Source organism: Streptomyces sp. NPDC051051 (assembly GCF_040682975.1).
In the GTDB taxonomy this organism is placed as follows: Bacteria; Actinomycetota; Actinomycetes; order Streptomycetales; family Streptomycetaceae; genus Streptomyces.
The window spans coordinates 1-55,819 of the sequence record NZ_JBFBCB010000031.1 but is presented as its reverse complement, the minus strand read 5'-3'; the positions used below and the strand labels follow the sequence as shown (position 1 = coordinate 55,819).

Here is a 55,819-nt window from a genome sequence, read left to right as displayed (position 1 = left end):
CCGCGACAGCCGCCCTCGCCGCCACCGGCGGCCTGATCACCGCCACGCCGGCCCTCGCGGCCGTCACCTGCGCCTCTCCCGTCTGGAAGGTGCAGTACTTCGGCAACTCCACCTTCAGCGGCACGCCGAAGCTGACCGCCTGCGATGCGGCCATCAGTGAGAACTACGGGTACGGCGACCCGGCCGGCGTCACCCTGCCCAAGGACAACTTCTCCGTCCGTTGGTCCCTGACCCGGGACTTCGGCTCCGGCGGCCCCTTCCGGCTCTCCGCCGCCACGCAGGACGGCATGCGCGTCTACGTCGACGGCGTGCGGAAGATCGACCTGTGGAGGAACGTCTCCACCACCGCCCGCAGGACCGTGGACGTGACCGTCCCGGCCGGCAGGCACACGATCCGCGTCGACCACGTCGCCTGGACCGGCCTCGCCCTCGCCGGGTTCACCTACGCCCCGCGCACCGAGGCAGCCGTCGACACGGTCAAGCCGCTCGCGCCGGCCGGCCTCACCGCCGCGTACGACCGGAACACCGCGCGGACCACCCTGCGCTGGACCGCGAACAAGGAGATGGACCTCGCCGGTTACCGCGTCTACCGCCGGCTGGGCACCACCCAGTGGGCGAAGGTCAGCGGCACATCCCTGCTCACCTCCCCGTCCTTCGTGGACGCGACGCCCGCCACGGGCCAGACCTTCCTGTACGAGGTCCGCGCCGTCGACAGGGCGGGCCGCGAGTCGGCCGGGAGCCCCGACGTCACCGCGGTCACCGTGGACCGCACGGGCCCGGCGGCGCCGACCGGCCTCTCGGTCGTGGGTGACGCGTGGTGGGCCACCCTGGCCTGGCAGGGGGTCGCCGACGCGGCGACGTACGAGGTGTACGTCGCCTCCGCGGCCACCGGCCCGTTCGAGCCGCTGGGCACGACGACCACGACGTCGTACCGCACCGACGCACCCGTGAACACCGTCCGGTACTACCGGGTACGCGCCCTCGACGCGCTCGGCAACCCGTCGGCGTACGCCACCGCCACCGGCGACGGCGTCGACCGGACGCCGCCGGGGTCCCCGGTCGCCCTCGGCTCCGTCGTCCGCGCCGACTACACCGACGTGTACTGGAAGCAGCCCGACGGCTTCTACGAGGACTTCGACAACGGCGGGACGTACCACGTCTACCGCTCGCCCGGCACGACCCTCGACCCGGCCGCTCTCACCCGCGTGACCTGCGCCGAGGAGAGCGACGAGACGAGCACCGGCGGCATCTGCCACGACCTGGACATGCCCGGGGGCACGTACGTGACGTACGCGGTCGCGGCGGTGGACCCGGCCGGGAACGAGTCGGCGCTGTCCGCCCCGCTCGTCGTCCGCACCGGCGACCGCGTCGCGCCCGGCCCGGTCACCGGCGTGCAGGCCACCCCGCGCGCCGACGGCGTGCTGGTGGGCTGGGCGGCCTCGAACGAGGACGACGTCGAGCGCTACGCGGTCTGGACCGGCGTCCGGCAGGCCGACGGCACGATCAAGTGGCTCGGCCCCACCTCCTGCCGGGAGGGCACGAGCGACCCGCTCGCCGTCCTGTGCGGCGACCTGCCGGACGGCGAGACGTACGTGTACGCGGTCGTCGCCAGGGACCTCTGGGGCAACGCGCTGTCCCCGAGCGACCCGAGGGTCACGGTCGTCCAGGCCACCGAACTGGACCTCCGGCCGTCCGTGACGGTCGTCCGGGACTGGGACCTCGGCAGCATGGGTTACGGCACCGTGATCGGCGGACCCGCCGAGGACGGGCCGTCCATCAACTGGCAGTGCGACCGGACGGCCGAGTGCGACGACGTGGTGGGCTACCGGGTCAGCCGGTGGAACGCGGCCGCGGAGGCGTACGAGCCGCTGCACGCCGGGCTGCTGCCGGCCGAGACCCGTGCCTACACGGACACCACGGCCGCGCGGGGGACCACGCACTTCTACACGCTGGAAGCGGTGCGCGCCGACGGCGGCGTCGCGGGCACGCACGTGTGGAACTGCGTCTTCCAGGACCGCGTCTAGCCAGGCGGTGCGCTCGGGTCGGGGACCCGGGCCGGAGAACCGGGGCCGGGGAGCCGGAGCGGGACGTGCCGCTCCGGCTCCCCGCCCGGCGGTGCCCGACGTGTCGCCGACGGTGCCCGGCCGGGGGAAGCCGGGGAACGGGCGGCTCAGTTCTCCTCGCGCAGTCCCCACGGAGCCCCGTACGCGCCGAGCAGGTCGAGGAAGGGCTCGGGCGGCAGGGCCTCGGGGCCGAGGACGCCGCTCGCCCTCCACCTGCCGTCGGCGATCAGTTCGAGGGCGATCACCGGGTTGACGGCGGTCTGCCAGACGACGGCCTGGGAGCCGTACTCGCGCATCGTCCATTCGTTGTCGACGACGTGGTACAGGTACACCTCGCGCGCGGCACCGTCCTTCGTTCCCCTGACCCAGGTGCCCGCGCAGGTCTTGCCCTTCATGCGGTCGCCCAGCGTGGCCGGGTCGGGCAGGCACGCGGCCACCACGTCCCGCGGGGAGACCTGGACCGGCCCGTCGGGGCCGGGGACGGTGACCTTCCCGGTCGAGTCGAGCCCCAGCTCGTGGAGGGTCCTGAGCTTGGCGATGAAGTCGTCGCCGAGGCCGTACTTGAAGGTCACGCGGCGCGCGTCCACCCAGCGGGGCATGAGGAGCACCTCCTCGTGCTCGACGTTCACGCACTCCACGGGGCCGATGCCCGCGGGGAAGTCGAAGACCTCCGGCTCGCTGAAGGGTGCCGTGGTGAACCAGCCGCGGCCCTTCTCGTAGACGACGGGCGGGTTGAGGCACTCCTCGATGGTGGTCCAGATGCTGAAGGAGGGCGCGAAGTCGTAGCCCTCGACGGTGAGGTTCGCGCCGTCGCGGACGCCGATCTCGTCGATCTCGTCGAAGAGCCGATCGGCCGCGTACCGGGCGAAGACGTCCGACAGGCCCGGCTCCACGCCCATGCCGACCAGGGCGAGACGGCCGGCGCGCTCCCAGGCCCCGGCCAGGGCGAACTGCTCGTCGCCGAGCTTCACCCCGCACTGTTCGTAGGGGGCGGTCGGGTGCGGTACGGACAGCGACATCGCCATGTCGACGTAGTGCGCACCCGCGGCGAGTGCGGCGTTGAACAATGGCATCACGAACCGCGGGTCGGTCGCGTTCAGCAGGACCTCGCAGCCTTCCGCGACGAGGAGCCGGCTGACGGCCGCCTCGTCGGAGGCGTCCAGGCGGTGCGCGCTGAACCGGTCCCCCTGGTCGTCGAGCGCGGCCACGGCCGCCTCGGCACGGGCGAGGTCGTAGTCGGCGACGACCATGTGGGTCAGGAAATCGCGGCGGGCGGCGATACGGGTGGCGGCGGTTCCGACGCCGCCCGCACCTACGAGAAGCACACGCATGTCACACACCGTTCTCGTCGAGAGTCGGGACAGTCCCGGCGAACGACCGGGGACGCCTCGATGCAACACGACCGCGACGGTTAAGGTCTACGGCGTTGGCATAAGGGGTTCCCAGGGAGCATGCGATGCCCAAGAAGGTGGTTCCGGAGGCGGAACGGCGCAGGCGACGACCGACCCGCCACGGCACCGTGCTGTCGGAGAAGCAGATCGTGCAGACGGCGCTGCGGATGCTGCGCGAGCACGGCAGCGCCGGACTGACCGCACGCCGGCTCGGCGCCGCGCTCGGGGCCGACCCGAGCACCCTCTACCGGTACTTCGCCGGCCTGGACGACCTGACCCGTGCCATCGGCGAGGAACTGATGGGGCGCGCCCTCGACAGCTGGACGGCCACCGGGAGATGGCGCCCGGACCTGCGCGCCCTGGGCCTGGCCATCCACACCTCCTACCTCGCCCACCCCCAGGCCGCCCTGCTGACCGCCAGCCGTGTCACCGGCCGGCCCCGGGAGATCGAGGTGGACGAGACGATCCTCGGTATCCTGCGCGGTGCCGGCTTCGGCGACGTGGACACCGTCGGCGTCTACCACGCGTTCATCGACCTGACCCTGGCCTTCGCCGCCCTGGACGCGGGCGCGCTGGCCGTCAAGGACGAGGCGAGAGGGGCGGACGAGGGCATGTGGACCTCCACCTACGCCCGGCTGCCCGCCGAGACCCACCCGCACATCGCCGCCACCGCACACCTGCTGGCGGACCGGATGAACCTCAGCGCCTATCCGGTCGTCCTGGACACGCTCCTGAACCGGGCGGAGGCTCAGCTGGCCGCCGCGCGACACCGGGCCGGCGGCACCGGGTGAAACCGGCCGCCGCGGAAAAACGGTCCGCATGCGGCGAGGCGCCGTGCCCGGCGTGGCGCGCCCGGCGGGAACCGTCAGACGCGCCCCGGCCGTCGCACCCTCTTTGGCCGCCGGTCCTGCGCAGAGCCGGCGTGCGCTCGACGACGATGACGGAGAAGCCGTGCCCGGTGAGCCGGTAGGCCAGAACCGGACCGGCCGCGCCGGAGACGAGAATCCGCAGGGCACCGCTCCTGCTCGTTCGGTCCACCCGTACGGCGTGGAGCGCGGTGAAGGCCAGCAGGGGGGGCGGCGGGGCCGCCGGTGGACACGGAGGTGGCCTGGGCCCGGCACCGGATCGCCGTCAGCCGTGGCCTGACCCGGGTCGACGAACTCGCGGCCGAGGTCGGGGGGAGCCGTAAGCGGCTGTGGGCCCGGTTCCGGTCGCAGCTCGACCTGCCGCCCGAGCGCGTCGTGAAGCTGGTCCGCTTCGACCATGCCGCCCACCGCCTGGTCGCAGGGGAAGGCGCGGCCCGCGTCTCGGCCGACGCCGGCTACGCCGATCAGTCCCACCTGCATCGAGACGTCATGGCGTTCACCGGGGCGACCCCCGTCACCGTGGCCGGCGAGCCGTTTCTCGCCGTTGACGACATCGCATGGCCCAGCCGCGGAACAACCGCCGTGCCTCACGTCTCCAGGAAGTTCCGGCCCGGTCGCCCGCCGGAGGCGGGACGCGCCGCCGCGCGTACACCTCTGTCTCGATCTTCATCCGCGGGTCGGCGAGACCGCACATGAGCATCGTGGCGGCCGGCCGAACTTCCTGCACCGCGAGGACACCCCCGCCGAGCAGGAGCTCACCACCTTGTGACGTACCGCCGGGCGATCGGGCCCTACTCGTCGAAGCGCATCGACGTAGTCCTCGCCTGACGGACGGCCGACGTTCCGAGGAGCGAGACCTTCCCACCGTTACGGCTCTTGTCGCACGGGAAACAGATCCGTTACCTTCGCCTGCCATCAAGTGAAGCGCTTCGACAATCACCCCGAGGCAGGGCCGCCACCATGAGCCACCAGTTGAACCGTGGAAGCCACGACGACGCGGAGGTGTCCCTCCAGCACCGGACCGCCCGGCCGGGGGACCCCATGATCCCCGGCTTCCACCCCGACCCCAGTGTCTGCCGCGTCGGCGACGACTACTACCTCGTCTGTTCCAGCTTCGAGTACTTCCCCGGCGTACCCGTCTTCCACAGCCGCGACCTGGTGCACTGGACGCAGCTCGGCAACGCCCTGGACCGGCCGGAACAACTGCACCTGCCGGCCGGCATGCCGTCCTCGGGAGGGATCTACGCTCCCACCCTGCGCCACCACGACGGCCGCTTCTGGCTGATGGTCACCAATGTGAGCGAGGGCGGCGGCAACCTGATCGTCACGGCCACCGATCCCGCCGGCCCCTGGTCGGATCCCGTAGCCGCGCCGGGCGTACCGGGCATCGATCCCGACCTGGCCTGGGAGGAGGACGGCACCTGCTGGTGCACGGTCGCCGGGGTCGCCCAGGTCCGTATCGACCCGTCCACCGGACGGACGTACGGGACACCGCACGGCGTGTGGTCCGGCACACCCGGCGCGAAGGCCCCGGAGGCACCGCACCTGTACCGGATCGGCGACCACTGGTACCTGCTCATCGCCGAGGGCGGCACCGAGCGCGGCCACGGCGTGTCGATCGCCCGGGGCCCCGCGCCCGGCGGCCCGTTCGAGCCGTGCCCGGCCAACCCGATCCTCACCCACCGGAGCACCGACCACCCCGTGCAGAACACCGGCCACGCCGACCTGGTCCAGGGCCCCGACGGCTCCTGGTGGATGGTCCTGCTCGGCGTACGACCGCGCGGCGGCACCCCCGGCTGGCACGTGCTCGGCCGCGAGACCTTCCTGGCACCCGTGACATGGGTGGACGGCTGGCCGGTCGTCGGCGAGGTCGGACCGGACCCGGCCACGCTCCCGTGGCCCCTCTCCCCCGGGGCCGCCGAGGAGCACCGCGACGACTTCGAGCTGAGCGGACTGCGGCCGTCCTGGATCTCCGTGCGGGACCGGTCCGCCGCGCACTGCACCACCGCGGAGCGCCCCGGATGGCTGACGCTCCGCGCGCGGGGCGGCTCCCTGGACGAGCCCGACGTGGTGTTCACCGGCCGGCGCCAGCAGCACCTGTCGTGCCGGGCGCGCACCCTCGTCGACCCCGCCGAGGGGCGCGGCGGGCTCGCCGTCCGGCTGGACGAGCGGCACCACTACGCGATCGAGGCGTCCGGCACCGAGGTCCGGGTGATCGCGCGCGTCGGCTCCCTGCGCACGGTCGTGGCCGCGCACCCCGTGCCCGCCGGGCCCGTGGTTCTCGGCCTCACGATCACGGACCCGCCGCCTCCGCACGGGCCGGTCACCGGACCCGACGTCGTCTCCCTCGGTGTCGAGGAGTCCGACGGCACCTTCACGGTGCTCGCGGCGCTCGACGGCCGCTACCTGTCGACCGAGGTCGCCGGCGGCTTCAGCGGCCGGGTCCTCGGCATGTACGCCGCGGCCGGCACCGTCCGCTTCGACTGGTTCGACTACGAGCCCCTCGATCGCTAGGAGGTTCGGCGGCGCCTCGTCGCCGCCCGACACGGCCCGGCACCCGGTCAGCGGTGCGGCGTCCTGACCGCCCGGCCCCCCGTCCCGGTCGTCGCCCCCCTCCCCGGCCGGTCCGACGCCGGGGAGGGGGAGGCCGGCCGGCGGGGCGAGTGCCGGGCGGCGCGCGGCGTCCCTCAGGTGCGGGTCCACTTCTGGCCGGCCCGGCCGTCGCAGGCCCACAGGACCAGCCGGGTCCCGTTGGCGGTGCCGGCCCGGTCGACGTCGAGGCACAACCCGGCGTGCGCGTTGCGGATCGTTCCGTCGGAACCGACGGTCCACTTCTGGTTGTTCTGGCCGTTGCAGGGCCAGGTGATGACGCGGGTGCCGTCGGTGGTGCCCTGGTCGTAGGCGTCCAGGCACTTGTCCCCGAAGACCCTGATCTCGCCGCCGGCCCAGGTGGTCCACAACTGGTTGGCGGCCGTGTGGCAGTCCCAGATCAGTACCGTGGCCCCGGCCGCGGTGGAGGCGTTGTCCACGTCCAGGCAGCGGCCGGACGCGTTGCCGCGCAGCCGCGAGGTGGTGGCGGGCGACGGGCTGCCGCCGCTCACCCGGAACACGGCCACGCCGTGCGCGGGGACGCTCGCCGAGATCTGCCCGGATGTGCTCGACGTGCCGCCGGTCCACAGGTCCGTGAGGGTGAACGGCCCCCCGGACAGGCCGACTTGCGCGGCGGTGGTGGTGACCGTGGCGGTGCCGCCGCCCCGGTTGAACAGGCCCACCGCGACCGAGCCGTCGGACAGGGGCTTGGCGAACACCTCGGTGGTGCCGTCGTCACGCACCCTGCGTCCGCCCGCGCCCAGCGGGTCCTGGTCCACCGCCAGCAGCCGGGGGTTGCGCAGGATCGCGCTCACGTCGGCGGACATGGTGCGGATGTCGTTGCCGGCCATGAGCGGGGCGGCCATGAGGGCCCACAGGGCGAAGTGGGAGCGGGACTCGGTCAGTGACAGGCCGGGACGGCCGACGACCAGCATGTCGGGGTCGTTCCAGTGCCGCGGGCCGGATTGCGCCGCGAGCGGGGCGGTGACGTCCAGGACGTTGCCGACGCCCATCGGGTAGCTGTTGGTGTTGCCGTTCTGCCAGATGTCGAGCAGGTCCTCGGTCGTGCGCCAGAGATCGGCGACCCCGCCCCAGTCGTAGGTGGCGCCGGTGATGGCGTGCAGGCTGTTGGGGTTGATGCTGTAGACGATCGGCCGCCCGGTGGCGCGCAGGGCGTCGCGCATGAGCGTGAACCGAGCGACCTGTTCGTCGCGGGTGCCGCTGGAGGAGCACCAGTCGTACTTGAGGTAGTCGACGCCCCACGAGGCGAACGTGGCGGCGTCCTGGGCCTCGTGCCCCCTGCTGCCCGTGGACCCCGGGTAGCCGCCCGTGGCCTGCGCGCAGGTGCGCTCGCCCGGCACCTGGTAGATGCCGAACTTCAGGCCCTTGCCGTGGATGTAGTCCCCGAGCGCCTTCATCCCGCTCGGGAACTTGGTGGGGTTGGCCCGCAGGTTGCCCGCCGCGTCGCGCTGCGGGTCGAACCAGCAGTCGTCGACCACCACGTACCGGTAACCGGCGTCCCGCATCCCCGAGGACACCATCGCGTCGGCGGCCTCGCGGACCTGCGCCTCGGTGATCCCGCACCCGAAGCTGTTCCAGCTGTTCCACCCCAGCGGCGGGGTGAGCGCCGGACTGCCGGGGGCGGCCGAAGCGGTCGACTGGACGGCGGCCGTGACGGACGCGGTGACCGTCAGCGCGGCGGCCGCGAAGAGGTGGAGCAGTGTCCTGCCTGATCGTCTGAACACCGGGGCTCCTTTCCCGGAAGGGGAAGCCGTGAACTGCCTGCGCGCAAGGGCGGACGCGAGCCCCGCGCGGCACACGGTCGCATCGGGAACCCCCTGACGCCGCCACGCTGGGCCTGCCGCTCCAGAACACCCGGGCAGCGAAAGATTCGTTCGACATGGCGAACGTCATTCGGGTCCGAGGACCTTGACGGATCATCAGGGATGGCACTGGGCATGTCAACACAGTACGGATCGCCGGTCCCGCGGCATCCGACGAGCCGTCAGCCCGCAATCACACGCCCGCACCTCGAAACGTTTCGATGTGAACGGCGAATCATGCGAGAAGGATTGACGGGATCGTCAAGCTCTCTACCATCCCAATTGCTCGGTTAGTCGATCGGCGTTCGAAATGACGAACCGAGACGAGCCTGTCCGGCCGCTCAGCTCGCGGCGGACAGGACCACCGCGCGTTCCCGGGCCGCACGAGGAGAACGAAACGTGGAAATGTCACGCTCCCAACAACCGCTGGGCCGCCGCCGGGTCCTGGCCGCCGCCACCGGCCTGGCCACCGGTGCCTTCCTGCCCCCGGCCTCGGCCTCCGAGACCGCCACCGCCTCCGCTCCCCCTCCCGCCCCCGGTACGGCTCCCGCGGCCGCCGCGCAGTACACGAACCCGGTGATCTGGCAGGACTTCGCCGACATCGACGTCCTGCGCGTCGGCGACACGTACTACGCCTCGGCCTCGACGATGCACTACTCCCCGGGCGCGCCCGTCCTGCGCTCCTACGACCTGGTGAACTGGGAGATCGCCGGTCACTCGGTGCCCGTCCTCGACTTCGGCGCCAAGTACGACCTGAACGGGGCCCGTGGTTACGTCCGCGGTATCTGGGCGTCGTCGCTGGCCTACCGGCCGAGCAACAGGACCTTCTACTGGCTGGGCCAGATCGACTTCGCCCGGACGTACGTCTACACCGCCACCGCCGTCGAGGGGCCGTGGAACAGGCTGACGACCATCAGCACCCCCTACTACGACGCGGGGCTGCTCGTCGACAGCGACGACACCCTGTACGTGGCCTACGGAAACACCACCATCAGCGTCGCCCAGCTCTCACCCGACGGCCGCAACCAGGTGCGCACCCAACAGGTGTTCACCACCCCGTCGAGTGTCGGAACCCTCGAGGGCGCCCGCTTCTACAAGATCAACGGGCAGTACTACATCTTCCTCACCCGCCCCGCGAACGGCCAGTACATCCTGAAGTCGTCGAGCGGCCCCTTCGGCCCGTACACGATGCGGCAGGTCCTGCTCGACCTGCGCGGGCCGATCGCCGGCGGTGGTGTTCCGCACCAGGGCGGGCTGGTGCAGACGCAGAGCGGCTCCTGGTACTACATGGCCTTCGTCGACGCCTATCCCGGCGGCCGGATGCCCGCCCTGGCGCCGGTCACCTGGACGCCGGACGGCTGGCCCGTCGTACAGCTCATGAACGGCGCCTGGGGCACCTCGTACCCCAGCCCGGCCGTGCCCGCTCCGCCGCGCCAGGTCACCCCCATGGTCGGCGTCGACACCTTCGACGGCACGGCCCTGAAGCCCAGGTGGGAGTGGAACCACAACCCGGACACCACCAAGTGGTCGGTCGGCAACGGCCTGACCCTGCGGACCGCGACCGTCACCGACGACCTGTACTCGGCCCGCAACACCCTCACCCACCGCATTCAAGGACCCACCTCCACCGCCACGGTCCAGCTCGACCACTCCACGATGCGGGACGGCGACCGTGCCGGACTCGCGTTGCTGCGTGACTCCTCCGCCTGGATCGGCGTCAAGCGCGACGGCGGCACGACGCGGGTGGTGATGGTCGACAGACTGACGATGGACGGCAACTGGAACACCACCGGCACCGGCACCGAGGTCGCGAGCGCGGCCGTCTCGGGAAGCCGCGTCTGGCTGCGTGCCGGCGCGGACATCCGCCCCGGCGCGGCACGCCCCGGAACCTTCTCCTACAGCACCGACGGCACCAACTTCACCCGCCTCGGTCCCGCCTTCTCCATGGGGAACGACTGGCGGTTCTTCATGGGCTACCGATTCGCCCTCTTCAACCACGCCACGCAGGCACTCGGCGGCGCGGTCCGCGTCACGCGGTTCGAGCTGTCCGTGCCCTGAGCCGATCCGATCACCTGCACCACCCACCCGCACCCCCGACCGTACGAGGAGAACGATGAACCCGCTGAAGCGGCCCGGCCGACGCCGGGCCTCCGTATTAGGCCTGCTGGCCGTGGCCGCCATGGTGACGCCCACCACCGTGACCGGCGCGTCCGGCGCCGAGCGGGCCACCACGCTGGGCGCCCAGGCGGCTCAGTCCGGGCGGTACTTCGGAACCGCCGTGGCCGCCGGAAAGCTCGGCGACGGCACCTACACCTCGATCCTGGACCGCGAGTTCAACTCGGTCACACCCGAGAACGAGATGAAGTGGGACACCACCGAGCGGTCTCGCGGCTCGTTCAACTTCGGCCCCGCCGACCAGATCGTCAACCGCGCGACGGCCCGCGGTCAGCGTGTGCGCGGCCACACCCTGGTCTGGCACTCCCAACTGCCCGGCTGGGTCAGCTCCCTCACCGACGCGAACACCCTGCGCAGCGTGATGAACAACCACATCACCACCGTGGCGAACCACTACAAGGGCAAGATCCACTCCTGGGACGTGGTCAACGAGGCCTTCGCCGACGGCGGCAGCGGCGCGCACCGCTCCTCGGTGTTCCAGAACCTGCTGGGCGACGGCTTCATCGAGCAGGCGTTCCGCACCGCGCGGACCGCCGACCCCGCGGCCAAGCTCTGCTACAACGACTACAACATCGAGAACTGGAGCGACGCCAAGACCCAGGGCGTCTACCGCATGGTGCGCGACTTCAAGTCCCGCGGCGTGCCCATCGACTGCGTCGGCTTCCAGGCCCACTTCGGCACCGGCGGCCCGCCGTCGAGCTTCCAGACCACGCTGTCGAACTTCGCCGCCCTCGGCGTCGACGTCCAGATCACCGAACTCGACATCGCGCAGGCGCCGCAGGCCGCGTACACGGGCACGGTGCGGGCCTGCATGAACGTGGCGCGCTGCACCGGCATCACGGTCTGGGGCATCCGGGACAGCGACTCCTGGCGCTCCGGCGAGAACCCGCTGCTGTTCGACCGCAGCGGCAACAAGAAGGCGGCCTACCAGTCGGTGCTCACCGCGCTGGGCGGCACGGCCGCGACACAGCGGGCCGACACCCGGTCCTCCCGGTCCGCCGCGGCGCTGCCCTCCCGCTTCTCCTGGAGCTCGAGCGGCCCGCTGATCTCCCCCAAGCCGGACTCGACCCACAACATCGCCGGGATCAAGGACCCGACGGTCGTCCGGTACAACGGCAAGTACCACGTGTTCGCCAGCACCGCGAGCGCCTCCGGGTACAACCTGGTGTACCTGAGCTTCTCCGACTGGTCCCAGGCGGGTTCGGCCACACACCACTACCTGGACCGCACCGCCGTCGGCGCCGGCTACCGGGCCGCTCCGCAGGTCTTCTACTACGCGCCGCAGCGCCTGTGGTACCTCGTCTACCAGACCGGCAACGCGTCGTACTCCACCAACCCCGACATCGACAACCCCAACGGGTGGAGCGCACCGCGCAACTTCTACTCGTCGATGCCCGACATCATCAGGCAGAACATCGGCAACGGCTACTGGGTCGACATGTGGGTGATCTGCGACAGCGCCAACTGCCACCTGTTCTCCTCCGACGACAACGGCCACCTGTACCGCTCCCAGACGAGCGTCGGCCAGTTCCCGGGCGGCTTCACCAACACCGTCATCGCGGCCCAGGACTCCAAGTACGCCCTGTTCGAGGCGAGCAACGTCTACCGGGTGCAGGACACCAACCAGTACCTGCTCCTCGTCGAGGCCATCGGCTCGGACGGCCGGCGCTACTTCCGCTCCTGGACCGCGAGCAGCCTCGCCGGCTCGTGGACGCCCCTGGCCGCGTCCGAGAGCAACCCCTTCGCCAGGGCGAGCAACGTGAGCTTCCCCGCCGGATCCTGGACCCGGGACATCAGCCACGGCGAGATGATCCGCGCGGGCCACGACCAGACGCTCAGCATCAACTCCTGTCGGCTCCAGTACCTGTACCAGGGCCTGAACCCCCATGCGAGCGGTGACTACAACAGTCTGCCGTGGCGGCTGGGCCTGCTCACCCAGACCAACTCCACCTGCTGACGGTGTGGGCCCCGCCGCTCGTGCGGGGCCCACACCCGGGCGGTCAGGCGGCGTGGCAGAGTGCTGCGGGGCCGCCCGGGGCGGCGGTGCCGGTCACGACCGGGTGCGCGGCAGGGGCGGTGCGGACGGCGGTGGTGGCCGCGACCCGCGAACGGCTCCGGGCGAAGACGACGAGGCGCAGCACCACGAAGCGTGCGATTCCCGCGAGGGCGGAGGCCGACAGGTAGACCACCTGCTCGAGCACCGCACCGGGGGCCGTCACCAGCTGCTCCAGGGCGAGCATCGCCGCGCAGGTCACCGCGTAGGCGGCGACCGCGGAGCCGGCCGACTGCGCGTGCTGACGCCGGGTCGCGCGTCCGCCCGCGCCGAAGGTGAAGCGGGCGTGCAGTTCGGTGGCCAGGAGTGTGGAGGTCGCGGTGATCAGGGCGTTGGCCAGGATCCAGGGGACGGCGGAGGCCAGGGCGGCGACGGCGAAGCCGGAGGCGAGCCCCACCCCGCCGCCACAGAGCACGAAGCGGGCGAAGGCGGTCCAGGCGCCGGGCGCTGTGTCCTGACGGCTCGGTGCTGTCCGCATGATCGGTCCCCCTTTGACTTCCTGACTTGACGGCTCACGTCGGACGGTCCGTTCGGCGACGCGTGCATCGCCGGCCTGCGAGGCCGGGGGTGCGCACTGCCGGCGGGCCCGGGTCCGCCCTTGCGGGTGCGGGCGGCCGCTTCGACGGCGAGACGGCGCCGTACGCGGCGGTCCGCACCGTGGCCTTGTCCCGGGCGCCGAGGGCGAGGGTGAGAGACATGGTGGCGCGCCCCTTCTTGTGGTTCCTCTCCCCAGTGGCACCATCATGGCACATTTATGGCGCCATTATGAACCATGCTGACACCATCAATGACACCTATGGCGCCACACTCTGGCGCCGGGTGTCCTCCCGGGCATCGGCCGCCCCCGGACGGAGCAATGCCTGAGCTCGGACGGCAGGCGCGAACTATCGTGGAACCGCACATGTGGTGACGGGCGGCGTCGAGGCGGCAGCGCATGGATGGACCGCGGATCGACTACGCGGCGGTGTTCCGGGCCCTTCCCGGCATGGTGGCGCTGCTCACCCCCGATCTGGCGTACGCCGACGTCAACGAGGACTTCGCCCAGCTGACCGGACGCTCCCGCGAGCAGTTGCTCGGCCGCCACATCTTCGACGTGTTCCCGGAGAACCCCGGTGAACCGGCGGCCGCCGGCATGCGGGAGACGCAGGCGTCGATGGTGCGCGTGCTGGAGACGGGCGAGCGCGACACCATGGCGCTGCTCCGCTACGACATCGAGGATCCGCGGCGGTCGGGCCACTGGGAAGAACACTTCTGGAGCCCGGTCAACGCGCCGGTCCTCGGCCCCGACGGCGAAGTCGCCCTGATCATCCACCGGGTGGAGGAGGTCACCGAACTCATCCGCGCCCGCGGCGGCCGGGGCGACAGCGACCGGGCCCGGGTGCTCGAGGCCGAGCTCTACACCCGCGCCCGTGAACTGCAGGAGGTCAATGAGCGCCTGCGCAGGGCGCACGCCCGGGAACGGGAGGTGGCCCTGACTCTGCAAGGGGCGATGCTGCCCGCTCCGGGCCCGGTCGGACATCACCGGGCGGCCGTGCGCTACCGCCCGGCGATCGGTGGCCTGAACGTCTGCGGCGACTGGTACGACCTGGTCGACCTGCCCGGGGACCGCATCGCGGTGGCCGTCGGGGATGTCGTGGGCCATGGACTCGCCGCCGCCTGTGTCATGGGCCAGCTGCGCAGCGCGCTGAGCGCGGCCGCCCGGGTCGCCCACGGTCCGGCCCGGGCCCTGGAGGCCCTCGGCCTCTACGCCCGCTCCGTCGACGGCGCCGAATCGACCACCGTGGCGAAGGCGTTCATCGACTGGGACAGCCACACCCTCACCTACAGCTGCGCGGGCCACCCGCCACCCGCCCTGCTCCGCCCCGACGGGACCGTCACCTTCCTCGACCGGGCCACCGACCCCCCGCTGGGCGTGAGCCCCGAGCACGTCCTGCGCTCCGAGGCGACCGTCCCCTTCACCGAGGGCGCCACGCTCGTCCTGTACACCGACGGCCTCGTCGAACGCCGGACCGAGGACATCTACACCGGTCTCGCCCGTCTCGCCGACTCCCTGGCCCGCCACGGGCAGGTCGACCCCGAGGCCCTGGCGGACGGCCTCCTGGCCGACCTCCTCCCCTCCGGCGGCAACACCGACGACACCGCACTGGTGGTCATCCGCCTCTGACCCGCCCGTCGGCGTCCACGGCCCGGCCGGGCAAGACACGACCGGACAAGGCAAGGGCGCCCACGCGGCCGCGTGGGCGCCCTTGCCTCCTGGCCGGGGTTCCCCACCCGGACAGTCGGGATCAGGCAGGCGTCCCCGCGGACCGCAGCCGACGGCGGGTCTGGAGGCGGCCCCGCCGCTCGGCCGCGGGTGCGGTCACTGCTCGACCTGCACTTCCCTCCCTCGCTCCACGGGGACCTGTGCGAAGCCGTCGGCCTGGAGCCGGCGGCCGCGGACCGGCTCTCCGTCGCGCGCGGGCGCCGAGACCGCCGGATGCGTGAATGGGTGCTGACCGCTTACGAGTACCGGTGCGCCTTCTGCGGCTACGACGGCCGGATCGGTGCCGTGCCGGCCGGGCTGGAGGCCGCTCACGTGCGCTGGTGGGCCTTCCACGGCCTCGACGACGTCGACAACGCACTGTGCCTGTGCTCACTGCACCACAAGCTCTTCGGCAAGGGCGTCCTCGGCCTCGACGACCACCACCGCATCCTGGTCTCCCAGCGCTTCGTCGGCCACAGTCCCGCCGCCCGCGAGCAGGTCACCGCGCTCGCCGGCCGCCCGCTCGTGGGGCCGCCGCCGGGCGCACGCCGTGTCGCCGCCGAGCACCTCGCCTGGCACACCGGCCAGGTCTTCCACGGCCCGCCACGCCCCGCGGCACCCCGCTGAGGGGTCCGGGCCGGTAACGCGGGCGGGGACGACGGGTTCCCGGACCGGGCCGGCTCCGCGGCGGACGACGGTGACCGACGCCCACCCGGAGGAGACCGCCCGGCCTGCACGGACTCGGACCGACCGAACCGGTGCTCCCGCTCGCTCACAGGCGCTGGTTGGCGATCTCGACCTCGTCCGGTTCAGGTCCCGTGGCGGGGTCCCGCTTCGCCCGGAGCAGGCGCAGCCGGTCCAGCCGGGAGATGACGGGCGAGGCCGTGACCCCGTGCAGGACGACGGAGACGAGGACGGTGAAGGCCACCACCGCCCACAGTTCCTCGGCCGGGACGTGGAACGTCTGCGGGCCGAGCGCGTAGGAGAGGTAGAAGAGCGAGCCGATGCCGCGGATGCCGAAGAAGGCGGTCACCAGGCGTTCACGAGGTCCCGCGGCCGAGCCGAGCTGGGCGAGCCAGCCGGCCAGGGGGCGGATGACGAACAGCAGCGACAGGCTGACGAGGGCCCCTTGCCAGGTCAGCTCGGACAGGATCCCCTGCCCGAGGTAGGCGCCGAGCAGCAGGAGCAGGCCGGCGGTCAGAAGACGCTCGACCTGTTCCACGAAGTCGTGCATCACCGTGTGGTAGCCGTGGGCGCGTTCGGCGGACCGCAGGCGGCAGGCGGTGACGAACACGGCCAGGAAGCCGTAGCCGTGAGCGACCTCGGTCAGACCGTAGGCCAGGAACATGGCTCCCAGGGCCACGAAACCCTCGCCGTGTTCGGACAACCGCATCGTCCGCCGGCCGACGCGGAAGAACAGCCAGCCCAGCAGCGCTCCCACGGCCAGGCCGCCGACCACGCCCATGACGCACTTGTACAGGAGGTCGACCAGCAGCCAGTGTCCGACCCAGCCCCCGGACACCCCCGTACCGGCTGCGGCAGCCAGCGCCATCGCCGCCGTGACCAGGGGGAAGGCCAGGCCGTCGTTGAGTCCCGCCTCGCTGGTCAGCGCGAACCGCACCTCGTCCTCGTCGTGCTCGGAGTCGGTGGGCGCGCCGACCCGGACCTCCGAGGCGAGCACCGGGTCGGTGGGCACGAGCACGGCGGCGAGGAGCAGTGCGGCGGCCGGCGGCCAGTCCAGCAGTCCCCAGGCGAGGAGCGCCATCGCCGCGACGGTCAGGGGCATCGTGATGCCGAGCAGCCGCCAGGTGGCGCTCCACCGGCGGCGGCCGAAGGGCCGGTTCAGAGCGAGTCCCGCCCCCATCAGCGAGACGATGACGCAGATCTCGGTGAGGTGCTCCACCCATGTCCGGTCACCGACGGGGTCGATCTCCGGCAGGGGCACGGGCAGAAGGGGCAGGACGCCGCCGCAGAGCAGGAACACGAGCGGCGCCGACAGCGGCCGGCCGGCCACCAGACGGGGCAGCATCGCCGCCCCCAGCGCACCCGCTCCGAGCAGGGCGAAAAGGAAATCAGCCGAGGTCATCGCTGACGGGTGCCCGCCGTCGCCCGGAGATACGCAGGCCGGCCGGAGGTGCCCGTCGGACGGGAGTGGCCGGCGTGTCGCGTCGGGCGGTGGCCCCGGCGCCGTCCGCGAAGGCGGCCTCGTCGCCCGGCCACGCCTCGCCTCGCGTTAGGCGCCCCGCGTGCGGGGTAGTCGGACGCCCGGCGGAGCGGGCCGGCCGCGCGGGCCCGGTGGTCGGCCGTGTGCGGGCCGACGTGTGGCGACCGGCCGGGCATGCGGTGAGACTGGGGCGAGCGGCGGCTGACGATGGGTGGACCATGCACAGCGTTGAGGAAACGATCGGGATCGCGGTTCCGGTGGGCACCGCGTACAACCAGTGGACGCAGTACACGGGCTTCCCCCGGTTCATGAGGGTGGTGAAGAGGGTCGACCAGCTCAGGCCGGCCCTGACCACGTGGACCATCGCGGCCGGACCGGTGCGCCGTGAGTTCCAGGCCGAGATCGTGGAGCAGGAACCCGACTCGCACGTGGTCTGGCGAAGTCTCGGGCGGCGTCCCGCCCACCGGGGCGAAGTGACGTTCCGGCCCGGCGCGGCGGGCGGCACGGAGATGACCGTACGGATCGACATCGAACCGCGCGGTGTCACCGGCGTGCTCGCCGGGCTGGCCGACCGTGTCGTACGGGACGAATTGCGGCACTTCAAGGAGTACATCGAGGGCCTGGGAGAAGAGACCGGGGCCTGGCGGGGGGTCATCCGCGACGGGCGGGTGCGGCCCCAGGAGTCCAAGCCGCACAGGAGCCGGGTGGCCCATTGGCCGACCGGCTGATCCACGACCCGGCAGCAGCGTGAGCGAGAGGCAACCCGATGAAGAAGGCGCCCGGCGACGAGCCGACCGAGGCCCTGACCGTGACCCCGCCGAAGAAGTGGGCCGCGGGTGTGCCCGCGGTGGTCCATGCGATGGAGTACTCCCTGGAGGAGACCTCGCCCCGCACCGCCGGGCACACGCTGCTGACCATGAACCAGGTGGGCGGCGTCGACTGTCCCGGCTGTGCCTGGGCGGACCCCGCGCCGGGCCACCGGCACCGCAACGAGTACTGCGAGAACGGCGCCAAGCACATCAACGACGAGGCGACGACGCGGCGCATCACCGCCGACTTCTTCCGTACGTACTCGGTCTCCGAGCTGGGCCGGCGCTCCGACGCGTGGCTGAACCAGCAGGGGCGGCTCACCGAACCGGTGGTCAAGCGACCGGGCTCCGACCACTACGAGCCCATCAGCTGGAACGACGCCCTCGGCCTGCTCGCCTCGGAGCTGACGTCGCTCGACTCCCCCGACGAGGCCGTGTTCTACACCTCCGGCCGGGCCAGCAACGAGGCCGCGTTCGTCCTCCAGCTGTTCGCCAGGGCCCTGGGCACCAACAACCTGCCCGACTGCAGCAACATGTGCCACGAGTCCAGCGGGTTCGCCCTGCACGAGACCCTGGGCACCGGCAAGGGAACGGTCAGCCTCGACGACCTCCACCACGCCGACCTGATCTTCCTGGTGGGGCAGAACCCCGGAAGCAACCACCCCCGGCAGCTGTCCGCGCTCGAGGAGGCCAAGCGCAACGGCGCCCGTGTCATCGCGGTGAACCCGCTGCCGGAAGCCGGCCTGCTGAGGTTCAAGAACCCGCAGAAGCCCCGCGGGGTGATCGGGCAGGGCGTCGAGATCGCCGACCGCTTCCTCCACATCCGCAACGGTGGCGACCTCGCCCTGTTCCAGGGGATCAACCGGCTGCTGCTGGAGGCCGAGGACGCCCGGCCGGGCCAGGTGCTCGCCCACGACTTCATCGCGTCCGACACCGAGGGCTTCGAGGAGTTCGCCGAGCACGCCCGCACCGTCGAGTGGAAGGACATCCTCGCCGCGACCGGACTGACGCGCGAGGAGATCGAGCAGGTCCGGGACGAGGTGCTGCGCAGCGACCGCGTCGTCGTCTGCTGGGCGATGGGGATCACGCAGCACAAGCACGCCGTCCCCACCATCCGGGAGATGGTGAACTTCCTGCTGCTGCGCGGCAACGTCGGCCGGGCCGGCACCGGCGCCTGCCCGGTGCGCGGGCACAGCAACGTGCAGGGCGACCGCACGATGGGCATCTGGGAGCAGATGCCGGACGCCTTCCTCGACGCGCTCCAGGAGGAGTTCGGCTTCGATCCGCCGCGCGCCCACGGGCTGGACTCCGTCAACTCGATCAAGGCGATGCGCGAAGGCCGCATCAGGTTCTTCCTGGCACTGGCCGGCAATTTCGTCCGCGCCGCTCCGGACAGCGAGATCACCGAGGAGGCCATGCGCGGCTGCCGTACGACCGTCCACATCTCCACCAAGCTCAACCGGTCGCACACCGTCTGCGGCGAGACCGCGCTCATCCTGCCGACCCTCGGTCGCACCGAACGGGACGTCCAGGCCGACGGGGAGCAGTTCGTCACCGTGGAGAACTCGATGAGCGAGGTGCACACCTCCCGCGGCCGTCTCCGGCCCGCGTCTCCCCTGCTGCTCAGCGAGGTCGCCATTCTGTGCCGGCTCGCCCGCCGCACCCTCGACAAGGCGAGGGTCGACATTCCGTGGGAGGAGTTCGAGGCCGACTACGGCACGATCCGCGACCGCATCTCCCGCGTCGTCCCCGGGCTGCACGACTTCAACCGGCGTGTGACACGTCCCGGCGGCATCCAGCTGCCGAACCCGGTCAACGAGGGCGTCTACCACAACGCCGTGGGCAAGGCACTGTTCACCCGTAACGCCTGGGAGATGCTGCACGCCCCCGAGGGGCACCTGTTGCTGCAGACCATGCGCTCGCACGATCAGTGGAACACCGTGCCCTACACGTCGAACGACCGCTATCGGGGCATCCACGGCAGCCGGCGTGTGGTGCTCGTCAACCCGGAGGACATCGCCGGTCTCGGCCTCACCGAGGGGCAGCACGTCGACCTGGTCGGTGTGTGGCGGGACAACGCCGAGCGGCGCGCCGCGGGCTTCCGCGTGGTGCCGTACCCGACCACGCGCGGCTGCGCCGCCGCCTACTACCCGGAGACCAACGTCCTGGTGCCGCTGGAGAGCGTGGCCGACAAGAGCAACCAGCCGACGTCGAAGGGGATCGTGGTCCGGCTGGAGCCCGCGGCGGCGCCTCCGCCGGAGGCGTCCGGGAACTGAGGTCCGTCCGGCGGCGTGAGTGAGGTCGCGGCGGCGGTCAGTGCGGAAGCGCCCAGTCGGGCGTCCAGGTCCCGGCGACGGCAGGGCCGGCCGTTGTGGCGGCGAGGTGGGCGCGGAGGGTGCCCAGCGCCGGGTGGGGGTTGTCGCGGTGCCAGAGGAGCGAGTGCGGATAGACGGGCGTCGGGTCGGTCACCGGGATGCGGCGCAGGCCGTGGCCTGCGGGCCAGACCAGGCGCGTCTGTCCGCCCATGAAGGTGGCCAGGGCCGGGGTGTCGGCGACGGTGTCGAGGAGGGCGTCGGAGCCGAAGTTGGGGCCGGTGGCCTCGATGGTGAGGCCGAACTCGGCCACGAGGTCGTCGTAGTAGGCGGCCCACTCGGTGCCGGGGACGATGCCGGGCATCCAGATCCGGTGTCCGGCGAGCTGTTCGACGGTCACCGACCTCGCGCCCGCCAGCGCGTGGGCGGGGCCGGTGAGGAGCTGGAGCGGCTCGTCGAGCACGCGGACCGACTCGATGTCCTCCGGCAGGGGCCTGCCGGGCGCGGCGACCGCGCGGAAGGACGCGTCGATCGTGCCGGAGCGGACGGCGGCGACGGCGGTCTCGATGTCGAAGAGCATCACCACGTCGAGATCGATCTCGGGGTAGGCGCGGTGGAAGCCGCGCATGAGTCCCGACGCCGCGCCGCGCGAGGCGATGATGTCGACGCGCAGTGGGCGGCGGCCGGTGCGCACGGACGTGACCGCGCGCTCGGCGACGCGCAGCAGTTCGCGCGCGTGGGGCAGGAACGCCTGCCCGTCGATGGTGAGCTCGGCTCCGCGCGCGGTCCGGGTGAACAGGCGCACTCCGAGGTGGCGCTCCAGCGCGGCGATGCGCTTGGAGACGGCCTGCTGGGTGACCGCCAGCTCGGCGGCGGCCTCCTGGAACCGTCCCGCGTCGGCGGCGGCGACGAACGTCCGGACGGTGTCGAGATCCATGCCGACACCCTAGAGCCACAACGTCCGGTTGTGGCTGGCGGCCCGCCCGTTGTTTGATTCCCGGTCGGGGCCTTCGCTTTGATGCGTCCGATCGCTTGTCGGTTGTGCGGGTGAGGGCGGGAGCGTCAGGCATGGAGAGCAGGCACCGGTCGGGACAGCTGCCCGGGCGTCGGCGGGGACATCGACCGCGGCACCGACTGGGGCGGCGGTTCGGGTGGCTCTGGGGAGCGTACGCAACGAGCGCGCTCGGCACCTGGCTCGCCTTCGGCGCGTTCCCGCTGATCGCCGTCCAGGTGCTGCACGCCGGACCGGCCGAGGTCGCGGCGCTCGCCTCCGCGGGGGCGGCGGTGGGCGCGGCGGTGGCGGTGCCGCTCGGCCCGTGGGTGGAGTTCCGGCGCAAGCGGCCGGTGCTGATCGCGACGGACCTGGTGCGGTTCGCGGCGCTGCTGACGATCCCCGCGGCATTCGCGCTCGGCGTGCTCACCTTCCTTCAGCTCCTGCTGGTCTCGGTCGTCGTCGCGGCGGCCGACATCACCTTCCGCGCCGCCTCCGGCGCGTACCTCAAGACGCTGCTGCCGGCCGAGGACCTGCTCGTCGCCCAGGCCCGTTTCGAGTCCACGGCCTGGACGACCACGATCGTCGGACCGCCGCTGGGCGGCGCGGCGATCGGGCTCCTCGGCCCGGTGGCGACGGTGGTGGCCGACGCGGTCAGCTACCTGCTGTCGGCCCTCGGCCTGCGCGCGACGGGCGGGCACGAGCTTCGGCCCGAGCGCCGGGAGACCGCGCGCATGCGGGCCGGGGACCTGCTCGACGGCTGGCGGTACGTCCTCGCCGACGCGACGCTGCGTCCACTGTTCCTCAACACCACCTTGTTCAACGGCCTGGTGATGGCCGCCTCGCCCTTGCTGGCCGTCCTGATGCTCGGCCGGCTCGGGTTCGCACCGTGGCAGTACGGGCTGGCCTTCGCCGTGCCCTCGATCGGTGGGCTGCTCGGTTCGCGGCTGGCACCACCGCTGGTCGCGAGGTTCGGGCAGCGGCAGGTCCTGCTCGTGTTCGGGACGCTGCGTGCGGTGTGGCCCGTCGGCCTGGCCCTCCTGGGGCCGGGCACCGGAGGGCTGCTGCTGGTGATGGGCGTCGAACTCGGGCTCATCTTCTGCTGCGGGGTCTTCAATCCCGTCCACGCGGCCTACCGCCTGGAGCGCACCGCGACCGACCGGGTCGTCCGCACGCTGTCGGCCTGGGCGGTGACGGCCAAGGCCTCGACCGCGCTCCTGACGGCGGTCTGGGGTGTGCTGGGAAGCCTGCTGGGCCCGCGGACGGCCATCGGCCTGGCCGGCGTACTGCTGCTGGCGACCCCGCTGCTGCTCCCCCGGCGCGCGACAGCGCAGCTCACCGAACCGGAACTGGCACCGGCACCGAACCGCACCTGACGGGTCGCGCCGCCCCCTGCCGAGCGGTCCTCCTCCGTGTCGGGAGCGACATCCGGCCCGCCTCCGTGAGCGCGGACCGGGTGCGGGCTCACGGGGGCGGGGCGGGGACCACCGTCAGGGGTCGGTCTCCAGGTGCAGCTTGAGGAGGTCCACGCCGTAGTCGTTGCCGTTGGGCGTGCGGATGATGGTGTGAATGTGCTGCCGGGTGGGCTGCCGGCGTGCGCGGCTTGTGCTCGTGTGTTGAGTTGGCCATGCCATCGACGATTTCGTCAACAATTAGGAGCAGGGTGGCGAGGGCCTGTGCACGCGCTGGGAATCCGCAGCCACGGGGACGCCGGGAGCCGCGACCGGGGCACGCGCGTCGCCGCGCACTCCTCAGGTGGCGATGTTCTCCGCGTACGGGCACTTCCGTCCGTACACGGCGTCGAACGTCACCCTCTGGCCCGCCAGGAGGCCCACGAGCCCGTGATCGGCGATGTAGGAGTAGTGGGCGTACACGTCCGCACCACTGCCGTCCTGCTCGATGAAACCGAAACCCCGTGCCGCGTTGAACCACTTCACCGTGCCAGTCGCCATTTCTTCCCTCCCTGTCGCAATCGGTCAGGTGCGCGGCGGATGCCTCACACCGCACGCCGGCACACCGGGGACACAGGCGCTGAATCGCGCCCGACACTTTCGGAACACCGAGTGAATTCAGTGGGACGATAACACGAAATCCGGATTCATATTTCCCCGGAGCGGAATTTCCCCTGGTGCGGATGAAGCGACCGTTCCAGGGATCCGGCGAACAGGCGGCAAACGGCTGGGCCCGCACCGATCGGTGCGGGCCCAGCCGTTACGTGCGTGCCGCGATCAGGCGGGAACGATGTTCTCCGCCTGCGGGCCCTTCTGGCCCTGCGTGACGTCGAAGCTCACCTTCTGGCCCTCCTGCAGCTCGCGGAAGCCGGAGGCGGCGATGTTCGAGTAGTGGGCGAAGACGTCGGCGCCGCCGCCGTCCTGCTCGATGAAGCCGAAGCCCTTTTCCGCGTTGAACCACTTCACGGTGCCAGTAGCCATGTCATATCTCCTTTGGGGCATTACCCGTGGGACCCGCACTGTGCACGTCCCGCGTCGCCGTGATGATGACCCCGTCCGGAATAAAAACCGGCATTAAAAAGTGCACCCGCTCGCCCGGAGGGCGGCAGGGGCACTTGAAGTTTTCGGGAACCACAACTGCAACTGGAAGAACCATAGCACGGAATAACCGCCCGGGCGATCCCCGGCAAAGCCGCCACTATTCTTCGAGCCGTCCACCGACATACCCTCACCGCACATGAATCGGATTTCTGCGTCGACGGCGACAGAATTTGTGCCGCGACGCCCGTGACGCGGACCGTCGGCAGCCAACTCCCCGTCAGCCCCGCCGGGACTCCCCCACGCGAGCCGACCGGCTCAGGAGTCCAGACGGCGACGGTCCTCCTCGTCCCACTTGCTGGTGTCGCGCGGCTCCATGTAGGGCTCCTGTCCGGCCGGATGGCCTGCCGCGACGGCGCGCTGGCGGTTCATCTCCGCGTCGAACTCCAGCCCCAGCAGGATCGCCAGATTCGTGATCCACAGCCACACCAGGAAGATGATCACGCCGGCGAGAGCGCCGTAGGTCTTGTTGTACGAGCCGAAATTCGCCACGTAGAACGCGAACCCCGCCGAGGCGATCATCCAGATCAGCAGAGCCAGGAAGCTGCCGGGCGTGACCCAGCGGAAGCCGCGCACCTTGGCGTTGGGGGTCGCCCAGTACAGAAGCGCGATCATGACCGTGACCAGGAGCACGAGCACCGGCCACTTCGCGATCGACCACACCGTCAGGAAGGTGTCCCCGACACCCAGCGTGGTGCCCACCTGCCGCGCCAGGCTGCCGGTGAAGACCACGATCACCGCACTGATGACGGCGATGACCATCAGCACGACGGTCACCCCGACCCGAACCGGCAGCACCTTCCACACCGGACGTCCCTCGGGAATGTCGTAGACCGCGTTCGCGCACCGGATGAAGGCGGCGACGTATCCGGACGCCGCCCAGACCGCGAGCGCCAGGCCGACGATCGCCACGAGGGAGCCGAGGCCGCCGTTGCCCTGCATCTGCTGTACCGCGTTGCGCAGCACGTCCCGGGCCGCACCCGGGGCGAGTTTCTGGATGTTCTCCAGCACCTGCTGCGTCACCGACTGTCCGACGATCCCGAGCAGGGAGACCAGCGCCAGCAGCGCGGGGAACAGCGCCAGGATCCCGTAATAGGTGAGCGCCGCGGCCCGGTCGGTCAGCTCGTCCTTCTTGAACTCCTTGAGCGTGCCCTTGAGCACCGCTTTCCAGGAGCGCTTGGGCATGTCCGTCGGAGTGTCCGGCGCCCTGCGTTCCGCCTGCTCGTCCGTCCCGGCACCCGTCCCCCGCCCGGTCTCGGCCTCGGCCTCGCGGTCCGCCTCGGAGTGCGTGCCGTGTCTGCCGTGTCTTCTCAGCGTCCGTACCATGCCCGCCGAGTATCCGGACGGGTGTCAATCAAGCCCTACATCAGTCCATATCATGAAAAAAAGTGCTTTTCGGGCGGCCTCGGCGTCGGCGGACGGGAGGCGAGGCGGCGCGACGGCCGCGCGCGAAACCGGAGGCGGCGGTCAGGTGGCCGTGGGCCAGGTCCGCAGCAGGGCGGCGATCTTCCCGGCGGTGCAGGTGGGGTCGAGGAGCAGGTCCTTGAGGGCCAGGGCGTCATCGCGGACGGGCTTGACGGGAATCCCCGCGGCCTCGAGGTACATGACGCCGGTGGCGGCGGCGACGGCCATGTTGGAGCGCTCCAGCCAGCGGCAGCGGCCCAGCGTGTGCACCAAGGCGGCGGCTTTGGCGTAGGGCCCGTCGTAGACGGGCTGCTCGAACAGTCGGGCTCGATGGCGGGCTACCGCCGAGGCGGGCACGCCGTAGTCGTCGGGAGCCGGGTCGTCGGCGCCGGCCGCCTCGGCGACCTGAAGGATCCAGGGAACGTCGATGTGCAGATCCATCAGGCGGCGCGCGCTCCCCGGGACGGCTGCTGAGCGTCCTCGGCCTCGTCGAAGACCGCCTGGTGTTCGGCAAGGAAGCGGGCGGCCGCGTCCACCGCACGCGCGCGCAGGCCGCTGGCGTCGTCCTGCACCAGCCTGGCGAGGTAGTCCCCGATGCTGAGCCCCAGGTCTGCGGCGCGCTTCTTCGCGAGTTCCGCGACGTCCTCGTCCACGCGTGCGCCCAACTGTGTCTTCGCCATACCGGCATGGTAACAGCCGTTACCATGCCGTGGGGCGAGGGCGAGGGCGGCCCCGGTGTCCCGTCCGTCGCGTCCCGCCGCAGACGGCGGCCGGGCGTTCGCCGGTCGGGACACGGCCCGCGCCACAGGGGTGCGACGGGCGCCCTCACCTGCCGCCGACGCCCACGGAGGGCCGTCAGCGGGTGGCGAGGAGACCGTCCCACCGGAGCCCGGAGCCCGGAGCCCGGAGCCCGTCCAGGCAGGTGTCCTCGACGGTCAGCGGTGCCCAGCGGTCCGCCACCCGCGCCGGCCTGGGCGGCTCGGCCGGGTCGAGATCGCCGAAGACCTGCTCCAGGTCGCGCGCCGGTCAAGAGGAAGCGACCACGCCACCTCCGACGGGTGGTGCAAGCCGCAGGCCCGTCACCAGGGCACCTCGCCCTCGTCGTCGAAGAAGCGGCCCGTCGGCCCGTCGTCCGGCACGGTCGCCAGCCGGATCGCGGAGGCCGCGCCCTGCTGCGGGGTGCGCACTCCCCGGAAACCGTTGAGGTCGGTCGCCGTGAAGCCGGGGCAGACGGCGTTGATCAGGATGTCCGTGTCGGCCAGTTCCTTGGCGTACTGCACGGTGACGGCGTTGAGGAACGTCTTCGACGGCGCGTAGGCGACGGAGATGGGGCCCGTCTCGGCGCCGGGCGTGCTCTGGAGCGTCAGGGAGCCGACGCTGCTGGAGACGTTCACGATCCGCGGCGACGACGAGCGGCGCAGCAGCGGCAGCAGGGCGTTGGTGACGCGGACGACGCCGATCACGTTGGTCTCCACGGCCGCCCGTACCCGGTTCACGTCGACCGTGGTGGGCTCCTGCGGCCCGCCGCCGGTGATGCCCGCGTTGTTGACGAGCGCGTCGAGCCGCCCGACCCGCTCCTCCACCAGGCGGGCCGCCGCCGCCACGCTCTCGTCGTCGGTCACGTCCAGCGGCACGCCGAACGCGTCGACCCCGGCCGCGCGCAGCTTCTCCACAGCGGCCTCGCGCCGCTCCTCGTTCCGCGCGCCGACCCCGACGGACCAGCCGAGGGCGCCGAGCCCGGCGGCGATCTCGTACCCGATGCCCTTGTTGGCGCCGGTCACCAGCGCGACCTTCTGTCGGTTCACGATGTTCGTCTCACTCATGACAGCGATCCTTCTCCCGCACCCGGCAGGGCGTCCAAGACCGATCGGGTGGGCGGCGATACCGCCCGGGTATCGCCCCTGGCCGGCCCGGTTACGCTGACGAAGTGGAAACACGTGAGCTGCGGTACTTCGTCGCGGTCGCCGAGGAGCTGCACTTCGGCCGGGCCGCGCGGCGACTCGGGATCGCCCAGCCCCCGCTGTCACGGGCGATCGGAGGGCTCGAACGGCGCCTGGCTGCCGCCCTCCTGGAGCGCGGCAGCCGGGGCGTCACCCTGACCGAGGCCGGGGTGGTGCTGCTGCGGGAGGCGCGGGCGGCGCTGGACGCCGTGGAGGCCGCCGAGCGGCGCACCCGCCGGGCAGCCCGCGCCGCGGCCGGCCGGCCCGCCGTGGTCCTCGCCGCGAAGGCGGGCGCCTCCGGTGAACTGCTGGCGAAACTCCTGGACGCCTACGCCGCCGAACCCGGCGCCGTCGCCGTGGACATCGTGCTGTGCGGGCCGGGTGAGCAGGCACGGGTGCTGCGCGACGGCCGGGCCGACGTGGCCCTGCTGCACCGGCCGTTCGACGACACGGCCGGCTTCGACACCGAGGACCTGCACACCGAGGAGCAGGTCGTGATCCTCCCGGCGGGCCACCCCCTCGGCGTCCGTCCCCACCTGCGGCTCGCCGAGGTCACCGGTCTTCCCGACCTGCCCCTCCCCCGCTGGCCGCGTCCCGACGGCACCTTCCCGGACGGCCCCGGCCCGCAGGTGCGCGACCACACCCAGCTCACCCAGCTCATCGCCCTCGGCCGGGCCTGCGCGGTCGTCCCGGAGTCGGGCCGCACCGGGCTGCGCGAGGGCCTCACCGCCGTACCGGTCCTCGACGCGCCCCGCGTCACCACGGTCATCGCCTGGCCCCCGCACAGCCGCTCGACGGCGGTCGCGGGGCTGGTCCGCGCCGCCACCGCCCTGTGACCGACGGGGGGACCCGGTCCGCCTGAACAGTCGACTTGCGCTGGAGTGCGCTCCAGGTCGTAGCGTCGCAGACACCGCGGCGCGCGAAGCCCGTCCCGGCCGGAGTTCCTCACGGGATGCCGGACGGTGGAATCCGTCGCTAGATGGATGCGGGGCTTCGTGCCGCCCCGACGACGAACGACGAACGACGAACCAGTGCGCAGGGAAAGGCTGGAACACGGCATGCGGAAGCGCAGTCTGCGGGACCTCCGGGTATCGGCCATCGGCCTGGGGTGCATGGGCATGTCCGCCTTCTACGGATCCACCGATCAGGAGGAGGGGATCGCGACCATCCGGCGTGCCCTCGACCTCGGGGTGAACTTCCTCGACACCGCCCAGATGTACGGACCGCTCACCAACGAGTCGCTCGTCGGCGAGGCGATCCGGGGACATCGCGACGAGTACGTGATCGCAACGAAGTTCAACTACCGGATGGACGGCGCGGTACCCGGCGACATCAGCACGGTCGGCCCGCAGGACGGCTCGGCCGAGCACGTCCGGAGCTCGGTCCACGGTTCCCTGAAGCGTCTGGGGACCGACCACATCGACCTGTACTACCAGCACCGGGTCGACCCGGACGTACCGATCGAGGAGACGGCCGGCGCGCTGGGCGAGCTGGTCGCCGAGGGCAAGGTGCGGTGCATCGGCCTGAGTGAGGCGAGCGCGGAGACCATCCGGCGCGCGCACGCCGTGCACCCGGTCACCGCGGTGCAGAGCGAGTACTCGCTGTGGTCACGGGACGTGGAGGCCGAGGTGCTGCCCACCTGCCGTGAGCTGGGCATCGGCTTCGTGCCGTACTCGCCCCTCGGCCGCGGTTTCCTGGCCGGGCGGTTCACCTCACCGGACGAGCTGGACGCGAACGACTGGCGCCGCGAGAACCCGCGCTTCCAGGACGCCAACCTGGAGGCGAACCTCCGGCTGGCGGCGAAGGTGAAGGAGATCGCCGCCGAGAAGGAGGTGACCCCGGCCCAGCTGGCCATCGCCTGGGTGCTGGCCCGGGGCGAGGACCTGGTGCCGATCCCGGGTACCAAGCGCCGCACCTACCTGGAACAGAACGCGGCCGCGGTCGACATCGTGCTGACCGAGGACGACCTGGCCCGCATCGATGCGGAGCTGCCCGAGGCGGCGGGCGAGCGGTACGACGAGGCGGGGATGAAAACCGTCAATCGCTGACGGGACTCCGTCGACGTGACGGAACGGCTTCCCGGGCCTCGTCGAGCCCGGACGGCGGGTGGCGGCCTCGTGCGAGGATGCTGCGGTGCCGGCCGGGATCGACGAGGTGGGCCGGGGTGCCGTACCGGGCCGCCCCCGGGGGATCGCGTGCACTGAGCGGCTCCGGTGCTGCGAGGACCTTCACTACGCCTTCGGCGCCGGCGGCTCGTCAGGGCTCCGCGTCAGGACGGGGCGAGGACGCGGAACTCGTACCCCTCCGGGTCGGCGAGCACCGTACGGTGCGTCGGGCGTGGCGTTGGCGCCGCCTTCTCCTGAGTGATGAAGCCGGAACCGGTCGCTTCGCGGCGGACACCGCGGGCGGTCGACGGCGACGGCGTGCCGGACGGCGACGACTTCCTCGCGGTGCCCGCCAAGGAGCGCCACGACCGTGACGCGCGCTGCCGTCCGCCGGAGCCGGAGCGGTATCTGAGCGGTCGGGAGTCCGTCCGGCTGGAGCCCGTGCTGCTGCCGGACATCGTCGCGGGCCTGCCGACCATGCCTCCCGCGGCCCCCCGGCCCCGGCGCAACGGCCCGCGCGCCGGGCGGGCACGACCGCGGCACCTGACGGCACGGCCCGCGAACGACTTCATCGTGTTCCGCGCTCGGCGCCGACCGCCCCGGAAGGCGGGGGCCGCATCGCGGCGCCGGACCGGTTCGGCCGGCGGTCCGACGCGGCCGGACGCGAGATCGTGCGGGCCGGGCGCGTTCGCCGAGCCCCCGGTGTCACCTCGCGGCCACGACGTACGGACCACGTTCGGCGGCGGGCCCGTCGCGAGAAGGACCGTGGGCCGGCCCACCGTGCGTGAACGCTCCACGGCACGGACCGCCTGCCGGCATCGGGACCGCGGGGAAGTCGGCCGGGTTCAGTGCCCCGCGATCCAGCGTCGGACGGCGTCGTTGACGGTGTCGTCCAGGGTGCTCAACGCCTCCACGGCGTGCAGATCTCCGGGCGCGGGCGCGACGCCCGCCCGGATGAGTGCCGCGTGCAGTTCCAGGCGACGGCCGTCGGCCGGAGACAGGGCCGGCCGTCGACTCGGTTCGGGGGCGCGCCACGCCGCCTCCTCCTCGGCCCGTGCCCGGGGCGGTACCCGCCAGTCCTCGTCCCCCCACTGCCCACCCGTTTCCGCTCCGTCGAGAGTCGGGTTCGCGTCGACACCGCAGCGGTAGGGGTCCAGGATCAGCTGAGGCACCGTCACGGCGGTCGGTGAGTAGTTCCACTCCTGCATACAACCAACCTCCAACATCGGCGTTCGCTCGGTGTCCAGGAGGCCGCCCGGGCGGTCGGCAGTTGCATTCCCGGCGACGGACCACCCGAACGCACCCAAACCCATCTCGTCGGATCAGCGCGCCATCGGAATCCGAGGAGCGGTCGGAGCCGGAGGACGCCGCTGCCGCGTGGTCCTTCCGGCGTGCGGAGGCCGGCCGACTCCGCTCGCGCCGACGCACGGCAGGGCGGCGGGGCGGGTGCACCGGCCTGGGCATCCCTCAAGACTCGCGCCGACCACTTTCGGCCGCGATCTGTTCCGTTGGCCGGTTCGTGATGCATGGTGGGGGTGCGGGTCACGCCCTCGGGCGAGGATCTCCTTACTGGGCCGTGCCGGTCTGTGCGGACGGTCGGGCCCGCCGCACCTCCCGGCTCCCCACGGGAGGCATGCGGCTGCCCGGGCCCGGATCGCACGGTGTCCCGCTCGGCGGTGAACGGGATCCGTGAGCGGTTCGATTCCAAAACGTCCGGCCGGGGCGTGCGGAAAACTCCCGTGCGCCGGTTCGCACACCTCTGCGATCATCCCCGGATGGCGCACCGTCTCGAATCGCTGGTCATCCGGCACACGCACCGCCTTCCCTCCCCCAAGGGCTCCGCCGGCGAAGGAGCCACCGCCGCGCGGCAGTTCGACGCGGCGCTGACGTCCGTGGGCTTCAAGCTGTCGTCGGAGTTGCTGGAGCGGCTGTCGGGGCTGTCCGAGGCCGCGGTCGTGCACACCGCCCGGTGGACGCTGCGTGCCGTGGGCGAGATGGTGGGCGACCACGTCCGGCACAACGTGTACTTCATCGACTTCCCGGCGAACGTGCCGGACACCGAGGAGTTCTGGATGCGGTGCGTGACGAAGGCGCTCGCCGACGACACCTCGCGTGAGAACGTGCTGACCCAGCTGGCACACGGGGTGCTGGACCTGCTCAGCCTTCCTGTGTACGGCCGCTACCAGCACACCTACGAGGAGATGCTCGCGGCGCAGGACGAACTGATCGCCTCGGCCGGCGACCGGGTGACCGTCCTGCACCTCGGGCGGGACCTGGACGACGAACTCACGGACCTGTACCTGGCCCTGGCGGGCAGCACGACTCCGCTGGGCGAGGAGCACCTGGGCGACCTCGAGATCCTCGCCGGGCGGTGCGCCCTCGGCCCCCAGCCGGAGTCGATCCCGGTGCGGGAGAACCGGGCGGTGGTCAACGAAGCCCGTCTCGCCGTCGGCGCGGACCTCCTGCTGGACACCGTCACCGATGTGCTGCGGCTGGCGTGCGCCCTGTCGGGCGGCGACGTGACGCTGCGGGAACCGACCCGGTTCCGGGCCCTGTCGCGGCCGGTACGCCGCGCGCTGCTCGCGGGCCTCGACGCCGTGGTGGCGGCGAACCCCGCCAAGCTGGCCGACGTGCACGCGCACCGCGAGCCCTTCAAACGGCTCGGTGAGCGTCTCCACCCGCACGAGTACCCCCGCTGGCCGCACGCCGCCGACGTGTTCGCCGTGGCGCGGGGCGAGAAGGAGGCCAGGTCCTTCGACAGCCGTGTCGAGAAGCTGCTCGACGACTACGACGTCCCCGGTGCGACGCGGCTGCTGAAGTCCGCTCCCGGCAAGCTGTTCCGCGCCCTGGACCTCCTGCTGCGCATCGCCGCCGACCAGGGGGAACGGGACGCGGTGGTGGCCGCCGCGGTGGAGGTCGCCCCCCGGGTCTCCGGCCGGGTCGTGCTCTCGGTCCGCGAGCACTTCCAGAACCGGGAGCGGGAGACGGCCGAGCCCCGGATCTTCGTCAACCGCCGGGGCCGCGGCTGGGTCGCCCCGGACGTACGGCCGCCCGTGCCCGCGGCCGACCGTGAGCGTCTGATCGCCGCCCTCGACGCCGAGACACGGCGCCGGCTCCCCGCGCCGGGCCGGCTGCTGCTCGGCCCCGACATCCTCGACGTGGCGCTCCCGCTCAGCGGCAGGGCGACCGCGGCCGGGCTCGGGGTCCTGCCGCGCGGTTCGGTCTCGGCCGTCGAGGGCGAACAACTGCGCTTCTTCGTGTACTGGAAGGAGGCCGAGCAGCGGACCGACTACGACCTCTCGGCCCTGCTCCTCCACACGGACTACAGCACGGACTCCTGGCTGTCGTACACGTCCCTCACGGCCGTCGGGGGGAAGCACTCGGGCGATGTCACCGAGGCGCCCGACGGGGCCTCGGAATTCATCGACCTGTCGCTGGAGCGGGTTCGCAGCACCTTCGTCGTCCCGCAGGTCAACATCTACGCCGGCGAGAGCTTCGAGGAGGTCGAGGAGTCGTTCTTCGGTTTCATGCTGCGCGACGGCGAGCAGAAGGGCCGCCCGTTCGAGCCGCGCACGGTGCGGATGAAGTCGGATCTTCGCGGGGCGGGTCGGGTGGCGCTGCCGCTGGTGTTCCGGCGCGAGGACGACGGCCGGTGGCACGCGAAGTGGCTGCACCTGTATCTGAGGGGCATCGCGGCGGCCAACCGGGTGGAGGAGAACCAGATCTCGGTGTCCAAGGTGGTGCGCGCCGTGGTCGAGCGTGACTACCTGACGGTCCGTCACCTGGTCGACCTCATGTCCGGTGACACCACGGCCGTGGACGTGTGGGACGGTGAGCGGGTCCCGGACGAGCCGGTGCTGTACGTCGGTCTCGAACGCCCCGAGGGCCTGCACCCGGACTCCCGGGTCATCACGCTGGAAAATCTCCGCGACCTGATCCCGGCCTGAGTGCTAGCGTTGACCGCGGCGAGGCCATGAAGGGACTTCCTTCTCAACTCCTTTCCTGAAACGAGTTCTTTCGCTTTCCTCGCCGTCGACGTCGCTCCGGGCGGCGCTCGCGCTCACCGCGCGAGTGCCGCCCGCGCCGCGTTCAGGGCGTGTGGGCTCGGCCGGCCGCGGGCCACGGCGATGCGGCCGGCGAGGCCGTCACCGGGCCCGGGCCTACGCGCTCACGTCCGCCGGCGTCCGCAGCCGCGAGCCGGGACATCAGGAGACGCGCTTCAGCTGCCAGGCGTTGTTGCTGAAGCTGGGGGTCGACGAGTAGACACAGCTACTGGTGTAGTACGAGCTGGTCTGGACCCAGCCGGCGGGCTGGTAGGTGGAGGCGCAGGCATTGACCACGGTGCCGACCGGCAGACCGGTGAGCTGCTTTATCTGCTTGATGTTCGGGCTGAAGCTCTGGGTGCCGCAGCTGCTGCTGTAGCCCCAGCTGACGTCGACGTGACCGGCCGGCGTGAGGACGCTCGCGCAGGAGGTGGAGACGTCACCGGGGGCGGCCTGGGCGGGCGCGGCGGACAGGGCGAACATCGCAGCTGTGCCGACGAGGGCCAGGCAGGCGGAACGAAGGCGACGCATCTGTGGTGACTCCTTCTGATCGCGGACGGCCGGTCAGGCCGAGAAGGCATTTCTACGGGCCGCCGATCGGTTCGGACAGGGACTTTCCGGTCGAACGCGAATGCGAAAACAGGCTCGGACCCGGACTCGGGGGCACGGGTTTCGGGCGTACGTGACGACCAACGCCGACGCGCCGTCCAACCTGCAGATCGTGCAGGACAAGACGTGCGCAGGCTGATCCGGGGAGCCCTCGGGGCGGTGCTGGTGGTCCTCGCCGTCTCAGGGTGCTCCCAGAGGCACTACGACGAGCGGGGCAAGGCCGATGCGCCGGTGGCGGGCCGGGCCGGGGAGGACTCCCCGGCCGAGGTGTACAACTTTCCCGACGGGTTCGGGAACGTCGCCACCAAGTGCGTAGGAGACGGCAGACGGGGTTACGCCACCACGAAGTCCGTCCGGCAGGAGGACGAGGACGATGTCGTGGTCCTCCCGGCCCACGCGGTGATCGTGGACGACTCGGAGTGCCGAGCACCCTGATCGGCCCCCTCACTCCGCGCAGGCCCGGCAGACTCCACGCCGGCACCCGGGGTGGGAGGATCTTCGCCGGTCCGGCGGGCCACCCCTTCCGTCTCCTCCGGGGCCGACGGGGTCACCGGTGGTGGCCGTGGAGGGCCGGTGGACGCGCTGTGGCCGTGGAAGCCGGCGGACGCCGTGGCCGTCGCCGCCGAGCTGAACGGCCGACCCCGCGCAACGCTCGCCGGGAACCCCGCCGAACGCCTCGCTAAGCTGGATCCGTACGCCTCGCCCGCACCGCCGTGGGGCGCGGGACCCCGGCCGCCACCGCTGTCCGGCGACGCATCCGGACGACCGGGGACACCTGAATGCGGACGCTCGACCGGAGACGCCCGACCGCGGCGGTGCAGCCGCTGGGGCGGGTCTCCCGGTGAGCCGGCGACCGGGCCCGTCGGCCCCTCCGGAGGGAGCGGGCGGCCCTGGCCTCCCGCTCCCTCCGGAGGTTGGTATGGACACCATGGACACCGACCGGGCGCTCCTCGTCGCCACCGGGGTGCGCAAGGTCTACCGGACGGGCTCGGTGGAGGTCACCGCCCTGCTCGACCTCGATCTGCTCGTGCGGCACGGGGAGATGGTGGGGGTCATGGGGCCGTCCGGCTCCGGGAAGACCACACTGCTGAACTGTCTGTCGGGGCTCGACGACATCGACGGCGGCCGGGTGGAGGTCGACGGCCGTGACCTGTTCGCGATGTCGGACGCGGCGCGCACGGAACACCGGGCCCACTCCATGGGATTCGTCTTCCAGGCGTTCAACCTCATACCGGTCTTCTCCGCCGTGGAGAACGTCGAACTCCCCCTGCTGCTCGTGGGCCACCGGCCGCACGAGGCACGGCGCAGGGCGCTGGCCATGCTCGACCGGGTGGACCTCGGCCACCGGGTCGGGCACCGGCCGAGCGAGATGTCCGGGGGCGAGCAGCAGCGGGTGACCATCGCCCGCGCCCTGGCCGGACGCCCGGCCATCGTGTGGGCGGACGAACCGACCGGAAACCTCGACAGCGCGATGGCCGACCAGGTCATGGACCTGCTGTGCGAGCTCAACCGGGACGAGGGCCAGACGATCGTGCTGGTCACCCACGACAGCGCCATCGGCGCACGGGTCCCCCGCCTCATCCGGATGCGCGACGAGCGACTGGTCGACGACGTCCGGCAGGGCGCCACCACACCCGCACCCGCCGCCGGTCTCGACGCCTCCCAGGGTTGACCATGTATCCCGATCTGCTGTTCCCGCTGCTCACCGTCCTCGCGCTCGCCCTCCTCGCCCTGGCACTGGTCGTCGCCCGGCAACCGGTGTCGCGGAGGCTGGCCTTCCGGCAGGTAGCCCGCCGGCGCACCGAGGCGGCGCTGGTGATCGGGGGATCGATCCTGGGGACGGCCATCGTCATCGGGGCCCTGGTCGTCGGCGACACCCTGAACTTCTCCGTGCGGCAGGAGGCGTACCGCACCCTGGGCCCGGTGGACGAACGCGTCGTGGCACCCCCGGGGCCGACCGGGCTCGCCGCCACCCGACGGCTGGCCGTCCTCGCGGACGATCCCGACGTCGACGGGGTGCTGAGCGCCCGGACCACCCAGGCGTCGGCCGTCAGCGGCGCCGCCGAGCGGACGGTGGCCGAACCGCGTGTCCTGGCCTGGCAGCTGGACTTCGACGAGGCGTCGCGCTTCGGCTCCGCGGGCGGGGACTCCGGCCTCGGCGGACCGAACCCGAGGCCGGGCCGGGTCGTGGTCAACGAGCCACTGGCCCGGTCGCTGAGCGTGTCCGCCGGGGATCCGGTCACGCTGTACCTGTTCGGAGCGCCGCGGACGTACCGGGTGGAGCGTGTGGTGCCGGAGGAGGGTCTGGCCGGTGTGGGCCTGGGCGGCAGGCTGAACCGGGACGTGTTCCTGGCGCCGGGGGCCCTGGACTCCGCCGCCGGGGCCGCCGGTACGGAGCCGCGCCTGGTCACCTTCGTGTCCAACCGGGGCGGCGTCGAGAGCGGCGAGGACCTGAGCGACCGGGTGACCGCCGACATCCGTCGGGCCCTGGGCCCGCTCGCCGGCCAGACGGCGGTGGAGACGCCCAAGCACACGGTTTTGCGGGACGCGCGCCAGGCCGGGGACTCCCTCGGAGCCCTGTTCCTCATGATCGGCAGTTTCAGCATCATCGCGGGCGCGCTGCTGCTGGTGAACATCTTCGTCATGCTCGGCGAGGAGCGGAAGTCGCAGATGGGCATGGTGCGGGCGGTGGGGATGAAGCGCTCACGGCTGGTCGCGTCCTTCACCCTGGAAGGGGCCACCTACGCCGTGCTGTCCGCGCTGCCGGGCGTGGCCATCGGGGTCGCCGTCGGCTGGGGCGTGTCCGTGGTGGCCGCGAAGATCTTCGAGGGCTGGGCGGTCGGCGGAAGCAGCATCCGCATCGTGTTCGCCGTCACCCCGACCAGCATCCTCAACGGACTGGCCATGGGCCTGCTCATCGCCTTCGCCGCGATCCTCGCGACCAGCGTGCGCATCAGCAGGTTCAACATCATCGCGGCGATCCGCGACCTCCCCGCCACCCCGGGACTCAGGCCGCGCCGCCGTCTGCTCGTGATCTCCACCGCCCTCGCGGTCCTGTGCGCGCTGGCGGCCGTCCCCGCCGTGGCACGCAGCCAGCCCGACACGACGTACCTCCTGCCGGCGCTCGCCCTCGTGTTCGCCGCCCCGGCGCTGCTGCGCGTCCTGCCCCGGCACACGGTCACCACCCTGATCGCGGGAGCCGTGCTCCTCTGGACGCTCCTGGCACCGGTCGTACGTCCCCGGATCTTCGACACCCCCTCGATGTCCGTGTACGTCATCCAGGGCGCCCTGGGCGCCTTCTCCGCCGTGGTGCTCGTCAGCGACAACCAGCGGACACTGCTGCGCCCGCTGCGGCGGTTCCTGCAGCGCCCGACCGAGGGCGGCCTGGCGGCGCGGCTCGCGGTCGCCTACCCGCTGGCCAAACGGTTCCGGACCGGCGCGACGCTGGTGATGTACACGCTGATCATGTTCGTCCTCGTGCTCCTGACGGAGATCTCGGGCATCCTGCGTGCCGGAGTCGACGGAGTCGTCGCCGACGCCACCGCCGGGTACTCCCTGCGCCTGGACTACAACGCGCAGGTCGCCGGCGACCGGCTGGTCGCCGATCTCCGCAGCGGCCCGTCCGCCGCCCGGATCTCCGCCGTGACACCGCTGCTCAACGCCACGGGGCGGGCCACCGATCCGGGACGGCGCGGCACCCAGTCGCTGGACGCCGCCGTGGTCGGCGTGCCGGACGGGGCGATCACCGGCATCACGTTCCGGGAACGGCTGCCCGGCCTGGGCGACGACGCCGCGGTGTGGCGGGCCCTCGCCACCGACCCGCGCCACGTCGTCCTCGACGGCTTCTTCGGCAGCACCGGCGGCCCGGCCGGCGACTACTACGACCCCGGGGACACCCTCACCCTGACCGATCCCCGGACGGGCCGCAGCGAACGGAAGGTCATCGCCGGCGTGCTCAGCAACGGGATGGTCTTCTACCCGGGCACCGGCGCCAGTTCGACCACGTACCCCGTGGTGCTGGGCGAGCGGGCGACGCGCGAACTCTTCGGCGCCCAGGCGCAGAACGCCTCCGCGCTGGTGAGGACGAGCCCGGGGGTCTCCCCCGACGCCCTGGCGACCCGGCTTCAGGGCGGGCAGCTCGCGTCCAGCCTGGTGGCCACCCCCATCGAGTCGGACATCCGCCGCCAGTTCGACTCCAGTACCGCCTTCTTCCGCCTCATGCAGGGCTTCCTCGCCCTGGGCCTCGGCGTGGGCATCACCGGCCTCGGCGTCGTCATGGTCCGGGCCGTGCGCGAACGCCGCCGCACCATAGGCATCCTGCGGGCCCTCGGCTTCCGGGCCCGGACCGTCCAGCGGTCCTTCCTGTGGGAGAGCACCTTCATCGCCCTGGAGGGGATCGTCCTCGGCTCGCTCCTGGGCGTCCTCACCACCTGGCTGATGTACCGCAACAGCGCGGCCTTCGAAGGCCTCGAAGGAGGTTTCCCGGTCGAGTGGACCAGCATCGGCGGCCTGGCGGCGGCCACCTTCGCCGCGTCGCTGCTGGCCACGATCGGACCGGCACGACGTGCCGCCGCCATCCGCCCGGCGCTCGCGGTCCGCGTCACCGAGTAGCGGGCGGCCGCGGACGGGCCACCGCACCGGCGGTAGGGCACCCGCGTCGTCGGGGTGGTGCGCGGCCGTCGCCCGCCCGGGTTGCGCCGGGCCTGTTTGCGGCGATGGTGGAGTCATGCGGCCGGGAGCGGGCGGCCACCGGGTCCCGGTCCCCGCCCCGGCCGCGCGTCGGCCTCGTACTGAGACGTCGGTGACCGGACCGGAGTCCGTTCCCCCGCCGAGGTCACGGAGAAGGGAGTCCATCGTGGTGGCGAGGACCGGCGTTTTCGGCGCCCTGAGCAAAGAGCATCGCGAGCAGCTCATGGCGCTCGCGCACGAGGTGTCGTTCGCGGTGGGCGAGCGCATCTTCGACGAGGGCGGCGAGGCCGACCACTTCTGGATCATCCACACGGGCACGGTGGCACTCGACCTGCGCGTGCCGGGGCAGCGGCCGGCGGTCATCGAGACCCTCGGCGCCGGGAAGCTGCTGGGCTGGTCCTGGCTGGTCCCTCCCCATCGGTGGCATCTGGGGGCGGAGGCCGACAGCCCGGTGCGTGCCTACGAGTTCGACGCGGCGGCGGTCCGTGAGATGTGCGCGAAGGATCCGGGGCTGGATCACGAGCTGTGCGCCTACGTCTCCGGTGTGCTCGCGCGCCGACTCAGGTCCGCACGGATGCGGCTGCTCGACCTGTACGCGCCGCACGGCGCGGGCGAGGTCCCCTGACCGGGCGGAACGAGACGTGACGGAACGAGGTGCCCGGCAATGCCGCAGACCCCGCACATCGTGAGCGACGTGATGACCCCGACGGTCGTGGCCGTCGGCCGTGACGCGCCCTTCAAGGAGATCGTCCGGACCATGGAGCAGTGGAAGGTGAGTGCCCTGCCCGTCCTCGAGGGCGAGGACCGGGTGGTCGGCGTCGTCTCCGAAGCCGACCTGCTGCCGGAGGAGGAGTTCCGCGACGGGGACCAGGGCCTCGTCGAGGAACGCCGACGGCTGTCCGACGTGGCGAAGGCCGGAGCGGCCACGGCGGCGGAGCTCATGAGCACCCCCGCGATCACGGTCCACGGCGACGTCACACTGGCGCAGGCTGCCCGGATCATGGCCGTCCGGCACGTCAAGCGTCTGCCCGTGGTCGACGACGTCGGCATGCTCCAGGGCATCGTCAGCCGGGCCGATCTTCTGAAGGTCTTTCTGCGGCCGGACGAGGACATCGAGGAGGAAGTCCGGCGCACCGTGGTGTCGTACCTCTTCCCGGGCCTCAGCCACGCCCTCCACGTGAACGTGCACGAGGGAGTCGTCACCCTCCGCGGACACATTCGCGACACCTCGCTCGTCCCGGTCGCCGTGCGTCTCGTACGCGCCGTGGAGGGTGTCGTGGACGTCGAGCCCCACCTCACCGGCCGGCCCGCCGGCCCGGACGACACCGGCGCGCAGGGGGCGCGGTGAGCCGCTGCGACGGCGCGCCCGCGGAACGATGCCGTGGCGGCTCCCCACGAGTGCGGTCACGCTGGGAAGGACGGGGAACGGACGGCGGCACGGGAATCTGCTGGAGGTGCCATGAGTGGTGCGCACGGGCGTGAGCCGATCGTCGTGGGCGTCGACCCGGATCCATCGAAGCGGCTGGCCCTCGCCTGGGCCGCCGACGAGGCCGAACGCCGTGGCCTGCCGGTGCGGCTCGTCCACGCCCAGGGTGTGCCGACGGGTGGATACCGCACGGGCGAGGCGCGGGCGTCCTGGGAGGAGTGGAACCGCACGCTGCACGAAGCGGGGGCCCGGACCCTCGAGGAGGCGGTCGCCTTCGTCGAGTCCCGGCGGCCGACCGTGGAGGTGTCGACGGTGCTGGCGGAGGGAGAGCCGGCGTGGGTGCTGCGCGAGGAGGCGGGAAACGCCTCCCTGGTCGTGGTGGGCTCCTGGCACCTGAGTACCCGGCGCGAACTGTTCACCTCCGCCTCCGTGGCGCTCCCGGTCTCCGCCCACGCTCCCTGCCCCGTCGTCGTCGTTCCCGAGCCGGAGCACGTCACCGAGGAGCCCCCGTACTTCGTCGTCGGCGTCGACGGCAGTCCGCACGCGGCGGCGGCGGTGGACGTGGCGTTCGAGGAGGCGGCCCTGCGCGGAGCGGCCCTCAGGGCCCTGTACGTGTGGCATCCGCCGCTCCTCGGCGTGCTGGACGAGGAAGCCGCCGTGCAGAAATGCCGCCGGGTGCTGTCCGAGACGGTCGCGGGCCGGACCGCGAGGTACCCGGGAGTGGAACTGCACCACGAGGTCGTCCACGGCCACCCCGTGCGGGTCCTGACGGAGGCCTCGGAACACGCGCTGGGCCTGGTCGTCGGCACCCGCGGGCACGGGGGTTTCAGCGACATGCTCCTCGGCTCGGTGAGCCAGGGCATGCTGCACCACGCGCACTGCCCCGTCATCACGGTCCCGGTGCGGGGCGCCGGATCCGGCGAGCGCGAGCGCCGGACCTGAGCGGTCACCGCTCGGAGGTGCGAGCCGCCCAACGCCGCCGGACACCGTCCTCGTGCTCTGCCTGCTCCAGGGCGAGCTCGGCCCGGTCGAGCGCCTCCCGCAGGCGTGGGATCCAGTGGCGCCGCAGGGCACGGACCCGGTGCCGGGTGCTGACGACCTCCGCGCCCATCAGCTCGGCGGCGTCGTGGGCGACGGCGTACTCCGCGGCGGCGCGCAGGGCACGGCCGTAGACTGCCTCGGCGTGGACGAGCGCCGTGTCGGTGGGCCTCCCCGAGGATCGACCGGGCCCGGCCCTCGGCCTGGCCGAGCCGGGCGGCGGCCTCCCGCCCGGCGCGGGCGGGGAGCGCCTCCGCGTCGGCGTGAGCGGCCCGCAGGACGTGCAGATCACTGCCGCAGACGGTGGTGGCGTCGACGCGCACCACGGCGTCGGTCGCCTCCTGCCTCGTGGGGTCCGGGACGGTGTCCCAGGAGATGTGCCCCGGACCGTGGTAGACGAGCGCACGCACGGTGCTCGCTTCCTCGCTCCCCACCTCCACGGTCGCCCCGGCGCGGCACTCCGGCAACACGGCCCCCGCGCGGTCGGACGTGCCGTCAGTCCGGCTCCATGTAGGGACGGCGGAAGACCGGGGCCTGCCCGGTGCCCCAGGGGCGTACGGCCGCCAGTGCCCGGGCGACGGCGGAATCCAGCGGACCGCCGGTGTCGACGGCGACGGCCTCGGGCCAGGCGGGTTCGCGGGCCGCCATGGCGGCGGCGATGTCCGGGCCGGCGTCGGACGGGCCGGGGGCGCGCGCGCTCAGGCGGGCCGCGGACACCTCGTCCGGAACCCGGCAGCGCAGGGCGACGAGGTCGGCGCCGGTGCGTTCGGCGACGCGCCGGGCCGCTTCGCGCCGGGCCGTGTCGGACCAGGTGGCGTCCAGGACGACGGACTCGCCGGCGGACAGCAGGGCGGCCGCCCGGTCGAGGAGGGCGGTGTAGGTCCTGGTGGTCCACTCGGGTGTGTAGAGCCCCTCGCCGTAGCCGGCCGCCGCGGACCGCTCCGCCGGAATGCCCGCCAGCTCCTTGCGGACGCGGTCGCTGCTGAGCAGGGTGACCCCCAGCCGGTCGGCCAGCGCCCCGGACAGGGTCGACTTCCCGCTGCCGGGCAGCCCGCCCACGAGGGTCAGGGAGACGGCGGAGGTGCGCAGGTGACGCAGCGTCGTCGACACCAGCCGGCGTGCCGCCGTCCGCGCGCCGGGCGCGCCCTGGTGGGCCTGGATCAGGGACACCTTGGCACGGACGAACGCGCGGTAGGCGACGTAGTGGTGCCACAGGGACGCGGGGGCGGGGTCGCCGGAGTACTCGCCGTACTGCGCGAGGAAGTAGGCGGCGGCTTCCGGGGCGCCGAGCTGTTCCAGGTCCATGGCGAGGAACGCGGCGTCGTCCAGGCCGTCGACGTGGCGGAGCCGGTCGTCGAACTCCAGGCAGTCCAGGACGCGAGGGCCGTCGTCGAGGCAGAAGATGTCCTCGGCGAGCAGGTCGCCGTGGCCGTCGACCACCCGGCCCTGCTCGATGCGGGAGGCGAACAGCGGTTCCCGGCAGGCGAGGTAGCGCCGCACCAGCCGTTCCGCCTCGGTCACCCCGTCCGGCACGGAGCCGTCGTCGGCCAGCGCGTGGACCTGCGCGAAGCTCGCCTCCCAGCGCGACGACAGGGCGTCCCGCGTGCCCTGCTCGGCCACGTCCGGACCGCGGGGCGCGTCCGCGTGCCATGCGGCGAGGTGCCGGGCGACGGCCCGCAGGACCTCGTCGAGGGCGGCCCCTTCCTGTACCAGGCGGGAGAGGCGCCGGCCGGCGGGCATCCGCCGCATCACCACGAGCGGCTCGGGGGTCTCCGCGCCGGGGCCGCGGAACTCGCCGAGGCCCAGGTAGACGTCGGGGGCGAAACGGCGGTTGAGAGCGACTTCGCGGGCACACGCGGTCCGGCGCGCCGCCCGCGTGGTGTAGTCCAGGAACCCCAGGTCCACCGGTTTCTTGACCTTGTAGGCGCGGTCGTCGGCGAAGAACACGATCGCGGTGTGGGTCTCGCACACCTCGGCGCGCGGCGGCTCGGCGTCCTGGCGTGCGCCGGTCCGGGGCACGGGTCCGTCGGCCCCGGTCGCCGGGCGTGCCGCGCGCCCGCCGCGTCCGGGCTCAGTCATGGGGGACCACGACGGCAGAGGGCCCGTGAGGGACGGCGGCCGGGGCGACGGCACGGAGAGGCACGGGCCGCTCCGCCCGGGCCACGACCGGCATGCCGACGTCGGCCGGACCGCGGCTCCCGACGGGTTCCGGCCCCCGTGCGCCGGGCGCGATCGCACCGGGATCGGGTGCCGCCCGGAGCCGGGGGTTCCGGGCGGCGTCGGCCACCGGGTCGCCGGCGGTGCCCCGGTGGGGGTGGCGGGCTCGGAACTCCGCCCGCGCGGTGCGGGCGGAACGCTGCGCCGAGTGGTTCCGACCGGTCCGCGGGGGGACGCGGGCCGGTCCGGGCGCCGGCAGGGGCCGCGCGTGCGGCGGGCGTGGCGTGGGCCCGCGGTCGTCGGCCTCGTCGGCGGCCCGGCGGGCGGCGGCGAGACGTCCGGGTGGGCCGTCGGGGCCCACGGTGACGACTGGCTGCATGGCGGCGGTCTCCGTCTCGTACGAAGCTGGATACGACGGCGGGTTCGACGACGGTACGGCGGCGGGCGACGGCCCCGGCGGCGTGCGGGTGCCGGATGTCGCCGACGCACCGGCGCGGGGCGTCCCTCCTTCGAGGAGTACCCCAATCCCCTTCCCGGCGCATGTGGAGCGGTGACGCAGGAGGCCGGGAGCGTGGCACCCACCGCGAGAGGAGACGGGTGCGATGGCAGTTCCCCCGGCGGCCGGTTCGGCCCGACCCCTGGCGGTCGGTGTCGCCGGGTCCGCAGCGGGTCCGAGCGGACCCGCATCACGTGCCGAGTCGCGGTCCCGGCACGGTCGTACCCCGGACCTGACCGGCACGCCCGCGGTCCGGGGAGACGGACTGGGCCGCAAACCGGTCCGGCAGGGACCTCCGGCCCTGTTCCCGCGCCCCGCCGCCGTCCGACGGTGGGGACAGGTGGTGGGGACGGCCGACGAGTTGCGGGAGGCCGACTCATGAGCGCACAAGGTTCGCCGGACACGTCCGGTCCGCCGTCGGGGCACGGCGATCACGCGTCCGGGGGCGCGAATCCCCTGAGGCGTCCGTCCGACAGGTTCGAGTGCTGGTGCCGCCGCGTCCTCATGGTCGTTCTCGTTCTCGGGCTGCCGGCGGCCGCGGTGAGCGCGGGCATGACGGCGTACGAGGCGTCGATGGACACCGTGCGCGCCCAGGCGGCGGAACGGCACCAGGTGACCGCCCGCCTGACGTCGGACGTCAAGGGCGACGACTGGGCGGCGCGACCGGCGCAGGTCCGCTGGACCGGCACCGACGGGGTGGTGCGGACGGGAGCGGCCCTCGTCGAGCCGGGGACCCCCAAGGGCGCCGCCTTGCGCGTGTGGGTGAACCGGGAGGGAACCCCCACCGGTCCGCCCGCGAGCGAGCTCAACGCGACGACCAGTGGCTGGCTGGTGGGCGGCATGGCGGCGTTCGGCGTGGCCGCCGGGTCCGGCGCGGCCTGGGCGGGCGTGCGTCTGGTCCTGGACCGGAGGAGGTACGCGCAGTGGGACGCCGAGTGGGACGCCGTGGAGCCCCGGTGGTCCGCGCGCTTCCACCCGTGACGGACACGACTCCGGCCGAGCCCGGGAGATGACAGCTATGTCGGATGCGACGACCACCGATCTGTACGAAGTCACGATGGCCATGTCCTACCTGCGGGAGGGGACGACCGGTCCGGCGACGTTCAGCCTCTTCGCGCGCTCCCTGCCGCCCGGGCGCGGCTTCCTGGTGGCGGCGGGCCTCGAGTCGGCACTCGACTACCTGGCCGGCTTCCACGTCGGCCCCGAGGACGTCGCCGCCTTCGCCTCGGCGCTGCACCGGCCGCCGGAGGACCTGGAACCCCTGCTCGGGCTGACGTTCACCGGCCAGGTGCGGGCGATCCCGGAGGGGCGGATCGTGCTCGCGGACGAGCCGCTGCTGGAGGTGACCGCGCCTCTTCCGCAGGCGCAGTTGGTCGAGACGTACGTGCTCAACCAGCTCAACCACCAGACGACGATCGCCTCGAAGGCCGTGCGCTGCACGCTCGCGGCGGCCGGCCGTCCGGTCGTCGACTTCTCCTTGCGGCGCGCCCACGGTCCCGAGGCGGGCTTCCGGGCCGCGCGTCTGGGCGCGATGGTCGGCTTCGCGGGGACCAGCAACGTGGCGGCGGCCACCGCGTGGGGCATACCCGCCGTCGGCACCATGGCGCACTCCTTCGTGGAGGCGTTCGCCTCCGAGGAGGACGCCTTCCGCGCCTTCGCCCGCACCCACCCCGGTCCGGTGACCCTGCTGGTGGACACCTACGACACCGAGGAGGGCGTCCGTGTCGCGGCACGCGTCCTGCGGGATCTGGACCGCGGCCCCGGCTCCGCGGTCCGGCTGGACAGCGGGAACCTGGGGAACCTGGCCGTCCGGACCCGCGCCCTCCTCGACGAGGCGGGCCTGCCGGGTGTGCGGATCGTGGCCAGCGGCGGTCTCGACGAGTACGCCGTGGACGACCTCGTCCGCTCCGGGGCACCGATCGACATGTACGCCGTGGGCACCCGCGTCGGCGTGTCGGCCGACGCACCGTACCTGGACTCCGCCTACAAGCTGGTCGAGTTCGACGGCCGACCGGTGATGAAGCTCTCGTCGGCGAAGGTGACGGCCCCCGGCCGCAAGCAGGTGTTCCGCCGTCCCGGCTGCGCCGACGTGATCGGGCTCGCCGACGAGCGGCCCCCCGACGGCGGCGTGCCGCTGCTGGAGACGGTGATGCTGAACGGGCGGCGCACCGGCGGGCGGCCCACGCTCGACGAGAGCAGGGAGAGGCTCGCCGCGGACCTGGAAGCACTGCCCTCGGCCGCCCGCCGGATCCGAGCGCCGGTCGCGCCCCGGGCGACGGTCTCGGAGCGGCTGAGCGACCTCACGGCCGACGTCCGGCGCCGCATCGAGGACAGGATGCAGGCCGCCTCCGCACGGTCCCGCACCCCATGACGCGCCCCACCATCCGGATCAAGGAGGAAAGCGATGCCGCACACGTCGGAATGGACGGTCCGTCTTCATCTGTTCGAGGACGACGCGGGAACGACGAAAGCACAGCTGACCCTGGACACCGGCACCACGGAACTCACCGGCCACGGAAGTGCGCACTGCCACCCGGCGGACCCGGACGTGCCGGAGATCGGCGACGAACTGGCAGCCGGCCGGGCCATGAACGACCTCGCCCGGAAGCTGCTGAGGACCGCCGAGCACGACATCGAGGGCGTGGGCGCCACGCGGCCGCGCCGCCAGGAGGTGACCGACGGATGGCTCACGTGACCGGCGGTGCCCCCGCGCCCCCGAGTGCAGCGGCCTGACGCGGGGGCGGTGGACGTCGCCGCGGCCCGGCCGTCCACCGGCCCGTGACCGGCGTTGATCGTGCGGTCCGCCGTACCGGGCGGCGTGCGGTCCGCCGTCGTCCGGAGGTGTGGCCTGCCCCCGGTCAGCGGACGACGTCGAAGACGTTCTTCTGCACGCCGTTGGCGTAGGCCTCGTGCTCGACCAGCTTCAGCTTCTGGGCGTCCTTGTCGGAAGCGCTGAACAGGCGCTTGCCCGCGCCGAGCAGGAGCGGGAAGACCAGCAGGTGGTAGCGGTCGATGAGGCCGGCGTCCGACAGACCCTGGTTCAGGGCTGCGCTGCCGTGCACGATGATCGGGCCGCCCTCGGTCTCCTTCAACGCGGCGACGTCGTCGAGGGAGCGCAGGATGGTGGTCTCGCCCCAGTTCGCCACCAGGTCGTCCTCGGTGAGGGTGGTGGAGACGACGTACTTCGGCATCACCTTGTAGTCGGCGAAGTCCTCCATGTCCGGCCAGACCGGGCTGAACGCCTCGTAGCTGGTCCGGCCCATCAGCATCGCGGTGGCTTCCTGCTGCTCACGTCCCTTGATGTCGAAGGCTTCGGGGAGGAACTCGACGTTCTTGAAGGTCCAACCGGAGTTCCGGTAGCCGGGCTCGCCGCCCGGGGCCTCGACGACGCCGTCGAGGGAGACGAAGGCGGTGCTGATCAGAGTACGCATCGGAAGTTCCTCGGTTGTCTCGTGTCCGGTTTTCTGATGTCGAGCGGCGCGGAAGGCGCGCGCCGGGGTCGCACCCGCGGCTGTGGCGCACCGACCATGATCTCTGACTGTGGATCACCGGGAAACTCATCGGTCGTCCGCCACTGTGTGCCCGAGGCGGGCGAGGGGCCCGTTCGGGAGCGGCGGCGCCGGTTTCGGAGGCGAGGCGAACGCCGGTGACGAGCCCGTGCCTGTTTCCCGCAAGTGCGGTGAAGAAACCAGGTGATCCGGCCGTATGTTCTTCCGTTCGCCGGGCACCAGGAGCGGCGGAGGTTGATAACTATGGTTCCCCTGCTTCTCGTTCTCCTGCTGGCTCTGATCCTCTTCGGCGCGGGCTTCGCGCTGAAGGCACTGTGGTGGATCGCCGTCATCGTGCTGGTCGTCTGGCTGCTCGGCTTCGTCATGCGCAGTGCGGACACGGGCGGCCGCAAGGGCCGCTGGTACCGATGGTGACCCGCTAGACGACAGCCGGCCTGTGGGCCCCGGGAACACCCGGGGCCCACAGGCATGTCCCCCGCCGTACCCCTCTTCGGACAAACGGTGTGAGAAGCCCGCTTCCGGGCACCAGGGCTCATAGCTGGGGTCCGGTGAAGCAGCGGAACCTGCGCCTCCAACCACCGGACCCCAGCGGCAGGACGGCCGGGCGCCACCTCCCGCCGATGCGCTCGGACATCTCCTCACCCCGACCGGCCGGTCCGGCGGTCGCCGCTCGCCGGACGGACCGCCGTCGGCAACAGATCCACGGCCGACGCGGCCCCTTCACCGGATCCCGCTGCGACGAGGACCGCGAATCTTCCCCCTCCTGAAATGTGTCAGAACGTACACAGGGGCCACTCGTGTCAAGAACGGACGGCTACGTGTGATTTCCGACGTACCGCCTTCTCTGCACGCAGCACATCCGATGGGAGAAGCCGCCGATGACTGAGTCCATACAGACCGGAACGGGGACGACCCGAGAAAAGGCCAAGGCGGAGACCTCGGCGACGGCCGGCCAGGCCAAACAGGCCGCGAGCCAGGTGGCGGGAACCGCGGCGGAACAGGTGCAGAACGTAGTGGGTGAAGCGCGGCAGCAGGCGGGCACGGTCATCGACGAGCTGCGCCACCGTGCGATGGACGAGGCCGAGGGTCAGGCCAAACGGGCCGCGGACACGCTGCGCCAGTGGGCGGGCGACCTCTCCGGCCTGGCCGAGAACGCCCAGGGCGACTCGCCCGCCCGCAGCCTCGCCGCCCAGGTCGCCGACAAGGGCCACCGGGCGGCCGACTACCTGGACGAACAGGGCGTCGACGGCCTCGTCTCCAACCTCCAGGGCTTCGCCCGCCGACGGCCCGGCGTCTTCCTCGGGGGCGCCCTGCTGGCCGGACTGGCGGTCGGGCGCCTGGGTCGGGCGGCAGGATCCGCCCGGTCCGGTGGGAACGGGTCGCAGCCGCCCGCCGGAACGCCGGACCAGGGCGCGCTGAGCACCCCCGTCTCCCCCGCGCTGCCCACCGGTCCCTTGACGGGCGCCACCCACGGCGCCCCCGGACACGTGCCGCCCGCCCCGCCGGCACCCCCGGTCACCGGTACGCGGCCGGACGGCATCACGGACCGCCCGTACCCGGAGGTGTGAGATGGCCTCACTCTCCCCCATTCCCGGCTCGACCGGGCCGCAGGAGCAGGACCGGTCCATGGGCCAGCTGCTGTCCGAGGTGACCGGGGACCTCCAGACGCTCTTCCGCCAGGAGGTCGAGCTGGCCAAGACGGAGATCAGGGAGGAAGCCACCAAGGCGGGCAAGGCCGCCGGAATGTTCGGCGGTGCCGGTTTCGCCGGTTACATGGTCCTGCTGTTCCTGTCGCTGGCCGCCGTGCTCGGCCTGGCCAACGTGATGGACGGGGGCTGGGCCGCCCTGATCGTCACCGCCGTGTGGGCCGTCGTCGCGGCCGTGCTGTACCAGAAGGGCCGCGGACGGATGCGCACCGTCTCCCCGAAGCCCGAGCAGACCGTCGAGACCATGAAGGAGAACGCGGAATGGGCACGTCATCCGACCAAATGAGGGCCGAGATCGAGGCCACCCGCGGCCGGCTGTCCGAGGACGTGGACCGGCTCGCCGATCGCACGAGCCCCAAGCGGGCGGTGCGCCGCCGCAAGGAGCGGATGCGCGGCGCCGTGTCGGGCGTCCGTGACCGGGTCATGGGCACGGCGTCGGACACCGCCCACGGTGTGACCGGTGCCGCGCAGTCCACGGCCGCCTCCCTCCAGGAGGGCACCGGACAGGCGGTCGAATCGGTGCGGGACACCGCCGACCAGGCGGGTCGAGCCGTGCGGCAGGCGCCCGACCTCGCCCGTCGTCAGACGCGCGGCAACCCCCTGGCGGCCGGCCTGGTCGCCTTCGGCGTCGGGGTGCTGGCGTCCTCCTTGCTGCCCGCCTCCGAGATCGAGCAGCAGAAGGCGTCCGACCTCATGGAGAGCGAGGCGCTGGAGCCGGTCAAGCAGGCCGCCACGGAGTCCGCGCAGCACCTCAAGGAAGGTGCCAGGGAAGTGACCCAGAGCGCGGCCGCCGAGGTGAAGGACAGTGCCACGCAGGCTGCCCGCACCACCCAGGACGAGGCGCGTGACCAGGCCGGCCAGGTCACGGAACAGGCGCGTGACTCCGGGAGGAACCTCGCGGACGAGGCCAGGCAGAAGGGCTCCGGGGCCGGCTGATCGGCAGACCCGTCCCGCCGTCGACGACGCCGCCTCCCCGGCCGCTGGTACGGGGAGGCGGCGTCGTCCGTCGCGGGCCGCAACGGCATCGGCACCGCGGCACCGGCCGGGCGCACCGCGTTCACCGAGGTGAGAAGCTCCCCGTTTCGGGCAGTCGCCCCGTGGGACCCAGAGGGCACGGCCGCCCACGCAGGGAACGAGGACCAGATGGACCACGAGGAGATCGAGGCACGGTTGCTGGACGGCCTGACGGTCGACGACCGCCGCCCGGAACAGCCGATACTGCTCAACGAAGCCCGCGAACCGATCACCACCTGGCGGGAGAACTACCCCTACGACCAGAAAGTGACGCGCAAGGAGTACGAGCAGTGCAAGCGCGTCCTGCAGATCGAACTGCTCAAGCTGCAGCGCTGGATCAAGGCCACCGGCGGCCGCCTGGTCGTGGTGTTCGAGGGCCGGGACGCCGCGGGCAAGGGCGGCACGATCCAGCGTTTCGCCGAGCGTCTGAATCCGCGCGGCGCCAACATCGTGGCGCTGGAGAAGCCCACGGAGCGCGAGAAGGGGCAGTGGTACTTCCAGCGCTACGTCAGCCATCTCCCCGGACCGGGAGAGATCGTCTTCTTCGACCGCTCCTGGTACAACCGGGCGGGGGTCGAACGCGTCATGGGCTTCTGTACGCAGCGGGAGTACGAGCTCTTCCTCGAGCAGTGTCCGTCGTTCGAGAAGATGCTGGTGGACGACGGCATCATCCTGGTCAAGTTCTGGTTCTCCGTCTCACGGGCGGAGCAGCGGACGCGCTTCGCGATCCGCCAGGTCGATCCGGTCCGCCAGTGGAAACTGTCGCCGACCGACGTCCGGTCCCTCGATCTGTGGGACGACTACACCACGGCCAAGGTGGAGATGTTCCGGGCCACCGACACCGAACACGCCCCCTGGACCGTCGTCAAGAGCAACGACAAGCGGCGTGCCCGCCTCGAAGCCATGCGCAGCCTGCTCCAACGGATCGACTACACCCCCAAGGACCCGGAAGCGGTCGGCAAGCCGGACCCGCTCATCGTCGGCGCCGCCGCCACCCTCCTCGAACCGGGTGAGGAGGACACGGCCCTCTCCCCGACCCCGCTGACCGCCCAGACCGGAGGCCCCGGGAACCACCCCGACACACAGACCACCGCGCTTCGATGATCGGGGCCCGCGCGCGTCGCGGCCGCTCGTACGGTCCGCCGTGACGGTGCCCGCCGCCGGCCGACGCACCGGGCGCCCCCCGCGTCGTGTCCGCCGTCGACGACGCCGTCCGGGGACCGGTGCCCGCGGCGGCCGGTTCCGTACCCTGGTTCGCATGCGCACGCGCCCCACTCTCAGCTGGACGCCCACCGAGGACCTGCCGCCGGGCACCACGGACCCGGAGCCGGTCGTCGAGGCGCTGAGCACCGGCGGTGTGCTGGTCCTCAGCGGGGCGGGCATCTCCACGGAGTCGGGCATCCCCGACTACCGGGGCGCGGACGGAAGCCTGAGCCGGCACACCCCGATGACCTACCAGGAGTTCACCGCCAGCGCCCGGGCCCGGCGCCGGTACTGGGCGCGCAGCCACCTCGGCTGGCGCACCTTCGGCCGCGCCCGCCCCAACGCCGGGCACCGGGCCGTGGCCGCGTTCGGCCGGCACGGACTGCTCTCGGGTGTGATCACCCAGAACGTCGACGGTCTGCACCAGGCCGCCGGCAGCGAGGACGTCGTGGAACTCCACGGCAGCCTGGCGCGGGTCGTCTGCCTCTCCTGCGGCGCCGTCAGCGCGCGCCGGGAACTCGCCCGACGGCTGACGGAGGCCAACGCGGGCTTCGAGCCGGTGGCCGCGGGAGTCAACCCGGACGGTGACGCCGACCTCACCGACGACCAGGTCGGAGACTTCCGCGCGCTGCCCTGCGCGGACTGCGGCGGCATCCTCAAACCGGACGTGGTGTTCTTCGGTGAGTCCGTTCCGCCGCAGCGGGTCGAGGACTGTCGTGAACTGGTCCGCCGAGCGACGTCGCTACTGGTTCTGGGCTCCTCGCTGACGGTGATGTCCGGGCTGCGGTTCGTCCGCCAGGCGGCCGAGGCGGGGAAACCGGTTCACATCGTCAACCTCGACCCGACCCGGGGCGACCGGCACGCGGCGGCCCGGGTGGCGCTTCCGCTGGGCACGGTCCTCACCACCGTGACCGGCCGTCTGGGCATCCCCGTGGACGACGAGGAGACGGCCCGGCCGAGGTGACGACGGGGGGCGGCACCACCGAGGGCCTGTCCGGGGGCTCGTGCCGGAGACGCGGGGGGCCGGACGTACCTGCGGGTGCGGCGTTCGAGAACGCCCCTGGGAGACGCCGTACCGACGTGCGACACTTCCTGCCATGTTCGGCGTCAACGACCTCCCCACCTATCTGGCAGGGCTCGCCCTGATCATCCTGCTGCCCGGCCCCAACTCGCTGTACGTCCTCTCCGTGGCCGCCCGGCGCGGGGTGCGGGCCGGTTACACCGCAGCTGCCGGCGTGTGGTGCGGCGACGCCGTGCTGATGACCCTCTCCGCCGCCGGTGTCGCCTCCCTGCTCCAGGGCAACGCCGTGCTCTTCGGCATCGTGAAGTACGCGGGCGCCGGCTACCTGACCTGGCTGGCCGTCGGGATGCTCCGGGCCGCGTGGGGGATGTGGCGCAGCCGGCGGGAGCGGGCCGCGTCCGACGTCCGGTCCGCCGGCGTCGCCGACGAGCGTCCCTTCCGGCGGGCCCTGGTCATCAGCCTCTTCAACCCCAAGGCCATCCTGTTCTTCGTCGCCTTCTTCGTGCAGTTCGTCGACCCGGGCTACGCCTACCCGGCGCTGTCGTTCGTCGTCCTCGGCGTGTTCGCGCAGTTGGCGAGTGTCCTGTACCTGAGCGCGCTGATCTTCAGCGGGACGCGTCTGGCCGCGGCGTTCCGGCGGCGCAAGCGGCTGGCGGCGGGTGCCACGTCGGCCGCGGGGGCCCTGTTCCTCGGGTTCGCCGTCAAGCTGTCGCTGGCCGGCGGCTGAACCGAGGCGTATCACCCGCCGTGGCCGCGGACTCGATCGTGCGGGATCCCCCGCGAGACCGCCGGCGCCCGAACCGTCACCCCTACCGCGACCGCTCGACCGGAGGCGCCGCCCGGCCGCCGTCGTCCTGAGCGGCCAGAGCCCGGGCGGCCCGGTCGCGGTGCGTGCGGAAACGGCGCAGGTACGACCGTGCCATGGGGCCCGGCGGGACCCCGCGGGCGAAGGCCCGCATGTTGCGTTCGCCCGTGTTGTAGCCGAGGGCGAGGAGTTCGTCGCGGGTGTAGCGGCGCACGTGCCGCTCCGGAAGGGTGCGGTCGAGGTCCTGCAGGTGCAGGGCCGCCGCCCGGATGGCGAACGCGGGATCCTCGCGGAGGTCCCGCCACCGCTTCGACAGGCCGTGCGTCCGCCGGACCCGCTCGAACGTCGCACGGTGCATGTTGGCCAGTCCGAAGGACGCTCCCGGCTTCCACCACTGCCACAGCCGTTCCAGCAGCGGATGGTGCGGTTTGTACGCCTCGTTGTGCAGGACGGTCATCACGAGGAGGGGTGAGACGCCGGCCTCTGCGGCGCAGCGCGCCACCTGCGGGGCGTAGTCGGCCGGGTCGTACCCACCGGGCCGCAGCGGCGGCTTCCGAACACCACCGGGGCCCGTCGGCCCGACCCCTCGCCCGGTCCCCGTCGCCCGCTCCGCCATCCTCGACCGCCTCTCTTCTGCTGCCCGCCCTCGCCCGTACGGCGGGGCCGTCCCTGTGGGGTGCACGTGCCCCTGCGCCCCGGCCTCAATCCGGCCCGCGACGGCTGGAGTGCCGCGCCGCCGACCGGGCATCCGGTTGTGCGGGCCGTCGCGGCGGCCCTTGACGTTTGCCTTCACGGTCCAGTGGGAGATTCGGCGTGATACTCGACGACATACCGGCACCCCGCGCTCACGACGACGCACCCGACACGGCGGCGCGCAAGCACCGCCTGCGCCGTCGCCTGGAGCGGCTGATCGGCGTGGCCGCCACCGAGGGCAACGCGCTGGTACCCCTGCGCAACGGTGACGAGATCTTCCCCGCGATGCTCGGGGCGATCCGTTCGGCCGAGCACACCATCGACATGATGACCTTCGTGTACTGGCGGGGTCAGATCGCCCACGACTTCGCCGCCACCCTGGCCGACCGCGCCCGCGAGGGAGTGCGCGTGCGACTGCTGCTCGACGGCTTCGGCGCCAAGGAGATCGAAGGGCGGCTGCTGAACCTGATGAGCGAGGCGGGCGTCCAGGTGGCCTGGTTCCGCAAGCCCGCGTGGCTGTCGCCGTTCAAGCAGAACCACCGCTGCCACCGCAAGGCCCTCATCGTCGACGAGCACACCGCCTTCACCGGCGGCGTCGGCATCGCGGAGGAGTGGAGCGGCGACGCCCGCAACCCCGGCGAGTGGCGGGACACCCACGTCCAGGTGCGCGGTCCGGCCGTGGACGGCATCGCGGCCGCGTTCGCGCAGAACTGGGCGGAGTGTCACGACGAACTCTTCGACGACCGTGACCGCTTCACGGCACACCCGCAGGCCGGCTCGTCGGTGGTGCAGGTGGTGCGCGGCTCCGCGAGCATCGGCTGGCAGGACATGCAGACGCTCATCCGGGTCATGCTCACCTCCGCCGAGGAACGCTTCCGGCTGGCCACCGCCTACTTCGCCCCGGACACCTACTTCATCGACCTGCTGTGCGAGACCGCGCGGCGCGGCGTGTGCGTCGAGATCCTGCTGCCCGGGCCCCACACCGACCAGCGGGCCTGCCAGCTCGCCGGGCAGCACCATTACACGCGGCTGCTGGAGGCAGGCGTGCACATCCGCCAGTACCAGCCGACCATGATGCACGCCAAGATCATCACCGTGGACTCGGTGGCCTCCCTCATCGGGTCCACGAACTTCAACCGCCGGTCCATGGACCACGACGAAGAGGTGATGCTCGCCGTCCTGGACGAGGAGTTCACCGCCGCGCTCGACCGCGACTACGACGCGGACCTGCGCGACAGCGTGGACGTCGACCTCAGGCGGTGGAGGCGGCGGGCGGTGCTGCAACGCGCCAAGGAGGCCGCAGTCCTCCCGATCCGGCGTTTCCTGTGAGCCGTCCGTCGAGAGTGCCCCCGCAGCCGGAGCATGCGGGGGCACTCTCACTCGTCCCCCCGGTGAGCGGCGGCGCCGAAGCGCGTCGGCGGGTACCGGCGGACGAGCGGGCGGGCCGGGACGAGGAAGGTCTCGCGCGAGGGACGTCGCCGCGGATCCGCGTGCGGGACCGGTGGGGGGCGGTGGTCGGGGACGAGCCGCCATCACCTCGGCGTTTCCTCGCGCTTCCGCGCACTTCCTCGCGCGCGGACACAGCGAAGAACGGGACCCGGATGCCGGGTCCCGTTCCGAATGCCGCGGACGGACTGTCAGCTGGTGCTGAGCATGCCTTCGCGCAGGCGGGTCAGGAGGCGGGAGATCAGCCGCGAGACGTGCATCTGGGAGACGCCGAGGCGTTCGCCGATCTGGGCCTGGGTGAGTTCCTCCACGAACCGCCAGTGGATGATCCGACGGTCACGCTCGTCCAGCGCGGCCACCATCGGCGCCAGCGCGTGGAAGTCCTCGATCAGACCCAGCGCCGCGTCCTCGTTGCCGATGAAGTCCGCCAGCGCGGCCTCGCCGTCCTCACTGCCGCTGATCGCCGCGTCCAGCGACGCCGACGTGTA

Annotated in this window: 48 protein-coding genes and 5 pseudogenes (1 of these 53 cut by a window edge); 31 read left to right on the top strand and 22 right to left on the bottom strand. The window is 72.4% G+C overall.

What is annotated here, in order from left to right; genetic code table 11:
• Positions 1-2,024: the 3' portion of a PA14 domain-containing protein gene (locus tag AB0N31_RS23105; RefSeq protein ID WP_366060282.1), read on the top strand. Its footprint begins 31 nt before the window's first position; 2,024 of the gene's 2,055 nt are visible here — the last part of the coding sequence; the start codon falls outside the window, past its left edge; it ends in the stop codon at positions 2,022-2,024.
• 146 nt (positions 2,025-2,170) lie between these two features.
• Here AB0N31_RS23105 and AB0N31_RS23100 read toward each other — a convergent pair whose 3' ends face one another.
• A complete protein-coding gene (locus AB0N31_RS23100) occupies positions 2,171-3,394 on the bottom strand; it encodes a saccharopine dehydrogenase C-terminal domain-containing protein (protein WP_366060281.1) in 1,224 nt (407 codons plus the stop codon).
• A 125-nt stretch (positions 3,395-3,519) separates the two neighbouring features.
• Here AB0N31_RS23100 and AB0N31_RS23095 point away from each other — a divergent pair, with 125 nt between their 5' ends.
• Together AB0N31_RS23095 and AB0N31_RS23090 are read left to right on the top strand one after the other, a co-directional pair.
• Positions 3,520-4,245 carry a TetR/AcrR family transcriptional regulator gene (locus tag AB0N31_RS23095; protein WP_366060280.1) on the top strand — a complete coding sequence of 242 codons (726 nt, stop codon included), beginning with the start codon at positions 3,520-3,522 and terminating at the stop codon, positions 4,243-4,245.
• 288 nt (positions 4,246-4,533) lie between these two features.
• A pseudogene (locus AB0N31_RS23090) lies at positions 4,534-4,890 on the top strand (helix-turn-helix domain-containing protein); the annotation flags it as partial.
• Here the strand turns inward: AB0N31_RS23090 and AB0N31_RS23085 are convergent.
• Positions 4,835-5,041: pseudogene (locus AB0N31_RS23085) on the bottom strand (GNAT family N-acetyltransferase); the annotation flags it as partial. The pseudogenes AB0N31_RS23090 and AB0N31_RS23085 overlap by 56 nt on opposite strands.
• Before the next feature lie 320 nt (positions 5,042-5,361).
• Between AB0N31_RS23085 and AB0N31_RS23080 the strand changes: the two are divergent.
• Positions 5,362-6,834 carry a glycoside hydrolase family 43 protein gene (locus AB0N31_RS23080; RefSeq protein WP_366060311.1) on the top strand — a complete coding sequence of 491 codons (1,473 nt, stop codon included), beginning with the start codon at positions 5,362-5,364 and terminating at the stop codon, positions 6,832-6,834.
• Positions 6,835-7,007: 173 nt separating this feature from the next.
• On the opposite strand, the gene AB0N31_RS23075 is transcribed toward AB0N31_RS23080, so the two are convergent.
• The gene (locus tag AB0N31_RS23075) at positions 7,008-8,654 is read right to left on the bottom strand and encodes an RICIN domain-containing protein (RefSeq protein WP_366060279.1); all 1,647 of its coding nucleotides are present in this window, start codon (positions 8,652-8,654) and stop codon (positions 7,008-7,010) included.
• 483 nt (positions 8,655-9,137) lie between these two features.
• Between AB0N31_RS23075 and AB0N31_RS23070 the strand changes: the two genes are divergently transcribed.
• Entirely contained in the window at positions 9,138-10,790 is a 1,653-nt protein-coding gene (locus tag AB0N31_RS23070; protein WP_366060278.1) for a glycoside hydrolase 43 family protein, read from the top strand.
• 55 nt (positions 10,791-10,845) lie between these two features.
• Complete coding sequence (locus AB0N31_RS23065) at positions 10,846-12,864, top strand: non-reducing end alpha-L-arabinofuranosidase family hydrolase (protein WP_366060277.1); 2,019 nt, start codon at positions 10,846-10,848, stop codon at positions 12,862-12,864.
• A 43-nt stretch (positions 12,865-12,907) separates the two neighbouring features.
• Here the strand turns inward: AB0N31_RS23065 and AB0N31_RS23060 are convergent, their stop codons facing one another.
• A complete protein-coding gene (locus tag AB0N31_RS23060; protein ID WP_366060276.1) occupies positions 12,908-13,438 on the bottom strand; it encodes a hypothetical protein in 531 nt (176 codons plus the stop codon).
• Between the two features lie 456 nt (positions 13,439-13,894).
• Between AB0N31_RS23060 and AB0N31_RS23055 the strand changes: the two genes are divergently transcribed.
• Both AB0N31_RS23055 and AB0N31_RS23050 read left to right on the top strand, forming a co-directional pair.
• Entirely contained in the window at positions 13,895-15,124 is a 1,230-nt protein-coding gene (locus AB0N31_RS23055) for a SpoIIE family protein phosphatase (RefSeq protein WP_366060275.1), read from the top strand.
• Positions 15,125-15,310: 186 nt separating this feature from the next.
• Positions 15,311-15,829, top strand: a pseudogene (locus tag AB0N31_RS23050) (phosphorothioated DNA-binding restriction endonuclease); the annotation flags it as partial.
• A 145-nt stretch (positions 15,830-15,974) separates the two neighbouring features.
• Here the strand turns inward: AB0N31_RS23050 and AB0N31_RS23045 are convergent.
• A complete protein-coding gene (locus tag AB0N31_RS23045) occupies positions 15,975-17,288 on the bottom strand; it encodes a cation:proton antiporter (protein ID WP_366060274.1) in 1,314 nt (437 codons plus the stop codon).
• Positions 17,289-17,584: 296 nt separating this feature from the next.
• Here AB0N31_RS23045 and AB0N31_RS23040 point away from each other — a divergent pair, with 296 nt between their 5' ends.
• Together AB0N31_RS23040 and AB0N31_RS23035 are read left to right on the top strand one after the other, a co-directional pair.
• A complete protein-coding gene (locus AB0N31_RS23040) occupies positions 17,585-18,094 on the top strand; it encodes an SRPBCC family protein (RefSeq protein WP_366060273.1) in 510 nt (169 codons plus the stop codon).
• Between the two features lie 38 nt (positions 18,095-18,132).
• Positions 18,133-20,451, top strand: coding sequence for an FdhF/YdeP family oxidoreductase (locus tag AB0N31_RS23035; RefSeq protein WP_366060272.1), 2,319 nt, complete (start codon positions 18,133-18,135; stop codon positions 20,449-20,451).
• A 37-nt stretch (positions 20,452-20,488) separates the two neighbouring features.
• On the opposite strand, the gene AB0N31_RS23030 is transcribed toward AB0N31_RS23035, so the two are convergent.
• Positions 20,489-21,424 carry a LysR family transcriptional regulator gene (locus AB0N31_RS23030; protein ID WP_366060271.1) on the bottom strand — a complete coding sequence of 312 codons (936 nt, stop codon included), beginning with the start codon at positions 21,422-21,424 and terminating at the stop codon, positions 20,489-20,491.
• A 131-nt stretch (positions 21,425-21,555) separates the two neighbouring features.
• Between AB0N31_RS23030 and AB0N31_RS23025 the strand changes: the two genes are divergently transcribed.
• Complete coding sequence (locus AB0N31_RS23025) at positions 21,556-22,854, top strand: MFS transporter (RefSeq protein WP_366060270.1); 1,299 nt, start codon at positions 21,556-21,558, stop codon at positions 22,852-22,854.
• Positions 22,855-22,968: 114 nt separating this feature from the next.
• Here the strand turns inward: AB0N31_RS23025 and AB0N31_RS23020 are convergent, their stop codons facing one another.
• The 8 genes and pseudogenes from AB0N31_RS23020 to AB0N31_RS22985 form a co-directional block, all read right to left on the bottom strand.
• On the bottom strand, positions 22,969-23,112 hold the full coding sequence (locus tag AB0N31_RS23020) for a hypothetical protein (RefSeq protein ID WP_366060269.1): 144 nt from the start codon (positions 23,110-23,112) through the stop codon (positions 22,969-22,971).
• A gap of 117 nt (positions 23,113-23,229) precedes the next feature.
• Complete coding sequence (locus AB0N31_RS23015; protein ID WP_366060268.1) at positions 23,230-23,430, bottom strand: cold-shock protein; 201 nt, start codon at positions 23,428-23,430, stop codon at positions 23,230-23,232.
• Between the two features lie 276 nt (positions 23,431-23,706).
• On the bottom strand, positions 23,707-23,910 hold the full coding sequence (locus AB0N31_RS23010) for a cold-shock protein (protein ID WP_033176667.1): 204 nt from the start codon (positions 23,908-23,910) through the stop codon (positions 23,707-23,709).
• 375 nt (positions 23,911-24,285) lie between these two features.
• The gene (locus AB0N31_RS23005) at positions 24,286-25,353 is read right to left on the bottom strand and encodes a YihY/virulence factor BrkB family protein (RefSeq protein WP_366060267.1); all 1,068 of its coding nucleotides are present in this window, start codon (positions 25,351-25,353) and stop codon (positions 24,286-24,288) included.
• A 141-nt stretch (positions 25,354-25,494) separates the two neighbouring features.
• On the bottom strand, positions 25,495-25,872 hold the full coding sequence (locus AB0N31_RS23000; RefSeq protein ID WP_366060266.1) for a fic family toxin-antitoxin system, toxin component: 378 nt from the start codon (positions 25,870-25,872) through the stop codon (positions 25,495-25,497).
• Positions 25,872-26,111, bottom strand: a complete 240-nt coding sequence (locus AB0N31_RS22995; protein ID WP_366060265.1) for a hypothetical protein — start codon at positions 26,109-26,111, stop codon at positions 25,872-25,874. Before AB0N31_RS22995 ends, AB0N31_RS23000 begins: the two co-directional genes overlap by 1 nt.
• A gap of 175 nt (positions 26,112-26,286) precedes the next feature.
• Positions 26,287-26,442, bottom strand: a pseudogene (locus tag AB0N31_RS22990) (TetR/AcrR family transcriptional regulator); the annotation flags it as partial.
• A gap of 68 nt (positions 26,443-26,510) precedes the next feature.
• Complete coding sequence (locus AB0N31_RS22985; protein ID WP_366060264.1) at positions 26,511-27,254, bottom strand: SDR family oxidoreductase; 744 nt, start codon at positions 27,252-27,254, stop codon at positions 26,511-26,513.
• Between the two features lie 104 nt (positions 27,255-27,358).
• Between AB0N31_RS22985 and AB0N31_RS22980 the strand changes: the two genes are divergently transcribed.
• On the top strand, positions 27,359-28,207 hold the full coding sequence (locus AB0N31_RS22980) for a LysR family transcriptional regulator (RefSeq protein ID WP_366060263.1): 849 nt from the start codon (positions 27,359-27,361) through the stop codon (positions 28,205-28,207).
• 222 nt (positions 28,208-28,429) lie between these two features.
• Positions 28,430-29,419, top strand: a complete 990-nt coding sequence (locus AB0N31_RS22975; RefSeq protein ID WP_366060262.1) for an aldo/keto reductase — start codon at positions 28,430-28,432, stop codon at positions 29,417-29,419.
• Positions 29,420-30,321: 902 nt separating this feature from the next.
• Here AB0N31_RS22975 and AB0N31_RS22970 read toward each other — a convergent pair.
• Positions 30,322-30,684, bottom strand: a complete 363-nt coding sequence (locus AB0N31_RS22970; protein ID WP_366060261.1) for a hypothetical protein — start codon at positions 30,682-30,684, stop codon at positions 30,322-30,324.
• A gap of 567 nt (positions 30,685-31,251) precedes the next feature.
• Between AB0N31_RS22970 and AB0N31_RS22965 the strand changes: the two genes are divergently transcribed.
• Positions 31,252-33,423 (top strand): hypothetical protein, encoded by a 2,172-nt coding sequence (locus tag AB0N31_RS22965; protein WP_366060260.1) that lies wholly within the window; start codon positions 31,252-31,254, stop codon positions 33,421-33,423.
• 258 nt (positions 33,424-33,681) lie between these two features.
• Here the strand turns inward: AB0N31_RS22965 and AB0N31_RS22960 are convergent, their stop codons facing one another.
• Complete coding sequence (locus tag AB0N31_RS22960; RefSeq protein ID WP_366060259.1) at positions 33,682-34,050, bottom strand: hypothetical protein; 369 nt, start codon at positions 34,048-34,050, stop codon at positions 33,682-33,684.
• A 204-nt stretch (positions 34,051-34,254) separates the two neighbouring features.
• Between AB0N31_RS22960 and AB0N31_RS22955 the strand changes: the two genes are divergently transcribed.
• From AB0N31_RS22955 to AB0N31_RS22930, 6 genes are all read left to right on the top strand, one after another.
• Positions 34,255-34,563: a hypothetical protein gene (locus AB0N31_RS22955; RefSeq protein ID WP_366060258.1), complete on the top strand. Its 309-nt coding sequence runs from the start codon at positions 34,255-34,257 to the stop codon at positions 34,561-34,563.
• A gap of 484 nt (positions 34,564-35,047) precedes the next feature.
• On the top strand, positions 35,048-35,800 hold the full coding sequence (locus AB0N31_RS22950) for an ABC transporter ATP-binding protein (protein WP_366060257.1): 753 nt from the start codon (positions 35,048-35,050) through the stop codon (positions 35,798-35,800).
• A gap of 2 nt (positions 35,801-35,802) precedes the next feature.
• Complete coding sequence (locus AB0N31_RS22945; protein WP_366060255.1) at positions 35,803-38,739, top strand: FtsX-like permease family protein; 2,937 nt, start codon at positions 35,803-35,805, stop codon at positions 38,737-38,739.
• A gap of 247 nt (positions 38,740-38,986) precedes the next feature.
• A complete protein-coding gene (locus AB0N31_RS22940; protein WP_366060310.1) occupies positions 38,987-39,442 on the top strand; it encodes a cyclic nucleotide-binding domain-containing protein in 456 nt (151 codons plus the stop codon).
• Between the two features lie 39 nt (positions 39,443-39,481).
• The gene (locus AB0N31_RS22935) at positions 39,482-40,165 is read left to right on the top strand and encodes a CBS domain-containing protein (RefSeq protein ID WP_366060253.1); all 684 of its coding nucleotides are present in this window, start codon (positions 39,482-39,484) and stop codon (positions 40,163-40,165) included.
• Between the two features lie 111 nt (positions 40,166-40,276).
• Complete coding sequence (locus tag AB0N31_RS22930; protein WP_366060252.1) at positions 40,277-41,185, top strand: universal stress protein; 909 nt, start codon at positions 40,277-40,279, stop codon at positions 41,183-41,185.
• A 4-nt stretch (positions 41,186-41,189) separates the two neighbouring features.
• On the opposite strand, the gene AB0N31_RS22925 is transcribed toward AB0N31_RS22930, so the two are convergent.
• From AB0N31_RS22925 to AB0N31_RS22915, 3 genes and pseudogenes are all read right to left on the bottom strand, one after another.
• Entirely contained in the window at positions 41,190-41,573 is a 384-nt protein-coding gene (locus AB0N31_RS22925; RefSeq protein ID WP_366060251.1) for a V-type ATP synthase subunit D, read from the bottom strand.
• Positions 41,554-41,691: pseudogene (locus AB0N31_RS22920) on the bottom strand (alcohol dehydrogenase); the annotation flags it as partial. The gene AB0N31_RS22925 and the pseudogene AB0N31_RS22920, both read right to left, overlap by 20 nt.
• 85 nt (positions 41,692-41,776) lie before the next feature.
• On the bottom strand, positions 41,777-43,252 hold the full coding sequence (locus AB0N31_RS22915) for an AAA family ATPase (RefSeq protein WP_366060309.1): 1,476 nt from the start codon (positions 43,250-43,252) through the stop codon (positions 41,777-41,779).
• Positions 43,253-44,438: 1,186 nt separating this feature from the next.
• Between AB0N31_RS22915 and AB0N31_RS22910 the strand changes: the two genes are divergently transcribed.
• Genes AB0N31_RS22910 through AB0N31_RS22900 form a run of 3 tightly spaced genes read left to right on the top strand, consistent with a single transcriptional unit; the run spans position 44,439 to position 46,629 of the window.
• Positions 44,439-44,915 carry a hypothetical protein gene (locus AB0N31_RS22910; RefSeq protein WP_366060249.1) on the top strand — a complete coding sequence of 159 codons (477 nt, stop codon included), beginning with the start codon at positions 44,439-44,441 and terminating at the stop codon, positions 44,913-44,915.
• Positions 44,916-44,952: 37 nt separating this feature from the next.
• Positions 44,953-46,305 carry a nicotinate phosphoribosyltransferase gene (locus AB0N31_RS22905; RefSeq protein WP_366060248.1) on the top strand — a complete coding sequence of 451 codons (1,353 nt, stop codon included), beginning with the start codon at positions 44,953-44,955 and terminating at the stop codon, positions 46,303-46,305.
• A 33-nt stretch (positions 46,306-46,338) separates the two neighbouring features.
• Entirely contained in the window at positions 46,339-46,629 is a 291-nt protein-coding gene (locus AB0N31_RS22900; RefSeq protein WP_366060247.1) for a DUF1876 domain-containing protein, read from the top strand.
• A 163-nt stretch (positions 46,630-46,792) separates the two neighbouring features.
• Here the strand turns inward: AB0N31_RS22900 and AB0N31_RS22895 are convergent, their stop codons facing one another.
• The gene (locus AB0N31_RS22895) at positions 46,793-47,365 is read right to left on the bottom strand and encodes a dihydrofolate reductase family protein (RefSeq protein ID WP_366060246.1); all 573 of its coding nucleotides are present in this window, start codon (positions 47,363-47,365) and stop codon (positions 46,793-46,795) included.
• A 321-nt stretch (positions 47,366-47,686) separates the two neighbouring features.
• Between AB0N31_RS22895 and AB0N31_RS22890 the strand changes: the two genes are divergently transcribed.
• From AB0N31_RS22890 to leuE, 7 genes are all read left to right on the top strand, one after another.
• Positions 47,687-47,857, top strand: a complete 171-nt coding sequence (locus tag AB0N31_RS22890) for a DUF5670 family protein (RefSeq protein ID WP_030933194.1) — start codon at positions 47,687-47,689, stop codon at positions 47,855-47,857.
• A 464-nt stretch (positions 47,858-48,321) separates the two neighbouring features.
• The gene (locus AB0N31_RS22885; protein ID WP_366060245.1) at positions 48,322-49,011 is read left to right on the top strand and encodes a hypothetical protein; all 690 of its coding nucleotides are present in this window, start codon (positions 48,322-48,324) and stop codon (positions 49,009-49,011) included.
• Between the two features lies 1 nt (position 49,012).
• Positions 49,013-49,435: a phage holin family protein gene (locus AB0N31_RS22880; RefSeq protein WP_366060244.1), complete on the top strand. Its 423-nt coding sequence runs from the start codon at positions 49,013-49,015 to the stop codon at positions 49,433-49,435.
• Positions 49,411-50,085 carry a DUF3618 domain-containing protein gene (locus AB0N31_RS22875; protein WP_366060243.1) on the top strand — a complete coding sequence of 225 codons (675 nt, stop codon included), beginning with the start codon at positions 49,411-49,413 and terminating at the stop codon, positions 50,083-50,085. The genes AB0N31_RS22880 and AB0N31_RS22875 overlap by 25 nt, the downstream gene beginning before the upstream one ends.
• A gap of 207 nt (positions 50,086-50,292) precedes the next feature.
• Positions 50,293-51,267, top strand: coding sequence for a polyphosphate kinase 2 (ppk2, locus tag AB0N31_RS22870; RefSeq protein WP_366060242.1), 975 nt, complete (start codon positions 50,293-50,295; stop codon positions 51,265-51,267).
• A gap of 154 nt (positions 51,268-51,421) precedes the next feature.
• The gene (locus AB0N31_RS22865; RefSeq protein WP_366060241.1) at positions 51,422-52,330 is read left to right on the top strand and encodes an NAD-dependent protein deacetylase; all 909 of its coding nucleotides are present in this window, start codon (positions 51,422-51,424) and stop codon (positions 52,328-52,330) included.
• A 133-nt stretch (positions 52,331-52,463) separates the two neighbouring features.
• On the top strand, positions 52,464-53,114 hold the full coding sequence (gene leuE / locus AB0N31_RS22860) for a leucine efflux protein LeuE (protein ID WP_366060239.1): 651 nt from the start codon (positions 52,464-52,466) through the stop codon (positions 53,112-53,114).
• Between the two features lie 82 nt (positions 53,115-53,196).
• Here leuE and AB0N31_RS22855 read toward each other — a convergent pair whose 3' ends face one another.
• A complete protein-coding gene (locus tag AB0N31_RS22855) occupies positions 53,197-53,694 on the bottom strand; it encodes a transglycosylase SLT domain-containing protein (RefSeq protein WP_366060238.1) in 498 nt (165 codons plus the stop codon).
• Between the two features lie 311 nt (positions 53,695-54,005).
• Here AB0N31_RS22855 and AB0N31_RS22850 point away from each other — a divergent pair, with 311 nt between their 5' ends.
• Entirely contained in the window at positions 54,006-55,214 is a 1,209-nt protein-coding gene (locus AB0N31_RS22850; protein ID WP_366060237.1) for a phospholipase D-like domain-containing protein, read from the top strand.
• A 308-nt stretch (positions 55,215-55,522) separates the two neighbouring features.
• Here the strand turns inward: AB0N31_RS22850 and AB0N31_RS22845 are convergent.
• A partial coding sequence (locus tag AB0N31_RS22845) for a sigma-70 family RNA polymerase sigma factor (protein WP_366060236.1) occupies positions 55,523-55,819 on the bottom strand: 297 nt, incomplete at its 5' end.

What these genes read in the sequence shown, in the direction of transcription:
- AB0N31_RS22935 (WP_366060253.1), top strand. Translation starts at nt 39,482, where the DNA reads ATGCCGCAGACCCCGCACATCGTGAGCGACGTGATGACCCCGACGGTC.
- AB0N31_RS22895 (WP_366060246.1), bottom strand. Translation starts at nt 47,365, where the DNA reads ATGCGTACTCTGATCAGCACCGCCTTCGTCTCCCTCGACGGCGTCGTC.
- AB0N31_RS22905 (WP_366060248.1), top strand. Translation starts at nt 44,953, where the DNA reads ATGTCGGATGCGACGACCACCGATCTGTACGAAGTCACGATGGCCATG.
- AB0N31_RS23035 (WP_366060272.1), top strand. Translation starts at nt 18,133, where the DNA reads ATGAAGAAGGCGCCCGGCGACGAGCCGACCGAGGCCCTGACCGTGACC.
- AB0N31_RS23080 (WP_366060311.1), top strand. Translation starts at nt 5,362, where the DNA reads ATGATCCCCGGCTTCCACCCCGACCCCAGTGTCTGCCGCGTCGGCGAC.
- AB0N31_RS23045 (WP_366060274.1), bottom strand. Translation starts at nt 17,288, where the DNA reads ATGACCTCGGCTGATTTCCTTTTCGCCCTGCTCGGAGCGGGTGCGCTG.
- AB0N31_RS22880 (WP_366060244.1), top strand. Translation starts at nt 49,013, where the DNA reads ATGGCCTCACTCTCCCCCATTCCCGGCTCGACCGGGCCGCAGGAGCAG.
- AB0N31_RS23000 (WP_366060266.1), bottom strand. Translation starts at nt 25,872, where the DNA reads ATGGATCTGCACATCGACGTTCCCTGGATCCTTCAGGTCGCCGAGGCG.
- AB0N31_RS22865 (WP_366060241.1), top strand. Translation starts at nt 51,422, where the DNA reads ATGCGCACGCGCCCCACTCTCAGCTGGACGCCCACCGAGGACCTGCCG.
- AB0N31_RS23040 (WP_366060273.1), top strand. Translation starts at nt 17,585, where the DNA reads ATGCACAGCGTTGAGGAAACGATCGGGATCGCGGTTCCGGTGGGCACC.
- AB0N31_RS22995 (WP_366060265.1), bottom strand. Translation starts at nt 26,111, where the DNA reads ATGGCGAAGACACAGTTGGGCGCACGCGTGGACGAGGACGTCGCGGAA.
- leuE (WP_366060239.1), top strand. Translation starts at nt 52,464, where the DNA reads ATGTTCGGCGTCAACGACCTCCCCACCTATCTGGCAGGGCTCGCCCTG.
- AB0N31_RS23070 (WP_366060278.1), top strand. Translation starts at nt 9,138, where the DNA reads ATGTCACGCTCCCAACAACCGCTGGGCCGCCGCCGGGTCCTGGCCGCC.
- AB0N31_RS22930 (WP_366060252.1), top strand. Translation starts at nt 40,277, where the DNA reads ATGAGTGGTGCGCACGGGCGTGAGCCGATCGTCGTGGGCGTCGACCCG.
- AB0N31_RS22975 (WP_366060262.1), top strand. Translation starts at nt 28,430, where the DNA reads ATGCGGAAGCGCAGTCTGCGGGACCTCCGGGTATCGGCCATCGGCCTG.
- AB0N31_RS23005 (WP_366060267.1), bottom strand. Translation starts at nt 25,353, where the DNA reads ATGGTACGGACGCTGAGAAGACACGGCAGACACGGCACGCACTCCGAG.
- AB0N31_RS23010 (WP_033176667.1), bottom strand. Translation starts at nt 23,910, where the DNA reads ATGGCTACTGGCACCGTGAAGTGGTTCAACGCGGAAAAGGGCTTCGGC.
- AB0N31_RS23015 (WP_366060268.1), bottom strand. Translation starts at nt 23,430, where the DNA reads ATGGCGACTGGCACGGTGAAGTGGTTCAACGCGGCACGGGGTTTCGGT.
- AB0N31_RS22950 (WP_366060257.1), top strand. Translation starts at nt 35,048, where the DNA reads ATGGACACCATGGACACCGACCGGGCGCTCCTCGTCGCCACCGGGGTG.
- AB0N31_RS22985 (WP_366060264.1), bottom strand. Translation starts at nt 27,254, where the DNA reads ATGAGTGAGACGAACATCGTGAACCGACAGAAGGTCGCGCTGGTGACC.
- AB0N31_RS23020 (WP_366060269.1), bottom strand. Translation starts at nt 23,112, where the DNA reads ATGGCATGGCCAACTCAACACACGAGCACAAGCCGCGCACGCCGGCAG.
- AB0N31_RS22910 (WP_366060249.1), top strand. Translation starts at nt 44,439, where the DNA reads ATGGTCGTTCTCGTTCTCGGGCTGCCGGCGGCCGCGGTGAGCGCGGGC.
- AB0N31_RS22970 (WP_366060261.1), bottom strand. Translation starts at nt 30,684, where the DNA reads ATGCAGGAGTGGAACTACTCACCGACCGCCGTGACGGTGCCTCAGCTG.
- AB0N31_RS23055 (WP_366060275.1), top strand. Translation starts at nt 13,895, where the DNA reads ATGGATGGACCGCGGATCGACTACGCGGCGGTGTTCCGGGCCCTTCCC.
- AB0N31_RS23025 (WP_366060270.1), top strand. Translation starts at nt 21,556, where the DNA reads ATGGAGAGCAGGCACCGGTCGGGACAGCTGCCCGGGCGTCGGCGGGGA.
- AB0N31_RS22945 (WP_366060255.1), top strand. Translation starts at nt 35,803, where the DNA reads ATGTATCCCGATCTGCTGTTCCCGCTGCTCACCGTCCTCGCGCTCGCC.
- AB0N31_RS22890 (WP_030933194.1), top strand. Translation starts at nt 47,687, where the DNA reads ATGGTTCCCCTGCTTCTCGTTCTCCTGCTGGCTCTGATCCTCTTCGGC.
- AB0N31_RS22875 (WP_366060243.1), top strand. Translation starts at nt 49,411, where the DNA reads ATGGGCACGTCATCCGACCAAATGAGGGCCGAGATCGAGGCCACCCGC.
- AB0N31_RS23030 (WP_366060271.1), bottom strand. Translation starts at nt 21,424, where the DNA reads ATGGATCTCGACACCGTCCGGACGTTCGTCGCCGCCGCCGACGCGGGA.
- AB0N31_RS23100 (WP_366060281.1), bottom strand. Translation starts at nt 3,394, where the DNA reads ATGCGTGTGCTTCTCGTAGGTGCGGGCGGCGTCGGAACCGCCGCCACC.
- AB0N31_RS23095 (WP_366060280.1), top strand. Translation starts at nt 3,520, where the DNA reads ATGCCCAAGAAGGTGGTTCCGGAGGCGGAACGGCGCAGGCGACGACCG.
- AB0N31_RS22960 (WP_366060259.1), bottom strand. Translation starts at nt 34,050, where the DNA reads ATGCGTCGCCTTCGTTCCGCCTGCCTGGCCCTCGTCGGCACAGCTGCG.
- AB0N31_RS23065 (WP_366060277.1), top strand. Translation starts at nt 10,846, where the DNA reads ATGAACCCGCTGAAGCGGCCCGGCCGACGCCGGGCCTCCGTATTAGGC.
- AB0N31_RS22885 (WP_366060245.1), top strand. Translation starts at nt 48,322, where the DNA reads ATGACTGAGTCCATACAGACCGGAACGGGGACGACCCGAGAAAAGGCC.
- AB0N31_RS22900 (WP_366060247.1), top strand. Translation starts at nt 46,339, where the DNA reads ATGCCGCACACGTCGGAATGGACGGTCCGTCTTCATCTGTTCGAGGAC.
- ppk2 (WP_366060242.1), top strand. Translation starts at nt 50,293, where the DNA reads ATGGACCACGAGGAGATCGAGGCACGGTTGCTGGACGGCCTGACGGTC.
- AB0N31_RS22965 (WP_366060260.1), top strand. Translation starts at nt 31,252, where the DNA reads ATGGCGCACCGTCTCGAATCGCTGGTCATCCGGCACACGCACCGCCTT.
- AB0N31_RS23060 (WP_366060276.1), bottom strand. Translation starts at nt 13,438, where the DNA reads ATGCGGACAGCACCGAGCCGTCAGGACACAGCGCCCGGCGCCTGGACC.